The sequence below is a fragment of the Comamonas sp. genome (assembly GCF_036666375.1).
In the GTDB taxonomy this organism is placed as follows: domain Bacteria; phylum Pseudomonadota; class Gammaproteobacteria; order Burkholderiales; family Burkholderiaceae_C; genus Comamonas.
This window is the reverse complement of sequence record NZ_JAVWWA010000024.1, coordinates 1-49270: the sequence shown is the minus strand read 5'-3', so window position 1 is coordinate 49270 and position 49270 is coordinate 1. Positions and strand designations below refer to the sequence as shown.

Sequence of the window (49270 nt, the reverse complement as noted above, 5' to 3'; positions counted from 1 at the left end):
TTTCCTGGCATTGCGCCACGCCGCAGGACACGGCGATCACCTCGGTCGCAGCGCCTGTGCCGGCCGCGCCTGAGCCGGCCGCACCCTTTTCCTTCAGGCGCACGGCCTCTTCGACGGCGATTTCGTCAAACGGGTTCATGCTCATCTTGACGCTGGCGATATCCACGCCTGTGCCGTCGGACTTGACGCGGACCTTGACGTTGTAGTCGACCACGCGTTTGACTGGGACGATGATTTTCATGGGCAAAATTTCACAATGAAAGGGTGATGGGGCGAGGCGCCGTGACGCCTGCCGAGGATTCAAGGCCCGTTGGCAGGCCCGGCGGCTTGCATGCGTTGCAGATGCTGCACCAGGAGCCCTGCGTGTGCATAGGCGTGGCAGCTGTCTATCTTGATCGTCGCTTGCGTGGCTTTCGCCTGCCGCACGGGCCAGAGGCTTTGGTAGGCGACGGTGACCAGCGGCGTCAGCAGCTCCGTCAAATGGGTGCACCCCTGGGCTGCGCCCAGGCGCTCCCGTACCGCTTTGGACCAACCCGCGCCTATGCGCAAGCCCTTGATGCGCTGCAGGCTCAGCGTCGCTTCGGGGCATTGCGCATACGGGGCGGACAGCGTGCAGGCGGCGACGTCGACGATCAGCAAATCCTCGTCGACCACCAGGCGCAGCAGCATGTGGTGGATGGCGTCCCCCGCAGAAGTGCGCTGGCCCAGGCTGTTGTGCATGTCCTCGGTCTTGCGGTCGATCAGGCGTGCCTCGATATCGAACAAGCCGTCGCTGCGACGGTAGCCCCGCATGTCTATGCTGCGGTGGTGCAATTCCTCGCGCTCTACGGAAGGCGGCAAAGCCATGGTCGGGTCCAGTCTTAGGAAATCACGCCTTCGGTCTTCAAGACCTGGAGTTCTTCAGGCGTGTGCCCGAGCCAGGTGCCATAGACTTCGTCGTTGCTCGCTCCCAGTGGCAGGCTGGGCTCGATCTCCAGGCGCGTGCTGCCTTCGAAGACCAGCGGTGAATGCGGCACCACGACCTCGCCCAGTTCGGGGTGCTGTATGCGTTGCAAGCTGCCCCGGGCATGCATGTTCTCGTCCTGCATGACTTCGGCCAGCCCGCGCACCGGCGCGCAAGGCACTTTTTTCTCCAGCATCAGCCGCGCCACTTCGTTCCTGCTCTGGGTTCTGGTCCAGGATTCGAGCAGTTCGTCGACGGCTTCGAAGTTTTCCACGCGTGCCGAGCGACTGACGAAGCGCGGATCGTCCTTCAGATCCGGGCGGCCCAGCACATCGAGCACGGAATGGAAGTGGTGGTCGCCCGGGCAGTTGAGCACTACATAGCCGTCGGTGGTGGGGTAGACGTTGTAGGGAGAAATACCCAGACCGCCGTGGCGGTTGCCGGTGCGCGCCGGGGCCTTGTCGCCGCGTGCATGCAGCATGCCGAGGTTGGAGGCCAGGGACGCATAGGTGGCGTCCTGCATGCTCACTTCCACCGTGCGGCCAATGCCCGTGCGCTCGCGCTCGTAGAGCGCCGTCATGATGGCGCCATAAAGGTGGATGCCGGCCATGAAGTCGCACAGCGCGGCCCCGGACTTGACGGGGGGCTGGTCGGCGAAGCCCGTGGAGTCGATGACACCGCACATGGCCTGCATCACCAGATCCATCGCCGGGTAGTCGCGGTAGGGGCCGTCCTTGCCGTAACCCGAGCTGGAGCCATAGACCAGGCGCGGGTTGATCTTGTGCAGTTCGTCGGCACCCAGGCCCAGGCGGTCCATGACGCCCGGTGCGAAGTTTTCGACCAGAATGTCGGCGCGCTGTACCAGTTCGCGCAGCAACTCGCGGCCTTTTTCCGTCTTGAGGTTCAGCGTGACCGGCTTCTTGTTCGAGTTGAGCATGGCGAACGGCAGGGCCGCGCCGCCCATGTCGCCACGGCTGCGCAGATGCTCGCCCTGGAAGGGCTCGACCTTGATCACATTCGCGCCGGCCATGGCCATCAGAAACGTGGCGTAGGGGCCGTTATAGACATGGGACAGGTCGATGACCGTAATGCCGTCCAGCGGGTAGTGTTGCTTTGACATGGTGTCTCCTGTGTTTCTTGCGTCTTAACGGGCGGTGCGCGCGCGGGCCAGCACGCGCTGTGCCGAACGGTAGTGCGGGCGGTCCAGCATCTGGCCGTGGAGGGAGATGGCGCCCGTATGCGGGTTGGCATCGAAAGCGGCAATCACTTCGTGCGCCCGCGCGACATCCTTGTCGTCTGGGGTGAAGGCGGCGTTGATCACGGCCACCTGGTCGGGATGGATCGCTGCCTTGCCGGAAAAGCCGTCGCGCAGCGCCTGTGTCGCCTCCTCGCGCAGGCCATCGGGGTCGCGGAAGTTGGTATAGACGGCGTCGACCGCGGCCACCTGGGCGGCCGAGGCGCCCAGCAGCGTCAGCGTGCGCGCCAGCACATAGGGCGCGGTGTAGGCTCCCTGCGCATTCTTGTTGGCCACGGCGCCGATGTCGGCGGCCAGATCCTCACCACCCCACAACATGCCGCACAGCCGCGGTGAGGCTGCGCCATAGCTGCCCATTTGCAGCATGGCAGCTGCCGTTTCGGTGACGATGGGCAAGACGCGCAGCGTGCCTTGGGCGATGCCTTCGCGGGCCTCGAGCGCCGACAGGTAGGCATCGACCTGAAGCAGGTCGGCGTTGCCGGCGCACTTGGGCAGCATGATCCCGTAGGGACGGGCCCGGACCACGGCCGCCAGATCGTCGAGCAGCATGCCCGTGGAAGCGGCATTGACACGCACGATCAAGGGCATGCGCGCCTGGTGCGCGGCGACGAACTCCGCGCACATGCCGCGGGCGCGGGCCTTGTCGGCCTGGGGCACGGCATCCTCAAGGTCCAGTATCAGTGCGTCGGCACCGCATTCCAGCCCCTTGGCCAGCTTGCGCGCATCGTGCGCGGGAACAAACAGGAGTGAGCGCATCAGAAAGTCCCCATCGACAGAAAGCCGTCCACCGGGTCGAAGTCCTTGACCAGGCGCTTGCCGATCAGGTCCTTGAGCGCCTCGGTCGCGCCGCCGCCCAGCGAGCCATAACGCGCGGCGCGGTAGATGCGCGAGACCGGGTAGTCGTTGGTGAAGCCGTAGCCACCATGCACTTGCACCGCCTCGCTGGCGATGCGCACCGCCATGTCGTTGTTGTACATCTTGGCAAGCGCCGCCAGATGCGGGTCCGGGAAGGGGTTGGCCGACAAGGCGGCCTGGTACAGCAGGGCGCGGCCGGCTTCGATGTCGCGGTACATTTCGGCCAGCTTCCACTGGATGCCCTGGAATTCGGCCACGGCCTGACCGCGGATGGTGCGATCGCGCACGTATTTGACGGCTTCCTCGAACGCGGATTCGGCCATGCCCAGCGAGATGCTGGGGTTCAGGCAGCGCTGGGTGTTGAACGCGCCCAGCAGCTTCTTGAACGCGCCTTCGCGCATGATCACGTTTTCCAGCGGCACTTCGACGTTGTTGAACTGCAGCTCGCCCAGGTATTCGCCGCCCATGGTCTGGTAGCGGGCCGTGACCTCGAAGCCGGGCGTGTTGCGGTTGACCAGCACGCAGCCAATGCCTTCGCGGCCAGGCGTGCCGTTGATGCGCGTGAACACCACGAACCAGTCGGCGTCGTCCACTTTGCTGATCAGCGTCTTGACGCCATTGACGATGGCGCAGTCGTCCTGGATGACGGTATTGGTGCGGTAGTTGGGCACATCCGTGCCCGCGTGGGGCTCGGTCATGCACACCGCGAGGTTGACGTCACCCGAGCAGACCTTGGGCAGGATTTCCTGCTTCAGGCTCTCGGGCGCATATTTGCTGATCACCCGTGTCTGCACGCCCACCGAGCTCATCACGCCCATGGCGGTGGTGTAGCAGTGCTTGGCGATTTCCTCGATCACCAATGCCGTGTCGAACACCGGCAGGTTGGAGCCGCCGTATTCTTCGGGCACCGACATGCCCATCACGCCGATCTTGGCCAGTTCACGCAGGTTTTCGGTGGGGAAACTGCCGTCGAGGTACTTGACCGACTTGGTGCGCCAGTCCTGGTCGAGCGCCAGCTTGCGCACGGTGCCGATCAAGGCGCGTTGTTCTTCGGAGAGTCGGAGCTTTTGGGGATTCGTCATAAGTTCTTTCGGGGGCATCAAGGCGCAGGTGCAAATGGGAAGGAGCGGGCCGTTCTCAGAAATTTCCCACCGACAGGAAGCCGTCCACCGGGTCGAAGTCATTGACCAGCTTCTTGCCCACCAGGTCCTTGAGTGCTTCGGTCGCGCCGCCGCCCAAAGTGCCGTAGCGCACGCCGCGGTAGATGCGGGACACCGGGTAGTCGTTGGTGAAGCCGTAGCCGCCATGCACCTGCACGGCTTCGCTGCTCACGCGGATCGCCATTTCGTTCACAAACATCTTGGCAACCGCCGCCATGTGCGGGTCGGGGAAGGGGTTGGCCGACAGGGCGGCCTGGTACAGCAGGGCGCGGCCGGCCTCGATGTCGCGGTACATTTCGGCCAGCTTCCACTGGATGCCCTGGAATTCGGCCACGGCCTGACCGCGGATGCTGCGTTCGCGCACGTACTTGATGGCTTCTTCGAACGCGGCTTCGGCCATGCCCAGCGAGACACTGGGGTTCAGGCAGCGTTGCGTGTTGAACGCGCCCAGCAGCTTCTTGAAGCCACCTTCGCGCAGGATCACGTTTTCCAGCGGCACTTCAACGTTGTTGAACTGGATCTCGGCCAGGTACTCGCCGGCCATGGTCTGGTAACGTGCGGTGACCTCGAAGCCCGGGGAGTTGCGGTTGACCAGCACGCAGCCAATGCCTTCGCGGCCCGGCGTGCCATTGATGCGGGTGAATACCACGAACCATTCGGCCTCGTTGGCGCGGCTGATCAGGGTCTTGACGCCGTTGACGATGGCTTTGTCGCCCTGGATGACGGTGTTGGTCTTGTAGTTGGGCACGTCGGTGCCGGCATGGGGCTCGGTCATGCACACCGCCAGGTGGACTTCGCCGCTGGCGACCTTGGGCAGGATGTCGCGCTTCATGCTTTCGGGCGCGAAGTTGCTGATCACGCGCACTTGAACGCCCAGCATGCCCATCAGCGCCATGGCTGTGGCGTAGCAGTGCTTGGACACTTCCTCCATCACCAGCGCTGTGTCGAAAACGCTCAGATCCGTGCCGCCGTATTCTTCGGGAATGGACATGCCCAGCACGCCCAGCTTGGCCAGGTCGTTGAGGTTGTCCCAGGGATAGCTGCCGTCCAGGTACTTGATGGAGTTGGTACGCCAGTCCTTGTCGAGCGCGAGAGTGCGTACGGCACCGATCAGGGCGCGTTGTTCTTCTGTGATCTTGAGTTGTTGGGTGCTCATTTTTGTCTTCCTTGGGAGGGGGAGGGGGCGGGAAGTCGTTGGCTTCTCGTCGGGTTCAATGCACGACGCCGGTGAATTGGGGCGGGCGTTTTTCCGCGAAGGCCGCGAGGCCCTCGGAGTAGTCGACCGAGCTGAAAATGCCGGGCAAGGCGGCGCGCTCGAGTTGCAGGCCAGCGGTCAGCGGCAGTTCCAGCCCCTGGCTCACGAGGCGCTTGATTTCCGCCTGGGCCGTGGCCGAGCGGCTGGCCAGCAGCTGGCCCAGCGCCAGGGCGCGCGCGTCTAGTGCCTCGGCGGGCACCACTTCGCTGACCAGACCGATGTGTTCGGCGTATTCGCTGGTTACCGGCTCGCCCGTCAGCATCAGCTGCAGGGCCCGGCTGCGGCCAATGGCACGCGATAGGCGTTGCGTGCCGCCGGCGCCGGGGAAGGCGCCCACGCGGCTTTCCGTGAGGCCTATGCTCACGCCGGCCGCGGCCAGGCGCAGGTCGCAGGCCAGCGCCATTTCCAGGCCACCGCCCAAGGCCAGACCATTGATCACGGCCACCGTGACGCAACGTGCGCCGGCCACGGCGTTGACGGCGGCGTTGATGCCGGCGTTGTGGTCCAGCTTGCCTTGCAGGTCCATGCCTTTGCGCTCCTTGAGGTCGGCGCCGGCACAGAAGGCCCGGCCCGTGCCCTTGATCAGCAGTACGCGCGCACGCTGTGCGGTGGCGTCGGCCACGGCCTGCTGCAGTGCGGCGACCGTCGCCACGCCCAATGCGTTCATGCGCTCGGGCCGGTTCAGGCGAATCTCGAACACTCCTTCTCCCAGGGGCGTGAGCAGCACTTCTTGTTCTTGGCTCATGGCTTGTCTCCTTCGGTTGTCGTTAGTTTTTGAGCGCTGCTTGCAATGCGTCGCGGTGGTCGGGGTGGGCAATGGCGATCAGGCGGCGCGCCCGCTCGTGCAATCCGCAACCGCGCAGATGGGCGGCACCGAACTCGGTGACGATCACATCTACGTCGCTGCGCGCCGTGGTCACGGGGCGCCCGGCCAGCGAAGCCACGATGCGTGAATGCTTGCCATCGGGCGTGGCCGAAGGGACGGCGATGATCGAGCGCCCGCCGCGCGAAGCCACACCGGCGCGCACAAAGTCCACCTGTCCGCCGACGGCGCCCAGGTAGCGGCCAGCGGCAATTTCCGAGTTCACCTGGCCTGACAGATCGATCTCGATGGCCGAGTTGATGGTGTGGAACTGGTCGAGCGCCGAAGTCACGGAGAGGTGGTGGGTGTATTCGACATTGCGCATTTCCACCAGTCCGGAAGTCGCGGCGAAGTCGCGCAGCCGCTGCGTGCCGAACAGGCCGCCGGTCACGGTCTTCCCGGCGCTGCTTCCTTTGTGCGCATTGGTGACCACGCCGGCTTCGACCAGATCGACCAGCACGTCAGAAACCACGCCGCTGTGCACGCCCAGCTCGCGGTGCTGCATCAGGGCTTCGGCCACGGCGGCCGGCAGCGTGCCCACGCCCAGCTGGACGGTGGCGCGATCGGGAATCAAGGCCGCCACCTGGCGCGCCACAGCCCGTTCCGCTTCGGAAGGTACCGGGTCGGGCAGGTCGATGATGCGGCTGTCGCTGTCGACCAGCAGGTCGATCTCTTCGGCTCGCACGATGGCATCGCCGAGCATGGCGGGCAATGCTGGATTGAGCAGCGCGATCACGACGCGGGCCCGGGAAATCATGGCCTGGGTGAAGTCCGAGATCACGCCCAGTGAATAGCTGTCTCGGCCCAGGGGGACGACCTGGATCAGCACCACGTCCAAAGGCAGAACGCCGCCACGCAACAGTCCTGGAATCTGGCTGACATGGCCGGGATAGATTTCGGAAAATGCGGTCACGCGGCGGCTGCTGCCGGCGCCGTTGAGCGCATGCAGAGCAAAGCTCTCGGCAAGTTCGGGGCGCAGGGTGTCGCTTTGCGTCAGGCCGAACAGCAGGCCTGGCGATTGCAATTGCGCGCGCTGGTCGATCAGCGCTTCGGTGAGGGCGAGCGGCTCGCCCGGTCCTTGGGGCCAGCCGACCACATCGTCGGGCTGTAGCCAGTCGGAATATCGCAGTTCGGAGATCAGAAGTTTGCGCATGGTGCTGTCCGCTCAGGTGGTCTACACGGCTGCGCCATGGGTGGCTGCAGCCTGGAAGTACACAAGAGAAAACCGGTAGTTCTTGTATGCGATCCAGTGTAGGAAAGGACCCCCTGCAGCGTCCAAGGCTATTTTCGGGACCCCGTGTGCTTGGATTGCGAACGAAAAACGGGGCCGGCGCTGGGACCCAGCGTAGTGAGTGCATGAAGCACTTTTTTGCGCTGGAGCTGGCTACACTCGGGCCATGGCCATGTTGATCGACCTTTTCCAGCTCAGAACCTTTGTCGCCGTTGCCGAAGAAAAGCACCTGACACGTGCTGCCGAACGCATCCATATCAGCCAGTCGGCCGCTAGCGCGCATATCCGTGCTGTCGAAGACAATCTGGATACGCAGCTGTTCATCCGCACCAATCGCAGCATGGAGCTGACACACGCGGGCGAGTTGCTGTTTCACCGGGCCAAGGCCTTGCTGGGCGAGGCCGCGCAGTTTGCCTCGTTTGCGCGGGAGCTCAACGGCAAGCTCGAAGGGATGCTGATCCTGAGCACCAGCAGCGATCCGCAGGCGACCAAAGTGGGCGAAATCATCACGCACCTGCGCAATACGCATTCGCTCATCAAGCTGGACCTGCGCGCGCGCCCCTCGTCGGGCACGCGCCATGGCCTCAAAAGTGGTGAAATCGATGTCGGTTTGCTGCTGGATCGGCCCATTGACCTGGACCTGTTCTATTACCAGCTCGCGCGTATCGAATACGTGATCGCCGGCCCCGTCGCCTGGAAGGACCGCATCGAGAACGCGACGCTGGCCGAGCTGGCCGCGCTGCCCTGGCTTACGCCCCATGACTCCAGCATGGCCTATGCTTCGATGCTGGTCGAGATGTTCGCCAGCAAGGGGCTGGAGCTCAACACCGTGATCCACTTCGACAATGCGGCCATCGCGCGCAATCTGCTGCTGGCCGGCGCCGGCATGATGCTCATGCGCCGCGACCTGGCCGAAGAGGGCGCAAGGCAAGGCCAATTGGCCGTTGCCAGCATCGAGCCTGCCAGTTTTTCCCTGTATCTGGCCCATTTGGCCAGCCGCAAGGAGGATCCGCTGATTCGCGCTTTCGTGGAGTCGACCCAGGCTATATGGCCGGAAATGACCCTGGTCCACTCCGCGAGCCGTTGAGCGCATGCGCGCGGCAGGGCCGGCGCCGCGCTGGATGGGGTCTTATTGGGGCTGCAGTCCCGCGATCTTCGCCAGTCGCCCCCAGTTGGCGATCTGCTCCTTGGTGAACGTCGTCAGGCCGGCAGGCGTGGAGGTGCGGGAGATCATGCGCATGCGTTGGTAGAACGCCTGGCCTTCGGGGCTGTTGACTGCTTTGACAAATGCGTCGTTGAGCGTCTCGATCACGGCCTTGGGCGTGCCCTTGGGAGCGTAGAACCCGAGAAAAGAGGAGTATTCGTAGCCCGGCACACCCGCTTCGGCCATGGTGGGGACGGTGTCCATGGTGGGCAGGCGCACGGCGGAAGTGACGGCCAGCGGCCGCAGCTTGCCCTGCAGGATGAAGGGCTCCACCACCATGGGATCCACGGCCATGAAGTCCAGCCGACCGGCGATCAGCTCCTGCACGGACTGCGATGCCCCTTTGAAAGGCACTTCCAACGCATCGATGCCTGTCATCGAACTCAGCAGGTTCACGGCCACCTTGCCACCCGCATTGCCGACACCGTAGTTCATTTTTCCGGGGCGGGCCTTGGCATAGGCCACGAGCTCCGGCACGGACTGGATGGGCAGCTCGGAGCGCACAACCAGCAGCAGCGGATTGACGGAGACCAGGCTCACGGGCTCAAAGTCACGCAGTGGGTCGTAAGACAGGTTCTTGACCAGATGCACGTTGGCAGCCATCGAGGTGTTGCCGCCCAGCAGCAGGGTGTAGCCATCCGGTGGAGAGCGGCGCGCGATGTCGGTGCCGATGACACTGTTCTCGCTGGGCTTGGCGATGACGATGATGGGTTGTCCCAGCTGCTTGGTGACTTCCGTGCCCAGAAAGCGCGTGATGATGTCCGACGTCGAGCCTGGCGTGCTGGTGATGATCACCTGGATGGGCTTGGACGGAAACCGGTCGCTTTGGGCAAATGCCGCGGGGGCGCTGGCGAGCGCGGCGCTCATGAGCAGGCCGTTGAGTAAACGCTTCATGCTTGTCTCCTTTGGATCGATGTCGGGTGGCCGGGGCGGCTCTTTGGCCGCCTCCCCTAGTGCTTACAGCTTGCCGTGCGGCAGCAGGATTTGCCGTACTACGGCGCCGGTATGCAACTGGTCGAACGCATGGTTGAGCTGGTCGAAGCCGATGTGGTCACTGCGCAGCCGGTCCACAGGCAGGCGTCCGCGCAGGTACAGATCGACGTATTTGGGTACATCGTCTTGCGGCACGCCACCGCCCATGAAGGAGCCGCGCAGCACGCGCTCCTCGCAGACCCAGGGCAGCTGCAAGGTGGTGAAGGCCGAAGTGCTCTTGCCTATGCCAACGCCCACCACTTCGCCGCCGCGCACGGTGATCTTTTGTGCCATCTCCAGGGCCGTCAGATGACCCGAAATTTCGAATGCATAGTCCACGCCGCCGTCCGTCAGGGCGAGCACTTTTGGCACGACTTCGGGGTCGCGCGCATCGAAGCAATCGGTGGCTCCCACGGCCTTGGCCAGGTCGAACTTGCTTGGCAGCACGTCGATGCCGACGATGCGCGCCGCGCCGGCTTCGCGCGCTGCCATCACGGCGGTGAGACCTACGCCGCCCAGGCCGATGACGGCCACCGATGCGCCGGGCTTGACTTGGGCGCTGTTGAACACCGCACCCGCGCCCGTGACGACCGCGCAGCCGAACAGGGCTGCCACGTCCAGCGGCACGGCGTGATCGATCTTGATCAGCGACCGTGGCGCGACAACGGCGTACTGGGCATAGACGGAGATACCGCTGTAGTGGTTTAGGCGTCCGCCATCGGCCAGCCGCAGTCGGCGGCTGCCCGTGGCCAGCAGGCCTTCGGCGCGCGCGCCGCTCACGGCCTGGCACAGGCCGGGCCGTCCCGCGCGGCAGACACGGCATTGGCCGCAGCCTGCGACCCCGGCCATGGCCACGTGGTCGCCCACGGCCAGGCCTTTGACGCCACGGCCGACTTCACGCACGATGCCTGCGCCTTCGTGCCCTCCGACAATGGGCAGGGGCCGCTTGCGCTGGCCTTCGATCACGGACAGGTCGGAGTGGCACAGGCCGGCCGCGCGGACTTCGACCAGCACTTCGCCGTCGCCCGGGCCTTCGAGCTCTACCTCTTCGATACGGAAAGGCTGGCTCTGGGCAAAAGGCGCAGCCAAGCCTTGTTCATACATGACGGCAGCGGTCATTCGCATATTTGTCTCCTCTGGGACGGTTTTGTGGTGCGGGCGCGGCGCGTTTCAGTTCAGGACGAAGAAGCGTTCTTCGGTCATGTCCAGCGTCGAGTACTTCGCGCCTTCGCGGCCCATGCCGCTGTCCTTGACACCGCCATAGGGCATCTGGTCGGAGCGCCAGCGCGAAGTGCCGTTGACAATCACGCCACCGGTGCGGATGTTCTTGATGGCCGACAGCGCCAGGTCCAGCGAGTTGGTATAGATGCCGCATTGCAGGCCGTAGGGGCTGGCGCTGATGGCTTCGAACAGCGGCTCTATCGTCTCGTAGGGCTGGATGGTCATGGCCGGGCCGAAAACCTCGTCACAGACCGCGTCCATGCGGGCGTTGACGTTGGTCAGTATGGTTCCGTTGTAGCGTGCGCCCTGGCGCCGGCCGCCACGCAGCAGCGAAGCGCCTGCACCCACGGCGCGGTCGACCATGCCTTCCACGCGCATGGCGGCCTGCTCGTCGATCAGCGTGCCGACTTCGGTGGCCATGTCCAGCGGGTCGCCGAAGCGGATGGTGTCCATTTCGCGGCAGGCGGCTTCGACAAAGGCTTCGTAGCGGTCTTGGTGCACGAAGACGTTTTGCACCGAGACACAGCTTTGCCCGGCCATGGCCACGGCGTTGCGTGTGCAGGTCTTCACGGCCACGGTCAGGTCGCTGTCATGGTGCACGAATGTCGGGCCGACGCCGCCCAGCTCCAGGGCTACGCGCTTCATGCCCACTGCGTTGCGGATGATCTTGCCCACGCGCACCGAGCCGGTGAAGCTCACGAAGTCGACGCGCGGGTCGGCCACCAGTTGCGGGCCGACGGCATCGCCGTACAGGGTGTTGATGGCACCGGGCGGAATGCCGGCCTCCATCACGGCTTCGATGAACAGGTGAAAAGCCAGCGGCGCCTTGGGCGAGGGCTTGAGGATGACGCTGTTGCCTGCAGCCAGCGCCGGGCCCAGCTTGTGGGCAGACAGGTTGACCGGCGCATTGAAGGCGGTGATGCCCACCACGACGCCCACGGGAAAGCGCATCACCATGCCCAGTTTGCCGGCGCCAATGGCGCTGGAGTCCATGGGCACATGTTCGCCCTGAATGCGAATGGCTTCCTGCGCGTACAGACGCAAGGTGTCGGCTGCGCGCTGCACCTCGAGCACGGCGTCGCGTATGGCCTTGCCGCTTTCCAGCGCCATGGCGTGGCCAATGGCGGGCGCGCGTGCAAACAGCTTGTCGGCGGCACGGTTGAGCATCGCCGCGCGTTCATAGCCGGGCATGGCGGCCATGATTTTCCTGGCCTGGAAGGCGGCGGCCAGGGCATCGTCGCAATCACGGCTGCTCGACACCGGCGCCAGGGCAGCCAGGCTGCCGTTGGATGGACTGCGTACTTCGTCAAACTGCTCGCCGTCGCGCCACTGGCCGGCAATCAGCATGCGAATGCTGGGGCTTGCCGGGCTCCTGGAAAACTGTATTGCGGGGTCGGGGGAAACGGAAGTGGACATGTGGGTCTCCGGTGGTCGTTGATGTAATCGGCAGGGGCTGGCCCTCGCCATGGCGGTCAGGCGGCCTGGCCGCCCAGGTAGGCGTTTTGCACGGCATCGCTTTGCAGCAGGTCGGCGCTGCGGCCTTGCAGCGTGACCGTGCCGGTTTCCAGCACGAAGGCCTGGTCTGAAATCTTCAGCGCCAGCTTGGCGTTCTGCTCGACCATGACGACGGTGACGCCTTGGCTGTGCAGCGTCTGGACCAGCTTGGCCACTTCGAGGATGAGCTTGGGTGCCAGCCCCAGCGTCGGTTCGTCGAGCATCAGAATGCGCGGCTGGCTGATGAGTGCACGCGCGATGGCCACCATCTGCTGCTCGCCGCCCGAGAGGCTGGACGCGATCTGCTGGCCACGCTCGGCCACGCGCGGGAAGATCTCGTGCAGAAACTCCAGGCGCTGGCGGAACAGCTTGCTGTCGCGCATGCGGTAGGCGCCGACGCGGATGTTGTCGTAGACGGTGAGGTCAGGGAACAGCCGGCGCCCCTCGGGACACAGCGCGATGCCCAGGTCCAGACGCTCGTGGGGCTTGAGGCGCGAAATGTCCTGTCCGTCCAACAGGACTGTTCCGCTGCTTTGCCGGTGCAGGCCGACAATGGTCTTGAGCAGGGTGGATTTGCCTGCGCCATTGGCGCCGATGATGGAGACCACGCTTTTGTCGGGCACTTGGACCGAGACATCGCGCAGTGCATGAACGCCGCCGTAGTCGACGCACAGGTGTGTGGTTTCAAGCAAACTCGTAGTCCTCTCCGAGGTAGGCCTCGATCACAGATTTATCGGACTTCACTTCGCCGGGCGTGCCCAGGGCAATCGGCTTGCCGCGGTTGATCACCAGGATGCGATCGCAAACCCCCATCACCAGCGGCATGTCGTGCTCGACGAGCAGGATGGTGATGCCCAGCTCGTCGCGCAGGCGGCGGATCAGCACGCCGGCGGCTTTCTTTTCCGAGGGATTCAAGCCGGCCGCGGGCTCGTCCATGAGCAGCAGCTGGGGCGAGACCATCATGGCCATGCCTATGCCCAGGACCTTCTGCAGTCCGTAGGCCAGACTGCCGGCTGGACTCTGCAGATGGTCGGTGAGTCCGACAAACTGGGCCACCAGGGGCAGCTGGGTGCAGCCAAAACAGGGCCGGGCCAGGCGGGCGAAGTAGGCCAAGGGGTTGTGGCTGCGGCCTATCACGTGGGCGCGGCGCAGATTCTCCTGCGTGCTGTGCTCGCTGAAGACGTGGACGGACTGGAAGGTGCGCGCCATGCCGCGGCGCGCGATGGCATCGCTGGCATGCCCGGAGATGTCCTGGCCGGCCAGGTGCACGCTGCCCGAGCTCGGTTTGAAATGGCCGGCAATCACGTTGAACAGCGTGGTCTTGCCCGCGCCGTTGGGGCCGATGATGCCAAAGATCTCGCCTTTGGCCACAGAGAAGGAGACGTCGGACACGGCCGTCAGGCCGCCAAAACGGCGGGTCAGGTTCTTGACATCGAGCAGGGTTTCCATCAGGCAGCGCTCCGTGGACGTTGGATCAGGGATGCCAGGCCCTTGCGAATGAAGATCAGAAAGACCATCAGGCTCAGACCGTAGATCAGCAGCTGGTACTGGCGCGCATCGCGCAGCATTTCTGGCAGCGGCACCATCAGGATCGCGCCGAGCACCGGACCCAGCGCCGAGTGCACGCCGCCTACGGCGTTGATCACGATCAAGTCCACCGACAGACGGAAGCCGAAGGCATCGGGCGAAAGAAAGCCGATATAGAACGCATAGAGCCCGCCGCTCAATCCCGCCGCCAGCGCACTGAACGTGAATGCGGCGATGCGCCAGGCCATGGCGTTGGAGCCGATGGCGCGGCTGAGCATTTCGTTCTCATTGAGCGACTGGAAGATGGCGCCGATGTCGGAGCGCTCGATGGCACGCACCGCGAGGTAGACCAGCGCGGCCAGCAGCAGTCCCATCAGGTAGTACTGTGGCGTGGCCGTCAGGCGCAGGCCGAACAGCGAGAACTTCGGGATGCCATAGAGGCCGTTGTTGCCGCCGAACAGTCCCGTCCACTCCTGGAAGACCAGATTGATGATCTGACCGAAGGCATAGGTCAGCAGCACGAAGTACACGCCTTTGATGCGCAGGAAGACCGGACCCACGGCGGCTGCGAGCACGCCGGCCATCAGCGCGCCCGCGGGCAGGGCCAGCAGCGGCGGCACTTCCAGACGTATCGCCAGCAGGGCGCTGCCGTAGGCGCCAATGCCCATGAAGGCGGGCATGGCCATGGTCAGCTGGCCTATGCGCAGCATCAGATTCATGCCCAGAGCCATGGGCACCATGATGGCGATCATGGTCGCGATGTGGAAGACATACTGGCTGTCCAGCAGCCACGGCACCAGGGCCAGCAGCACGATGGCCAGGAAAATGTGCAGAGGTTTCATCGGGTGCTCCTTCCCAGCAGACCTGTGGGGCGGGTGATCACGACCAGCAGGACGATGACAAACGAGGCGATCAACGCCGCCGTGGAATTGAAAGCGGTGGTGAGTACCGACTCGCTCAGGCCGATCAGCAGTCCGCCGAGCACGGCGCCGGGCAGGCTGCCCAGGCCGCCGAGGATGACCACGACGAAGGCCTTGAGCATGGGCAGCTCACCCATGTAGGGCCCGACGGTGTAGATCGGCGCCATCAGGCCTCCGGCCAGGCCGGCGAGCAGGCAGGCGATGCCGAAGGCCGCGGCATAGACCACACCGGACTCGATGCCCATGAGGCTTGCGGTCTGCGGGTCTTGCGCTACGGCCTGCATGGCCAGGCCCAGGCGGGAGTACTTGAGGAACAGGTAGAAGACGGCAAGAATGAGCAGCGAGCAGATCGCCACCACCGTTCGGTCCCAGGGCACGGCAGCACCCACCAGGCTCCAGGTGCCGGAGAACGGGCGCGGCATCGCCTGTTCGGCTGGGCCAAAGGCGATCAGCGCAATCGATTGCAAGATGATGCCCACGGCCAGCGACATGATCATGCCGGACAGCTCGTCCCCGACCAGCGGCCGGAACAGCAGGCGCTCGAGCACCACACCTAACAAGGCGCTGACCACGCCGCCCGCGATCACTGCCAGGTAAAACGGCCAGCCCAGAGCGCCAAAGAGGAACAGCACGACCATGGCGCCGAGCATGTAGAACTCGCCGTGGGCGAAGTTGACGATGCGCATGATGCCGAAGATCAGCGTAAAGCCCAGCGCCATGATCACGTAGATCAGGCTGGCAAGAAGGCCATTGACCAGTATTTGTTCGAGCATTCGGAAGGATCCGTCGCGAGTTTCCAGCGGGGCGGCACCGCAGGCGCCACCCCAGAGCGGAGGAGTTTTTGGGGTTGCCAGCGCCCACGGCCTGTCCCCCAGGCAGAGGGAGGCTTGTCGTCGGGGCTGAAATGGAGCGGCCGGCCAGGAGCCGGCCTCGGGCGTGCTGGGCCGCCTATCTGGCCTTGCCGACCACGACCGCTTCGCCGTTCTTCATCACGCCGATGTACATGGTCGACACGATCTGCTGGTCGGCGCCGATGTGGGCCTTGCCCCCCAGGGTCAGCTGATCACCCTGGAGCGAGGCCATGGGCAAGGCCTTGCCAAAGGCCGCAGCCACCTTGGTGGTATCGCTGGCGGTACCGGCTTTCTGCATGGCCTGGAGCAGCACATTCACCGCGTCGTAGAAGGGGACCACGATTTCGTTGGGCTCCTGGCCTGTGGACTTCTTGTACGCGGCGGCAACGCGCTGGTAACCGGCGTTTTTCGGGTCGGCGTAGAGCACGCTGACCATGTTCTCCACGCCTTCCTTGCCGGCGCCGGCCAGGATGTCCTTGGGGCCGGCACCGCCGGTCTTGATGAACATTCCCTTGTAGCCCATTTCGCGTGCCTGGCGGATCATCAGTCCGGCCGTGGCCGGTGGGGTGCTGCCCAGGTCGATGATTTCCGGCTTGAGGCCGATGACCTTGGTGAACAGCGGCTGGAAGTCCTTGAGCGTGCGCTCGTAGACTTCCTGGCCGGCGATGGTGAAATCGTTTTGCTTGAAGACTTTCTCGCTGAGCTTGGACTGGTCCCAGCCGGTCTCGTCGTTCGGATTCAAGGTGAAGACCCGGCGCTCCTTGTAATTGTCCCGGGTCCAGGCGATGAGCGCCGGCAGGTAGTCGTAGGCGTCGCTGAACAACCGGAACATGTACTTGCTGTTCTTGTCGATGGCCTTGGCGGAATAGGACGAGGTCAGCGCAAGAATCCTGTCGTCTTCGACGTTCTGCTTGAGCGCCAGCGCGCCAGCGGAAGACATGATGATCACGTACTTGGCACCGTCCTGGCGCACCAGTCGGTTGTAGGCTGCCACGGCATCCGCCGCCTTGTACTGGTCGTCATAGGCGATGACTTCGACTTTTTGCCTTTTCCCGCCGACATCCAGGCCCCCCTTGGCATTGATTTCGGCGGCCGCAATCCTTGCGCCCTCGGCGGCAGCCATGCCCCAGGGCGCGCCGCCGCCGGTCAAGGCGGCGATGACGCCGATCTTCACGGTCTGGGCATGGGCCGCGCCCAGAACACCGATGGAAATCCCCAGACCCGCGACCAGTGGCGCGGCCATTTTGATCAACTTCATTTTTTGTCTCCTGCAAACAGCTGCTAGCGATCGCTTCTCCGGGCCCCAGGCCTGCGCAGCCCGTGAGAAGAAAGATTCGGTCGTAAGGCATTGGTCCGTCCGGTCAGGCCATGGGATCCATGCTTAGCGCTCTTGTTGTGGATTCAGTGTCCGAGCGCGGGCCGGCGCTGTCCATGGCGATTTTCAGGAGCCGGCGTCCGTGTTTTGCGAATGCCCGGGCGCATGTCAAACGGCCGGCGTTGGCGCGCTGGGTATCTTGCGCAGCAGACCCTGGCCCAGGCCACCGTCGACCAGGAGGTCCTGCCCGGTGATGTAGCCCGCCCGGTCACTCGCCAGGAAGGCGATGGCGCTGGCCAGGTCGGCCGGCAGGCCCACGCGTGCGGCGGGCACCATGGCCTGGCGCGCCTGGGCCACGGCGGGATCCTGGTAGGAGTGCTCGGTGAGCGGCGTGCGCACCAGGCCGGGCGAGACCGCGTTGCTGCGTATGCCATGCGGGGCCAGCTCCAGGGACAGCATGCGCGAGAGCATGCCCAGTCCCGCCTTGCTGACGCCATAGGCGCCGCTGCCCGGCAGCGGGTGGTGGCCGGTGATGGAGCCCACATGCACGATGGAGCCGGCAAGCTTTGCTTCGATCATCTGGGCCGCGAAGACTTGGGTGCAGAGCAGGGCGCCGGTGAGGTTGACCGACAGCACCTGATTCCAGTCCGCCAGGGACAAACTTAGCAAGGCTTCTCCGCGCAGCACACCTGCGTTATTGACCAGCACCTGGCAAGGGCCCAGGGCCTGCAGCACGGTCGCGGCGGCGTGGGCCAGGGCTTCGGGGTCTGACACGTCGGCGGTGATAGAGATGGCACTGCCACCCGACTGGACGATCTCTGCTGCCACGGCAGCGGCCGCCTCGCCATGGCGGTCGATGACGGCCACGGCAGCGCCCACTGCTGCCAGATGACGTGCCGTTGCGGCACCGATACCGCTGCCGGCCCCCGTGACCACGCAGACCCGGCCCGAGAGGGCCAGCCAGTTTCCTTCCTGATCCATGCTGTGTTCCTTCATTGGTGGGAGAACAAGGTCGTGCCGGCGGCCAGTCCGCGCGCACGGAAAATCACCGAGCCGCGCCCGCCGAGCTCGTCGCGGGCCGTGATGACCACGTCGCGCGTGCCGGGCACGAAGGCCAGACTGGTGCTCTTGAGGAAGTGGTTGTCCTCGCGTCCTGGCAGCAGGATCTGGCCGATGGGCATGCCGTAGGGGCTGAACACCAGGAATCGGCCCTGCTGGTACATCGCCACATAGACGTTGCCTGCCGAGTCGGTGCGCATCGAGTCGGGTGCGCGGCCGACGAAATGGTAGGGAACGGTGGTGCCGAAGTGGGCCACCGTCACTTCATCGACCAGGTCTACCCGGTGCAGGCGCGAATTGCAGAATTCGGTGGCCCAGAGCACCTTGCCGTCGGGGCTGATCGCCACGCCATTGGCCGAGGCCATCTGAGGCAGCATGGGTGTGATGGTCTGCGCGTCGGCACTGACGTGGAACACGCCGCCCGTGGGCTGGGTCGACGAGCCCTTGAAGTCGGTGAAGTAGATGCCGCCCTGCCGATCGAAGACCAGATCGTCTGGCACATAACCGGCACTGGGCGCGACAATGGACTGAACCTGGCCGGTATCGGGGTGAAAGGCGATGATGCTGCCGGCGTTGAAGTCGCCAATGCCGGCTACAAAAATTCGGCCATCCTGATGGATGGCAATCCCTGCGGGGCGCAGGCCGGGTTGGGTGTAGACCGTCGAGAGCTCGCGCCGAGGCGTCAGGCGCAGGACGCTGTCGGCGTAGACATCGACGAAGTACAGATTGCCCTGCCGGTCGAAGGCCGGCCCTTCCAGCGCCACCATGCCGTCGGAGACCTTGAAGTACGGCTCTGCGGTGATGGTGGGCAGGCCTTGTTCGGAGGGGGGGATGGGCGCCAGCCCGCGTGTGCTCGGGGTGTAGTTCAAGGTGCTGGCCGCGCTCACGCCCAGAGGACTCAAGTTCCTGGGGTTTTCTGCTGCTGGGGGCTGGGTCGCCATGGCGGCGGGCAATGGGATGTCATGCAAGGCTTGTCTCCTCGGGGTGGATCGTGGACTGGCGGGTGCGTCGGCCCGCGGCTTCTGTGGCGCGCTGGGACTGACGGGGTGCAAGTGCGGCTTGCTGCCATGACCGCCTGGCTGCGTTGCGGATCGAGAAAGCACAGCGATGGGCTGTGCTGGACCGTGTGGCCGTGGCATCCGCGCTTGACGGATTCAGTGTAGGAAGCGGCTGCACGCGCTGTCCATTGCGATTTTCGGGATCCCGTGTGCAGGCTGCGCGAACAGGCACTGTGCGCTGGCTGGGCGCGGCCCAGCGCCGGGTATTCATGAATTGGCTTCACAAGTATTTGTAGATTTTCCTGTCTAGTCGTGGCAATACCCGATCGCTACATTCAGTAGTGACGCAACCGCGCGATGATTTCAGCCTGTCCCCCGCTACAGCCGGGGTCGGGCGCACAGGAGATGCACACCATGCAAAAACGCACATTGGGAAACGGTTTGGCAGTCTCGGCCCTTGGCCTGGGCTGCATGGGCATGAGTTCGGCCTACGGCCCTGCCGCAGACCGCAAGGACATGATTGCGCTGATCCGCGCCGCCCATGAGCGCGGCATCGATTTCTTCGATACCGCAGAGGCCTACGGCCCTTTCGCCAATGAGGAGCTGCTCGGCGAAGCCTTGCAACCGATTCGCGACCAGGTGGTGATTGCCACCAAGTTCGGCTTTGACATCAACCCCGTGACCGGTGAGCGCGGACCGGGTACCAACAGCCGCCCGGCGCATATCCGGGCTGCGGTCGAGCAATGCCTCAAGCGCCTGCGTACCGATCGCATCGATCTGCTGTACCAGCACCGCGTGGATCCGGACGTGCCCATCGAAGACGTGGCCGGGACCGTCAAGGAATTGATTGCCCAGGGCAAGGTTTTGCATTTCGGCCTGTCGGAGGCGGGCGTGCAGACGATACGCCGCGCCCACGCGGTGCAGCCGGTGACGGCCGTGCAGAGTGAATACTCGTTGTTCTGGCGCGGTCCGGAATTGGAGCTTTTACCTGTATTGGAAGAGCTGGGCATCGGTTTCGTGCCGTTCAGCCCTTTGGGCGCAGGCTTTCTGACCGGCAAGATCGACGAGAACACCCAGTTCGATGCGACGGATTTTCGCAACCTCGTGCCGCGCTTCTCGCCCGAGGCGCGCAAGGCCAATCGCGCTCTGGTCGAAGTCGTTCAAGCGGTCGCTGCGCGCAAGAACGCCACGCCAGCCCAAGTGGCACTTGCCTGGCTGCTGGCGCAAAAGCCCTGGATTGTTCCCATCCCCGGTACGACCAAGCTGCATCGCCTGGATGAGAATCTGGGCGCGGTAGAGCTCGCGCTGGGCGCGGACGATCTCAGCCAGATCAATGCACAGGTGGCAAAGATCGAGATCCAGGGCGAGCGCCTGCCCGAAGCCGCGCTGAAGATGACCGGGCGATGAATCGAGCCATGGATATCTTTCCCATCGCCGCGCGTGCCGGGGCCGTGGCCGCGCTGGCGCTGCTGGCCGTACCGGCGCAGGCCGAAGCCAACCGCGTGACCTTTCCGCCGCTCGACAAGCTGGTGCACTACACAACGGTCAAGCGCGGCAATGTCACCGAGCATATTTCCACCACGCAACAGGCGATCGAGGCGATACAGAAAGGCCTGCCCGTGCCCGACGGCACGCATTTCGTGCTGGCCGACTACCGGGACGAGAAGATCTTTCGCTATTTCGTGATGGAAAAAGGGCCGGCCTGGGGCGCGGACTTCGAGCCGCGCCAGCGCACCGGCGACTGGCAGTTCCAGTGGTTCTGGCCCGATCGCAAGATCAACCTGCAGGAAAACACCGCGCGCTGCATGTCCTGCCATTCCTCGCAAAAAGGCCAGAACTATCTGTTTACCGCGCGCAGCCTGCAGCGGTTTCGCGGCCAGCCCATAGAGTAGCCGGAGCTTTGCCTTGAATGCCTTGTTTCTCTGGAGGCTGGCGCTTGACGCCGGCGTCGCCGGCCTGTTGCTGTTTGCCTTTGCCTACTTCTGGCAGGGTAACGCCACCCACGAATGGGCTGGTGCGGCCATTTTCCTGCTGCTCGTCGTGCACAACCTGTTTCACCGGCGCTGGTTTGCCGGGTTGGCCAAGGGGCAGTGCGCGCGCCGCGACCCGTTCAACACGGCGCTGACCATGGTGCTGCTGGCGGGAATGCTGGCCTTGCTGGCTAGCAGCCTGCTGATTTCCGAAACGCTGTTTGCGGGTCTGCGGCTCGAGGACGATTTCATTGCGCGGCAGATCCATGCAGGCATTGCCTACTGGCTGCTGCTCATCGTGGCGGTTCACCTGGGCCTGCGCTGGCCGCTGCTCATGGGCGTGGCGCGCAAGCTGCTGGGCATTGCCCGGCCCAACGCGCTGCGCGCCCTGGTGTTGCGGCTGCTGACCCTGGGCATCGCCGTGCAGGGCTTGTTCAGTGCGCAGGTGCTGGATCTGCGCTCGCGCCTGCTGTTCCAGATGTCGCTGGACTGGTGGAATTTCGAGGCCTCGGTGGCGGGCTTCTTTGGCCACTGCCTGGCGGTGGCCGGACTGTGCATCTGTCTGAGCCACTACGCGCTGCTATTGCTGCAGCGCCGCCGGCGTCTGGCTGCGGCGAAGCGGCCAGCGGCACGCAAGGCTGACGCTTGATGCCCTTCAACCGGGCATGCAGTCCTGGTATTTGCCGCCCGTTTGGCAAGTGCAGCTTGTCAATCCTTCAAGCCATTGCGGGCTAGTGCCGCCCGGTTCCAAGGCCTAAAGTGGCAATCATCCCGGGCGCGACCTGCGCGCCTGCCGTATTCTTGCCAAGGAAGTCGACCATGAAAACCACCGGTTACGCCGCCTATACCCCCGATTCCCCGCTGGCCCTGTTCCAGTTCGAGCGCCGCAGCCTGCGGCCCAATGATGTGGCGATGGAAATTCTCTACAGCGGGGTCTGCCACTCCGATCTGCACACCGCGCGCAACGACTGGGGCTGGAGCTACTACCCCATCGTGCCGGGCCACGAGATCGTGGGCCGGGTCACGGCGGTCGGTGACAAGGTCGGCAAGTACCGGGTCGGCGACCATGTGGCCGTGGGCTGCATGGTCGACAGCTGCATGGCCTGCGACCAGTGCGGCCGCGGCGAGGAGCAGCTGTGCCGCGCGGGCAATACCGGCACCTATGCGGGCCGCGACCGCATCAGCGGCGAGAACACCCAAGGCGGCTACTCCAAGCACCTGGTGGTGCGCGAGGAGTTCTGCCTGCGCGTGCCCGAGGGCCTCGATCTGGCGCGCGCCGCGCCGCTGCTGTGCGCCGGCATCACCACCTATTCGCCGCTGCGCACCTGGAACGTGGGCGCGGGCAGCCGCGTCGCAGTGATCGGCCTGGGCGGGCTGGGCCACATGGCGGTGAAGCTGGCCGTGGGCCTGGGCGCCGAGGTGACGGTGCTCAGCCGCAGCAGCGACAAGAAAGCCGATGCCCTGGCACTGGGCGCGCACCGGCTGCTGGCCTCGTCCGATCCCCAGGCCATGGCCCAGGCGGCCAACGGTTTCGATCTGATCATCGACACCGTGCCGGTCAAGCACGCGCTTGACCCCTACCTGCCGCTGCTGGACGTGGACGGCACGCTGGTCATCGTCGGCCAGATCGGCCCATTGGAGGAAATGAACACCGTGCCGCTGCTGCTGGGGCGCCGGCGCATTGCGGGCTCGCCCATAGGTGGCATACGCGAAACCCAGGAAATGCTGGACTTCTGCGCGCGCAAGAACATCCTGCCCGACTGCGAAATGATTCGCATGGACCAGATCAACGAAGCCTTCGAGCGCATGGAGAAAGCCGATGTGCGCTATCGCTTCGTGATCGACATGGCCTCGCTGGCCGTCGAAGCCGCCTGATGCCGGCAGCGACGCCGGCGCGCCCGGTCAGCGAACTGCGCCTGTTGCTGATTCTCAGCGCGCTGATGGCCTTCACCTCGCTGTCCACCGACATCTATCTGCCGGCAATGCCGCAGATGGCGCGCGAACTGCAGGGCAACATGGAGCTGACCATCACCAGCTTTCTGGTCGGCTTCGCGCTGGCGCAGCTCATCTGGGGGCCGGTCAGCGACCGCATAGGCCGGCGCCGGCCGCTGGTCATGGGTGTGCTGCTGTTCGTGATCGGCTCGGTGGGCTGCGCGCTGTCGCAGACCCTGGGCGAGATCGTGCTGTGGCGCATGTTCCAGGCCTTTGGCGCCTGCACCGGCCCGATGCTGGCGCGCGCCATGGTGCGCGACCTGTATCCGCGCACCAAGGCCGCGCAGACGCTGTCCACGCTGACGGTGATCATGGCCATCGCGCCGATTGCCGGGCCGCTGCTGGGCGGGCAGATCGTGCGCCTGGGCTCCTGGCACGGCATCTTCTGGCTGCTCGCCGGCATAGGCGTGCTGATGCTGTTCGCGTTGCGCCGCCTGCCCGAGACGCTGCCCGTGGAGCGCCGGGCAACGAGTTCGGCGCTGACGGCGTTTGCCGACTACCGCGCGCTGCTGGGCAATGCGGTGTTCATGCGCTACACGCTGTGCGTGACGCTGTTCTATGTCAGCGCCTACGCGTTCATCACCGGCTCGCCGCATGTGTACATCGAGTACTTTCACGTCGCGCCCGAGCACTACGGCTGGCTGTTTGGCTTGAACATCATCGGCCTGATGGCCATGAGCCTGATCAACCGCAAGCTGGTCGGCCGCTTCAGCCTGGACCGGCTGCTGCGCGCCGCCAGCACGGTGGCGGCGCTGGCCATGCTCGCGGGTGTGGTGCTCGCGCAGCTGCGCATCGGCGGCCTGCCGGGCGTGGTGCTGCCGGTATTCGTGTTCTTTTCCATGAACGGCGTGATTGCGGCCAGCGCCACCGCGGCCGCGCTCGATGGCGTGCCGCCCGGGCTGGCCGGATCGGCCGCGGCCCTCATCGGGTCGCTGCAGTACGGCAGCGGCATCGTCTCTTCGCTGCTGCTGGCGGCCCTGCCCAAGGAAACGCCGCATTCGCTGATCGTGGTGATGGCGGTGTTTGCGGCGGGCTGCGCGGCCATGGCCTGGTGGCAGGGTAGCCGGGCCGATGTGGCTGCCGGCGCGCCCGAGCCGATGGGCAGGCCGTAATTGCGGCCCGGGCCCTCTTGCCGAGAGGGCCGGGCGCGTTTCACAGCGGGGTGTTTTTCAGCGGCAGCTGCCGCACCCGCTTGCCCGTGGCCGCGAACACCGCATTGAGCACCGCCGGCGCCGCCACCGCAATGGTGGGTTCGCCCACGCCGCCCCAGAAGCCGCCCGAGGGCATGGTGATGACTTCGACCTGGGGCATTTCGTCCAGGCGCATGACGTTGTAGGTGTCGAAGTTCTGCTGCTCGATGCGCCCGTCCTTGACCGTGCATTCGCCGTAGAGCATGGCCGACAGCCCGTAGACGAAGGAGCCGGTGATCTGCGTCTCGACCTGCTGCGGGTTGACCACATGGCCGGGGTCGGTGGCGGCAACGATGCGGTGGATGCTCAGCTTGCCGTCGGTCACCGAGACCTCGGCGGCCGCGGCCACATAACTGCCAAAGCCCATGATCTGCGCCAGGCCGCGGTGGCGGCCCGCGGGCGCCGGACTGTCCCAGCCTATGCCCTTGGCCGCGGCCTCGAGCACGGCCAGGTGCTTGGGGTGCCTGGCCATGAGCTTGCGCCGGAATGCCAGCGGGTCCTGGCCCGCGGCATGGGCCAGCTCGTCGATGAAGCACTCGAGGTAGACGGCGTTCTGGTTGAGGTTCACGCCGCGCCAGGCGCCGGGGCGCACATGCGGGTTGCGCATGGCGTGGTCTACCAGCAGATGGGGAAAGGTATAGCCCAGCGCCATTTCGGCGCCTTCGGCCACCAGGCCCTGGTAGACGATGGGGTCGCCGCCCTCGGCAGTGATGCGCGAGGGCGCATGGTAGGCAAAGATCGACTGGCCCGAAAGGCGCATGTGCAGCGCCTGCACTTCGCCCGCGTTGTCCAGCGACGCGCGCAGCCGGCATTGCGTGACCGGGTGGTACTGGCCCTGGGCCATGTCCTCCTCGCGCGTCCACATCATCTTGACCGGGGTGTCGGGCAGCTGTTTGGCAATCAGCGTGGCAATGCGCACGTAGTCGGTGTACAGCCGCCGGCCGAAACTGCCGCCAATGCGCATGGTGTGCACCTCGCAGGCCGTCGCGGGCAGGCCGGCGGCCTTGGCCATCTCGTCGAGCGCGGCGTCGGCCACCTGGGTCGGGCCCCACATCTCGCAGCGCTGCGCGCTCCAGCGCACGGTGGCGCTGAGGATCTCCATGGGCGCATGGTTCTGGTAGGGATAGCCGTAGTCGGCCTCGATCACGCGCGCGGCCTGGGCCAGCACGCCCTTGGCGTCGCCGATGCGGTTGCCCACATAGGCCTTTTCTGCGGACAGCCCTTCGCGCAGCGACGCGGCGATGGTCTCGCTCGAGGCCGTGGCGTTGCCACCTTCGTCCCAGACGATGGGCAGGGCATCCAGCGCCGACTTGGCGCGCCAGAAGGTGTCGGCCACCACGGCCACGGTGGCGTCGTCGACGCGCAGCACCTGCTTGACGCCGCGGCGGCTGGCAATGGCGGCGGCGTCGAAGCTCTTGAGCTTGCCGCCATGCACCGGGCAGGACCTGGGCACGGCCACCAGCATGCCGGGCAGCGTGAAATCGGGGCCATAGACCAGGCTGCCGTTGAGCTTGTCCAGCGTGTCGAGGCGCTTGAGCGGCTGGCCGGCAATGGTCCAGGTCTTGGGGTCCTTGAGCGCCACCTGCTCGGGCGGCGTGATCGCGGCGGCCGCCACGGCCACGGCGCCGTAGGTGGTGCGCCGTCCGCTGGCCGCATGGACGATCACGCCCTTGGTCACGCTGCACTCGGCGGGCGCTACGCCCCAGCCGTTGGCCGCGGCCTGCACCAGCATGGCCCGGGCCGTGGCGCCGCCGCGGCGCACGTAGTCGTGCGAGCCGCGGATGGCGCGCGAGCCGCCGGTCGACAGGTCGCGCCAGACATTCTGGCGGCTGCGGTTGCGCGCCGGGTTGACGAGCTCGAAGCGCACTTGCGCCCAGTCGCACTCCAGCTCTTCGGCGACCAGCTGCGCCAGGCCCGTCAGCGAGCCCTGGCCCATCTCGGTGCGCGCGATGCGTATGGTCACCGTTTCATCCGGGCGTATCACCACCCAGGCATTGACCTCGGGCGCGGCCGCCTGTGCCAGCGCGGCCTGGGGCGCGAGCATGTTGAAGCCGAAAGTGAAGGCCCCGGCCGTGAGGCTGGCGCTGGCGAGAAAGCCGCGGCGCGAAAGGCGCGGGCCGGTGGACTGGGGAGCGGATGCCGTGGTCTGTGTCATCGTGCTCTCCTCAGTTGCGCGCCGCGGGCGCGGAGTGGGCGGGTGCGGATGCGCGCATGCGCCGGGCGGCAAGCTGTATGCCTGCGAGCACCCGGGCGTAGGTGCCGCAGCGGCAGATGTTGCTGATCTCGCTGCGAATCTGCGCCTCGCTCGGGTCCGGGTTCTGCGCCAGCAGCGCGGCCGCCGCCATCAGCATGCCCGACTGGCAGTAGCCGCATTGCGCCACATCCAGCTCGGCCCAGGCCAGCTGCAAGGGGTGGGGCTGCTCGGCGCCCAGGCCTTCGATGGTGGTGACTTTCTGCTGCGGCGTGACCGCGGCCACGGGCATCACGCAGGAGCGCAGCGCCGCGCCATCGAGCTGCACGGTGCAGGCGCCGCACTGGCCTATGCCGCAGCCGTACTTGGTGCCGGTCAGGCCGACCTGCTCGCGCAGCACCCAGAGCAGAGGTGTGTCGTCCTCGACGTCGACGGTCACGGACTTGCCGTTGATGTTCAGTTGGGCCATGGCGGGTTCCTGTGGGTGGGCAGAGCGTTTTTATGGGCGGGCCAGCGGACAAGGCGCGCGGACAGGCGTGGAGTACGTTCCATCGCCAGAGACTGTAGTGCCTGGGCCCTGGTCTGAATCGCAAGCGGATCTTGCTCCATTGGCAAGCTACGCTTGTCAATCGCGCGGCGCAGCGCTCATGCAGTTGGCGGCACAGTCTGCGCGGGGCGCACGAACAGTGCGCGCCCGCGTTCTTCCGCCGCCGTCAACTCTTGCTGGCTCAGCACATAGGTGTGGTTGTTGGCCAGGCGGTCTATGGCCAGATCCAGAAACGCGCGCACGCGCGCCGGCTGGGCCACGCGGCTGCCGTAGTAGACAAAGACGCTGGAAAAATCCGCCACATGCTGCGTCAGCAGCGGCACCAGCCGGCCGCTGCGGATGTGCTGCGCCGCGGTCACGGAAGTCAACTGGCCCAGCACCCGCCCGCCGAGCACGGCGTCGGTTTCCAGCTCTTCTTCGTTGGCGACGAAAGCCGGCGGCACGTCCTGCTCCACGGACGTGTCGCCCTGTTTGAGGCGCCACGGCAGGGGCTGGCCGGTGGTGCGCAGTCGGAACACGCTGCAGCGGTGCTCCGCGAGCTGTTCGATGCGGTCCGGCGCGCCATGGCGCTCCAGATAGCGCGGCGCGGCGCAGACGATCAGCTGCAAGGGAAAAAGCCGGCGCGCGATCACGCCGTCTGCCGCTGACAGACCGATGCGAAAGCCCACGTCGGCCCGGTCCTCGACCCAGTTGCCTATGCGGTCGTCGAGCTGCACATCGGGCTGGACGCGCGGATGCAGCTCGGAAAACTCCTGCAGCAGCGCGGCCAGCACCGGACGGAACACCGAGTGCGGGCCGACAATGCGCAGCGGGCCGGCAATCTCATCGGTGGCGTTGCGGGCCTGGGCCAGCGCGCGCTCCAGCCCGGCCAGCGAGGGCCGCGCCGATTCCAGGAACTGCCGGCCTTCGGCCGTCAGCTGCATATTGCGCGTGGTGCGGTGCAACAGGCGCACGCCCAGGTGCTTTTCCAATTGCGCCAATGCCTGGCTCGCAGCCTGCGGCGTCATGCCCTGCGCCGCCGCCGCCTTGCGCAAGCTGCCCAGATCGGCGGTCTTGACGAAAGTGGAAATGGAGCGCAGTTCGTTGATGGGCATCGGGACGTCCTTGTTGGCAGGCTAGGGTGGGGCAGGCGAGCGGCGCCGCGGCAGGCCCGCGTTGCGCGCGCTGCCATGTGGAATGGCCTGGGCCTTTGCTCGGCGTGCAGCGTCAGGCCTTCGATGCCTTGGGGCCATGATGTTCGTGGGCCTGTAAATGGCCAGGCCCACCGGACTCAGCGGATCCGCGTCTTCCTCCATGAAAGGCTTGCGGCTAGCCTGGTTCTGTCGCTTGAAAAACGCAAGCAGCGGGAGGGAAAGCCGCTGGAAGCGCATCATAAACGAGGCGACAGCCGGCGCCGTACGGCTTCCGGCCAGGCGACAGGCTTTTGGGCACGCACCAGATGCGCTCAGGTAAGCACCACAACCCATTTGATGCCCTGCCATTCCCAGGTTCGCCTGCATGTGCAAGCGCAGTGTTTTTCCAGCCCGCAGTCGCCCGTGTTCACCCTGGCCCGGATGCCGACTTTGGGCTTCTCGACCTTGGCGATCAAGGCATTGATCCCCTGGTCCTCGTCCAGCGCGCGGCGTTTACCCGGGGGCATTGCGCTGTTCCAGCGGGCGTCAGCATGCGCATCAGGCCGCTTGACTGCATCCTGGCAACCGGTATCGCTCCAAGCTTGGATTCCTGCAACTTGCCGCAAGCTGTCGGCTTGGACCACGTTTGTTGACGCTGCCTGGCGCACATCGTATGCAGCAGCGCCGTGTTGGCATTCACTCCATTGTGGGTTTGGGTGTCGAAGTTCTACGGCTTGCCGTTCCTGCTCTGCTTCATCCTGCGACCGGCGGCGCCCAGGCGCCCGCGGATGGATACCTGAGCGGCCCTGGCGGCGAATGGTTGCCCTGGGAAAGCTCTTCCATGGAGCTGCAACGGGCGCCAGCCCGCGGCGGCATGCGCAACGCGAGATTCAAACAGGCCGGTGGTTCCTGACGTTTGAGCGCGATCCTCAGGCCGGTGCGATTTTCCTGCCGGCTCGGATCAGCGCGTTTCCATGCCGACGAAACCCGCGTCGGGGTAGCGAGCCCCCGCCACGCGCTGTGGATCGAACAGACCATCGAGCTGCGCCAGCTCATCAGCACCGAGCCGTATCTCGGCCGCGGCGACATTGCTTTCCAGATAAGCCACTCGCCGGGTGCCCGGGATAGGGATCACATGCGGGAACTTGTTGAGCAGCCAGGCAAGCGCAATCTGGGCGCTGCTGGCGCTGCGCGCTGCCGCGAACTGCGCCAGCGTGTCCACCAGCTGCCGATTGCTTTGCCCAGCTTCACCCTGGAAGCGGGGGTTGTTGCGGCGAAAATCGTTGTCGGCCAGTTGCTCCATGTTCAGCGTACCCGTGAGAAACGCCCGCCCCAGCGGGCTGTAGGCCACGAAGGCCGTGCCCAGCTCGGAACAGGCAGCCAGCATGCCACGCTCGGGCTCGCGGCTCCAGAGCGAAAATTCGCTCTGCACGGCGGCTATCGGATGCACGGCATGCGCGCGCCGCAGCGTCTGCTCGGACACTTCGGACAGACCGATGGCACCGATCTTGCCTTCGCGTACCAGCTCCGCCAGCGTAGACACAACGTCTTCAATGGGCACACCGGGGTCCCGGCGATGGCAGTAGTAGAGATCGATTTTCTCCACGCCCAGCCGGCGCAGTGAAGCCTCACACGCAGAACGGATATAGGCCGGGGAGTTGTCGATGCGCCGCTCGTATTGGCCCTCGGCGCGCACGATGCCGAATTTGGTCGCCAGCACCATGCGTTCGCGCCGCGCAGCCCCGCCTTCGGCAATGAACCGGCCGAGCAGTGTCTCGTTGCGGCCAAAGCCATAAGTGTCGGCGGTATCGAACAGCGACACACCCCGTTCGACCGCGCGTGCCAGAGTGTGCAGCGAGGCGCTGTCGTCACTGTCTCCATAGAACTCGCTCATGCCCATGCACCCCAGTCCCAAGGCGGAGGTGAGAGGGCCGTTGTTTCCTAACTTGCGCTGTTGCATCGACAAACTCCTGTGGGTGTGCGCCCGGCGCTGATTGCCAGCGCGACAATCTGCATCCGGGCGCGCACTGCACTTTCGCACAAAGCCTGTGCCGGCGTTCTGCGGGCTTTTCCGGTGGCACACGCCCGGCGCAGTCCGCAGCCGGGGCGGACGATGCCAGGCGGCGATGACACTCACATCATGCCGCGGTTTCGGCAATGGCTTCGCGCACGCCTTCCTCCTGCAACGGAAAGTCGCCGCCCGGCAGGTGCAGCGCTGCATGCAGCGGAAACGGCATGGTGCAATCCTTGAAGACGATCCCGTCCTTCATCACAAGGTTGATCTTGGCCGGCTCGGTCAGCAGCGCCAGGTTCTCGAGCGGGTTGCCGTCGACCAGGACCAGATCCGCGAGAAAGCCGGGCTTCACCTGGCCCAGCTCGTCGGGGCGCATCATGATCTGCCCGCCCAGGCTGGTGGCCGCGGCCAATGCTTCGGCCGGCGTCATGCCGATATAGTCGACGAAGTACTGCAGATCGTTGGCATTGGTGCCGTGGGGCATCCAGGCAAAACCGTAGTCCCCGCCGGGCAGGATGCGTATGCCGCGCTGGTGCATCTTGCGCAAGGTCTCCGATGCCACTTCAAGCTCGCGTTTGTAGCCCATCTTGGTCGCGACCTCTTCGGTGATGCCGTACTCGGCCGCGTTGTAGGTGGTGCGGATCAGCCAGCCTATGCCCGGAGCGACAAAGTGCCTGTCCTTTGCCGCCTCGAGCATATCCAGGGCTTCCTCGTCGGCGAAGCTGGCGTGGTAGACCATCTCGATGCCGTGGCGTACGCATTGCTTGACCGATTCGCTGGAGCGGGCGTGGGCGGCGATGCGTTTGCCATAGCGTTTGGCCTCGAGCGCCAGCATGGCGATCTCTTCTTCGGCGAACGGAGACATTTCGGCGGGAATGCCGGCGATGTATTCGCCCGAAAGATTGATCTTCAGGTGGTCCACGCCGTATTTGATGAATGTGCGTGCTGAACGACGGATCTCCTCGGGTCCGCTGCAGACGCTGCCGAAGCTCAGTTCCTCGAAGTTCATGTGCGGCAGGGTGTTGTCACCCAGCGCGCCGATGGTGGTGATCTCCTGACTGCCGGCCAGATACCGCGGCCCTTCGAATTCCCCCGCATCAATGGCGTTGCGCAGCACCACATCCAGCCGGGGCTTGGCCGCCGCCGCGCCGATGGCGGACGTCCAGCCCATGTCCAGATACCGCTTGGCCACGCGCACGCACCAGAGCATGTGCTCTTCGGGCGGCATGAACTGGATGGCGGCCAGCGAGGGCTGGTCATTCCAGCTGAAATGGGTGTGCGCCTCGGTCATGCCGGGCATCAGGAAGCGGCCCCGTCCCTCGATGATGCGGGAGTTCTCGCTGTTCACCGTGCCGGGCGCGCGTGTCACCTGCAGAATGCGCTTGCCGTCGACCAGGACTTCACCGCGAAAGGGCGGGGCGCCGCTGCCATCGAAAATATTGACGTTGCGAAAGGTGATGCGGTTCATGATCTGGTCTCCTTTGGCCTGCGATGCGAGCGGCCATATGTATATGTTTATCGACGAACACGAGAACGCGGGTTGCTTCAGTCGGTGGGTTGCTGGCGCGTGACCGATGCGTGGAATCGCTCCAGCTCCCGCATGCAGCCGGCAGGCATTTCGTACGGGGTCCAGTGCCCGCATCCTTCGAACACGACCTGTCGCGCCTGGGGAATGCGGGCCGCCATGGCCGCCACACTGGCCGGCGGTGCCACGCCATCCTGGTCACCGGTCAGCAGTAGCGTGGGCACAGCGATCTGCTCGATCGCTGCCGGTTGCGCGCGGGCCAGCGCTTCGCAACTCTGGGCATAGCCTTGCGGAGACTGGCGCATGACCGACTCGCGCACCAGCGCCAGTACCGCCGGCTGCTGGGCCTTGGTTTCCTTGCTGGTAGCGCCTTGCACGATGGCGTTGGCAATCTCCTGAAGCTGTGCCACGCCGCCGCGCGCCAGCGCAGCGCGCGCCTCGATGTGGGGACGCCCGGCGTCGGGAGGCGCCGTCAGCGGGCCGAACAGGGCCAATGAGCGCACTTGCTGCGGAGCCTGCACGGCGAGATGCTGGGCGACGATGGTGCCCATCGAGTGGGCAAGGACATGCACCGTCGCAATGTCCAGCGCCTGCAGTAGCCGCTGCAGGGCAGCGACATAGCCCGCAATCGACAGCCCGTCTTCGGGAAGCAGCGAGCGAGCGCTGCCGGGCAGATCGGGGCGAATGACACGGAAGCCTTGCAGTGCAGGCAGCAGCGGCGTCCAGGTGTTGGACGAGCCGCCCAGCCCATGGATGCACAGCAGGTCTTCGCCCTCACCGTCGATTTCAACGGCCATGCCTTGGATGATCCTGGTGGTCATGGCCGGCCTCAGACGAAGTGGTTTTCAATGCTGCCCAGGCCGTCGATTTCGACCCTGACGACATCGCCAGCCTGGAGGTACTGTGCTGGCTTCATGCCCATGCCGACGCCGGCCGGCGTGCCGGTAGCAATGATGTCTCCCGGGTACAGCGTGATGCCGCGAGAAATGGTTTCTATCAGCGAAGGGATGTCGAAGATCATGTTCGCTACCGGACCATCCTGGCGCAATTCGCCGTTGACCCAGCAACGCACGCGCGTTTGCGTGCCGTCAAGTTCGTCGGCGGTGACTATCCATGGTCCCATGGGGCAGAAGGTGTCGAAAGACTTGCCCATGTCCCATTGGCCGTGGCGCATCTGCACGTCGCGCGCCGTCACGTCGTTGACCACCGTGTAGCCGAACACATGCGCCAGTGCCTGCTCGCGACGGATATTCTTGCCGCCCTTGGCGATGATGACGGCGAGTTCGGCTTCATAGTCGATCTGGCTGGAGACTTCGGTCGGCACACGAACATCGGCATGCGGGCCGACCACGCATTCGGGCACCTTGGTGAACACGATCGGCCATTCGTCGGTCTTTGCCGCGTTGTCCTTGAACACCGAAGTCTGCAACTCCCTCGCATGCGCGTGGTAGTTGCGGCCTACGCACCAGACGTTGCGCCGTGGCAGCGGGATCGGGGCTTCAAGCGTGACGCCGGCCACTGCCACGGGCTGGCCCACGGTCTCGGGCAGGCGCTCGCCGGCTGCCAGGCGCTCGATGATGCCGAGGGCGCCGCGCCGGGCTTCGTCGGCACTGAGCTGGAATGCGTTGATGGTCTGGCCGTCGGCCGAAACGATTCCCACCTGGCGGCGGTTGTCGGCGATATAAGTAGCGATGCGCATGGCGGATTTCCTGTCGTTGTGTGGTCCACCGGGGCGTCGTGCCCGGGTATGGAAACTTTAGGAAAACCGGGCCAAGGGCGCTTATCGCCCGGTCTGGCGGCTTATCGGATAGTCCGGCGATGTGCTCCGGACTTTCCCGGTGTTGGTCGCGCAGCGGCCTCGGCACGCGGAACAATCACGCCAAGCCCCACATGAAGGAGACAAAACCATGGCAGAGGCTTATGCCCTGCACGAAGGCGCGTTCGGTACCGCCATCGTCCTGGAGTCGCGCGCGAACCTGGTAGCCCACGCCCATTCCGAAAGCCAGCTGGCTTTCTGGCTGGGTGGCGCACGTGCCTGCGCGCATGTCGGCGCGCAGACCGTCGAGTACGGCGAGAACATCGCTCTGGGCGTGAATGCCTTGGAGGCCCATGACATGGTCTTGCTTGAAGATCAGGGGGTCTGCCTTTTCCTGGTGTTCATGCTGTCGCAGCGCTGGCTGGAAAGCCGGGCACGGGCAAAGAATCGCAGCTTGCGCTTTGCCGCGCCACGCGTCTTTATCGACGCAGCGCTGCGCCGCTCCTGCTGGAAGGTGCTGGACTTGATGCTGTCAGCTCAGGGCAGCCGGCCGGCGGTCGATGATGAGGTCGAGCGGCTGCTCGAAGTCGCCATCGATGGTCCGGTGCAGGAAAGCGTAGGCACGGACCCCGTGGGCGCAATGCTGGACCCGCGCCTTCGAAGCGCCATCGCGCACATGCGCGAAAACGTGGCCGATCCGGCCTCCATCGAAGCGATTGCCGCCAGGGTCGGGCTGTCGCGAAGCCACTTCTTCGCACTGTTTCGCGATCAGTTGCACACCACACCGCAGGTGTTCTGGAGCGGTGTTCGGGTAGAGGAAGCCATGCGCCGAGTGGCCGCGGGCGCTGCCTTGACCGATGTGGCGCTGGATCTGGGTTTCACCGCGCCCGGCAATTTTTCGCGCTTCTTCAAGGAGCATACTGGCGTCTCGCCATCGATTTTCAAACGCGCGGCCCAAGGCGCGTCGCCGGTGACCGTGACGGGCATTCCGCGCTGATACCGCGCGTGCAGGTGATAGCCTCGGCCATATGCTTGCAGCCCTCGCAGGCGTGCGCATGATCCTACCTGGCAACCCAAGACATCACGCAATCATCTAGGCTACACGGTTGCTTTGGTTGACATGGTTGTCAATCCCGGTTAAATTGGAAACTCTGCTAAGGAGTTGCCATGTCCACGACCACCCGTATGCGTGCCACGCAGAAAGTCGACATTCCGGCGTTTGTCGACAGTCTTCGCGAGTTCAATGATGGCATTTTGCGCATCGTTCCCTCGCCGGTGGACGGCAACAAGCACTTGGGGGCAAGCTTGCGCGATGAGCTGAAGATTGCTTTGCAGGAGCTGGAGAAGACCATGAGTGTCCTGCGGGTCGCAGCAATCGAGACCCCAGCAGCATCCGATAGGAGCAATCAGCCTGACGAACACGACGCGCGCGCTGCTTTGATTTTGGATAGCACTGAAGCCATGGTCCGCAAGGGACAGCTGGTGACGCCCGTGGAATTCCAGGAGCTGATGGGATGGACCACCAGGCAAGCCGTGTCCAAGGCCGCCCAAAGCCACCGCATTTTTTCTCTGATGCACAGGGCCGAGCGCTACTTTCCGGCGTTCTACGCCGATCCCGCATATGACCGCAGGCATCTGGAGTCCGTAAGCAAAGTGCTCGGTGATCTGCCGGGAGGCTCCAAGCTGCAGTTCTTCCTCACGCGCAAAGGCTCCTTGGGAGGTGAAACTCCGCTGCAGGCCCTTGCTGCGGGCCGGGTTGCCAAGGTCAAGGACGTCGCTGCTGCGTTTGCCCAACAGGCTTGAGCGCCGTGCCACTTCAGCCACCCGCTGCTGATTTTTCCGATCTTCCGCTGCACATCAAGGAGGTTGCCGTGATGTCGCTCAAGAGAATAGGCCGGCGCAATACCGGGGAGCCTTACTTTGGAAGACATGCGGCCAACCGGTTTGACGACCCGAACAAGCAGTTTGGGGCTTGCTACTGCGGTCTGCAGCTGGACACAGCCATCGCGGAGTCGGTGCTGCACGACGTGTTGCCTGAAAAGGGGCAGTTCAGGATACGGCCGGAGGAAATCAAGACGCGCTATTTGGTCACTTTTGCAGCAGGGGCCAATCACGGCATGCTGAGACTCGCCGACCTTACCGGGCAGCATCTCAAACGCATTGGTGGAAACAACAGCCTGTCGGCTGAGCACCCGTACGATGTCACCCAGCAGTGGGCTGCGGCCGTCCATAGGCATCCTGCGAACGTGGATGGCTTTCTCTTCGTCTCCAAACAACTCAACGACAAACGCGCCGCCGTGCTGTTTGACAGGGCGCAAGACAAATTTGGTGCGCCCACCTATACGCCATTGACCCAGGCGCGAGGGCTGCACCAGGCCAACAACCGCCTGGGTATCGTCCTCGTGTCCTAGGGCGTCGCGAAAATCGTGGGATTGAATTTCCCCGGGATTTGTATATACCTTTGAGGCTCAGCCTGAGGCAAAATAGGCGGTGCCATGAGTAAACAGACGACCCTGAAGAATTCAAGACCGAAGCGGTAAAACAGATCACTGAGCAAGGCCACAAGTTGGCCGATGTGTCGGCCCGGCTCGATGTCTTCCAGGCAGCTCCGGGTAAAGTACGCATTCCTCAACAGCACCGACGTAAGCACAGCGTACGTCGGATGTGCAAGGTCATGAAAGAACACCTTCGCGATTACTCCGCCTGGGGTGTTCAACTACATCAAGCGGCGTTGATGGCATAGCGGGAGCGCGCGATTCGATGTGTTTATACGGTGGGAATACCCAGTCCCTGAACTGGTTCAGGGAAGGTTCAAAATGAATGTCTAAGCCCGATGTCGTAGCCCCACTTCTCGTGGGCAACTTTGTCGTCGTGGGCAAAGTCCACATATAGCGTGGTTCTTTTTGAGAGTGAATGATAGTAGCCAAGACCGATTCGGGAATTCAATGCGCTGGTATTTGTATCCTGCTTTAGGCGTCCATAGTTGAAAAGTAACTGTCCATGCGGCGATAACTGAATGGAGCTCGATAGCAGTAATGATTTCCGCTTGAACCCCTCCTTGGTCTTGCCGGTTCCGAGCAAACCGTGGAGCGTCCACTTCTTGAATTCATAGGAGAGCGTGGCAGCATTCCATACATCGCGCTCATTGCCCGGATTCTCATATCCCCAAGAGGCGCGAAGAGGTCCTTCGCGATAGGTGATAGCAAGACTTTTAGGTCGGTGTGGATAGTCCGAAAGACTGCCAGCCCCTTGATTTCTGTCCAGAGACAGTTGCACTACCGTGGCAACAGGACCCAGGCGCTTGGAGTATTTTATTTGATTGTCTTCGCGAACCTGTCCAATGCCACCGGTCACAATGTTGGTGAAGTTGGCCACGCTGGAATTCCCAAAATAGTCTGCGGCAACCTGTGTTTCCCAATATGCAGCGGTGTAGTCACGGCCCAGCAGAAGTTGACCCCATTCTTTGGATTCTATTCCCATATACGACTGCCTGAAGTAGCGCAGGCTATCGGTCTGGGCTCCGGTGTCGGCATTGAATCGATGCTCCAGAACAAAGAACGCACTGAAACCATTGCCGAGATCTTCAACTCCTCTGAAACCCAGTCGGCTGCCAGTTCCATTTTGCATGGAAATGGCATCTGCGCCGATAGGCTTGGCAATGGTCGAGTCGACTCTTCCATATAATGATACGACTCCCTGAGCGTTTGCAATACTGCTGAAAGGAATCAGCGCAACTGCTATTGATATAATATTTTTCATTGATTTATTTTTTATTTGATCTCGAAAAGTACATGGCGGTGCGAAACAGAAATTATTTCTGCGCACTGATCTTTGGTCTTGTTCAATTTTGAATGATGGCGCAGCCCGCAGAAATGGACTGGCCTCAGTTCAATAATCGCCTGCTGCTGGCTGAACTTTGCCGTCAACGGCATGGTCCGGCACAGTCAACGGAGTTCACTCCACCTTGATGTTTCCTGCCTTGATGACTTCAGCCCAGCGCTGGATATCCTTGCTGATGAAAGCTTCGGCATTTTCCGGCGAGCCAGGTGCGGCATCCAGCGCCATGGATGCAAATTGCGACTGAATTTCCGGAAGGTGGAGGATATATGTCATCTCCTTGTTGATCTGGGCAATCACACTCTTGGGTGTTTTTACCGAGGCAAACAGGCCATATCTGGACCTGGGCTTTCTGATGTCGCCGCCCCTGGTCATTGCGTTTGCGCTGGCCGGAGACGCCGAAAAGGACCTGCGCATCGATCCCATCCAGGTGACAGCGGACGGGCGTTGCGTCTTCCTGCAGGAGCTCTGGCCGTCCGCCGCGGAAATCGACGCCTGCCTGGCCGCATCCCAGGACCCCGCGGACTACCGCCGCGCGTTCCAGATCGCCTTGCAGAATCCGCTTTGGCACCAGCTGCCGGCACCGGACACGCCGCTCTATCCCTGGGAGCCGAAGTCCACGGCACTGCGCCGCCCGCCGTTTGCCGACCTGAACGAAGGCAGCCTGCTGGGACAATTCACCGCCTATCCGCTGCTGGTGGTGGGCGACGACATTACGACCGACCATATTTCGCCGGCCAGCGCCATTCCCAGGGACAGCCTGGTGGCCGACTTCCTGGTCGAGCGCGGCGACGACCGCAACGACCTGAACGTTTTTGCATCGCGCCGCGGCAACTGGGAAGTGATGGTGCGCGGCGCGTTTCACAGCAAAAGCTTGAAGAATCTGCTCGCGCCCGACGTGCCGGTAGCACATACCGTCCACGTGCCCAGCGGCGACGTCATGCCGCTGTATGACGCCGCGTGCCGCTACGCGGATGACGGAGATTCGGTGGTGCTGGTGGCCGGCGAGCGCTATGGCACCGGCTCCTCGCGTGACTGGGCCGCCAAGGGGCAGCGGCTGCTGGGCATCCGCAGCGTGCTGGCCAACAGCTTCGAGCGCATTCACCGCTCCAACCTGATCGGCATGGGCATCCTGCCGCTGCGCTTCCCGCCAGGTGTGACACCCGCGTCGCTGCATCTGGTTCTGGGCGATCGCATCATGGTGGATGCCCCAGCGGACGCCATCACGCCGCGTGGCCCGGTTGTGGTGCGCATTCTGCGCGTCAACGGCGACAGCGAGCCACTGACTGCGACAGCCGCGGTCGAGACGCAGTTGGAAGTGGACCTGCTGCGCAAGGGCGGCGTCATTCCCTCGACCTTGCAACGGATGCTGCAACAACACCGACAGGAAACCGCAGCGCAATGTCCGGCTTGAATGGACAATCCGATGCCATGCGTATCGAACAAACCATAGTCACCAAGATCCTTGAATTGATCAAGGCGCAGGAGATGACCGTGGGCAGCCATCTGCCTGCGCAACTGCTTGCCGACCGTTTGCGGGTGTCCCGCTCGCCCATCAATGAGGCGTTGGGCATTCTTGCGGAAAAAGGCGTTCTCAAGCGCGAAGCCAATCGAGGCTACTTCCTGGCCACGCCCGTGGTGGCTCCCACCAAGACCCTGGTGGAACAACTGGGCATCGGTGAAACCAATGTCGTCTCGGATGTCTACTTTCGCATTGCCGAAGACCTTCTGCGTGGACTGCTGCCCCGCGACGTCAAGGAAACCGAGATCAAGCACCGCTATGCGCTGACCCCGGCTCAGCTCAACAGCGTCATGGCACGGATCTCCAGCGAAGGTTGGGCCGAGAAGAAGCCCGGCTATGGCTGGAGCTTCTCCTCGATGCTGACCACGGCCGACAGTCTTTTGCAGTCCTACCGCTTGCGACTGGCCCTGGAACCCGCGGCCCTGCTCGAGCCCGGCTACCACCTGGCGCCAGATGTCATCGAGCGTTGCCGTGCCGCGGAGAGGCATCTGCTGCAAGGCGGCATAGCGACCGACAGCGCGGACAACCTGCACGAACGCGGCGTGCGCTTCCACGAATCGCTGGTCGAAGGCTCGGGCAATCCGTTTTTCATCGACACCATCCGGCGCGTGAACCGCGTGCGCCGCTTGCTGTCCTACCGTTCCATGCAGGAACGCTCGCGCTACCGCGAACACTGCGAACAGCACCTGCACCTGCTCGATCTGCTGGAGCGGGGGCACAACGACGAAGCCGCGCAGGCCATGCGGGTGCATTTGTCGAGCACGCTGCGCAATCTCGAAAAGATCAGCGGAATTCTCAAACCTTGACCCCCTGCACCATGCACGTATCCCCCGACATTCTTCAAGCATTCACGCCCATGGGCGTTCTTCGGGCGTCCATCAATCTGGGCAATCCGATCCTGGCCCACCGCAACGCGCAGACGGGAGAAGTGGGCGGGGTGTCCGTGGACCTGGCCCGTGCTTTTGGCGAGCAGCTGGGGGTAGGCGTGGAATTGGTTGTTTTCGATGCGGCGGGCAAGTCCGTCGAGGCCGTCGCCACGCAGCAGGCCGATATCGGCTTCTTTGCCATCGACCCGTTGCGGGGCCAGAGCATCCGCTTCACCGCACCCTATGTTTTGATCGAGGGCGCCTACCTGGTGCGCGCGGCCTCGCCGTTGCAAGCCAATGAAGAGGTGGACCAGCCCGGCAGACGCGTGACCGTGGGCAAGGGCAGCGCCTATGACTTGTTCCTGAGCCGTGAACTCCGGCAGGCGACGATCGAGCGCGCTGCCACCTCACCGGCCGTGGTGGACAGCTTCGTGGCGACACAGGCCGATGTGGCGGCCGGCGTCAAGCAGCAGCTGCAGGCGGACGCGCAGCGCATTGCCGGCCTGCGCCTGCTGCCAGGCCGTTTCATGGTCATTCAGCAAGCCATGGGCACGCCCACCAGCCGGGGCGAAGCCGCGGCGGCAGCGCTGCACGGCTTTCTCGAGGAGCGCAAGCAAAGCGGCTTCATCGCTGAAGCACTCAAGCGCCACGGGATAGAGGGCGCGAGCGTCGCACCGGCTCAAAGCCGCAGTTAAAAGTCAGCCCACCACTTGCATATGCGCTGGTTTTGCTGCCAGCGGGGATCTGGCTCGATTGCCAGGGCCCTCATCACGCCATCTCAGATTGAACCCCTTGAACGATTTCTCATTTCGCAAGATCGCAGTCGCCGCGTTCGGCCCGGCGCTGCTGTTTGGCATAGGCGACGGGGCCATTCTTCCCGTCGTCGTGCTGCTGGCCAGGGAGCTGGGCGCATCCATTCCCATGGCTGCGCTGGCGGTGACGTTGATCAGCATCGGCTGCGTGCTCAACAACATTCCGGCTTCGCTGTTCACCGCGCGCTGGGGCGAGCGCAGCGCGATCGTGGTTGCCGGGCTGTGGAGCGCGCTTGGCATGGCGGTCTGTTTCTTCGCGACGCATTTCGGCGTGTTTGCCCTGGGCTGCTTCATGATGGGCATGTCGCAGGCCATGTACAACCTCGCGCGCCAGAGTTACATGACCGAGGTGGTGCCCTTGAGCCACCGCGCCCGCGCGCTCTCGGCGCTAGGCGGAGTGGTGCGCATAGGGAGTTTCGTCGGGCCGTTTCTCAGCGCCGCGGTGATCTACTTCCACGGCCTGTCCGCGGCCTTTGCTGTAGGAATGGTGGCGGCACTTTCGGCCGCAGCCCTTGGTTCCCGGATTCCGGACCTGCCCGGCCACCAGCGCCAGCCATCCGCGCAGACCGCAAAGCCGGTCTCGTTGCTGTCGGCCATTGCCGACCACCACCGCGTTTTTCTGACGCTGGGCCTGGCGATCTTGCTGGTCGGCGCGGTGCGCGCGTCGCGCTCGGTCGTCCTGCCGCTGTGGGCTGACCACCTGGGCCTGGGCCCTACCGCAGCCTCACTGCTGTTCGGCGTGGCCGGCGGCATCGAGACGCTGGTGTTCTATCCAGCGGGCAAGGTGATGGACGTCAAGGGCCGCCGCTGGGTCGCGTTGCCCGCGATGCTGTTCATGGGTGCGGGCATGCTGCTGATGCCGCTGACCGGCAGCCTGCCGGCCCTGCTGCTGGTGGCCATGCTGATCGGCTTTGGCAATGGCATCAGTTCTGGCATGAACATGACCTTGGGCGCCGATCACGCGCCGGTGCAGGGAAGGTCGTATTTCCTCGGGGTCTGGCGTCTGCTGGCGGACATCGGCGCTACCGCCGGGCCCGCGCTGCTGTCGCTGATTGTCTCCGCAGCGTCGCTCGCGACCGGTATTGCCGCCATGGGCGCGCTGGCCGCGCTGGCTGCGGCATTGCTGCACCGGTGGATTCCTGCACAGGGAGCGGCGCCGCCGCGCTAGGGGCGAACACGTGATCAAGTCCGGGGACTCGCAAATGCCGGGTTGGCACTGTGGAGCTCTAAAAGCCCTGTTCTTCGCGAGCGCGCCATAGGCCGTCCTGGTTCCATGCGCGGCCTCGCGAAGCCGGGCTGGTGATGGGGGCGGTGGCCACGGCAGCCTGAATCGATGCTTGGACCAGGCGTTTGTTGGGCGCGCAGAATTCGCTGCCAAGTTCGGCTGCGCTCGGCCTATGTCAACCGCAGGCGCGCACTGACGCAACGGCTGCAGCAGCAGTGCGTGGCGTTGATCGATGCGCCGGAGCGGGGTCAAGAAGGCGGTCGCCGGTACGCTGGCGATCATGCCCGGTGAGGCGCAGGTCTTCGTGCCGCAATAGCCCTGCTCGAATGTTTGGGCAAGGCAATCACCTATGTCGGCCCGGTGGGCGCGGGGCATGAACAACTATGTCTTCGCGGCAGCGCTGCTGGCCCCAGCGGGACAGATAGGAACTGCGCATTGCGATCAATTTGGACTGACAACGTCGTCTTCTGGCGATCACGCCTCCAACAAGCAGTCCCTTTCCAGGTCCTGCAGCGACGACACGCCCAGCATCGCCATGTCGCGCGAGGTCTCCTCGCGCAGGAGTGAAATGGCTTTGCGCACGCCGGGTTCGCCCGCGACGGCGGCTGCGTAGTTGAAAGGCCGGCCGATGAAGACGAACTTCGCGCCCATGGCAAGTGCCTTGAGCACGTCGGTGCCGCGCCGAAAGCCACTGTCGATCATCACCGCCACTTCGGGACAGGCTTGCACGATGCCGGGCAGCACCCGAAGGGGCGACACGGTACTGTCAAGCTGGCGGCCTCCGTGGTTCGATACGATGAGACCATCGGCCCCGGTCTCCACCGCCAAGCGCGCATCCCGGACATCGAGGATCCCCTTGATGACCAGCTTTCCCGGCCACATCGCGCGGACCATCCGAATGTGTTGCCAGCCGAGGTGACCACGATCGGAGAAATCGCGCAATACGCTTGCCGAGAGGATGGGAGCGCCTCGCCGTGCATGGTTGTTCTCGAAATGCGGCATGCCGTGGCGCATGATCGTATTGAGGAAGGTACCGAACAGCCACCGCGGATGTGTGAGTCCCTCCCAGGCCAATGCCATGCTCGGCCGAAGCGGCGTAGAGAAGCCGGCCCGAATGTTGTTTTCGCGATTCGACGCAATGGAGGCATCGAGCGTCACCACCAGGGTTCCGAAGCCTGCGATCTTGACGCGCTCGATCAGTGCCACGATTTCGTCTTCCGTGCCCGGGAGGTAAGCCTGGAACCAGGCGTGGGGGTTCGCTTTGATGATCTCTTCCATCCGGATGAGCGAGGAGCCGCTCATGACCATCGGAATGTTCTCGTGCGCCGCCGCCCGCGTGAGCACCAGATCCCCGCGGTAAGCCGACAGAGCGCAGATGCCCATCGGCGCGATCCCAATGGGTGCCGACCAAGTGCGGTCGAACAATTTTGTCGCTGTGGAGCGCTTCGATGTATCGGCCAGAACTCTTGTCACGAACTCGAATGCTTCGAACGCTCTCGCATTCGCCCTCAGTGATTGATTGCGCTCCACCCCGCCTGAAACGTACGCAAACACCGGTGCTGGCAGGTGTCGGCGTGCTGCAGCTTCGAAGTCGTCCAGGGAAAGAACATGGCCCAACCGTGCCGGAAGGACAATCGGTTTGCCGAAGCGGGTTGTTGCCGCGGCGTGGGCCTGCCGGTCCACGTCGCTGGCTGAAGTTTCGGGCTGCATCCGCTACTTACTTTTCGCCCCAAGGCATCACTTGCCAGAGCTGCCTGAAACTGGCCTCGGTGTCTTTCAGTTCTGCCGAGTAGGCTTGAGGTTCAAGATAGCGCAGGGGCGCGAAGTAGCTCGCCGCTTTGGCTTGAAATTCCGGGTCTGCGGCGGTCTTCTTCAGTGCGGAGGTGAGCTGCTCGCGCACCGGTGCGGGCAAGCCTTTGGGCGCTGCGAAGCCGCGCAGGGACGCCATGATGATGTCGTACCCCTGTTCGCGAAACGTCGGCACGTCCGGAGCTACGCTGCTGCGCTTGGCACTCATTTGGCCGAGCTGGCGAAGCTGGTTGCCGCCTTTCACCGCGGCGAGCGCCTCGCCGATGTTCATGACAGCGATCGTGATCTGTTTGCCCACCGTGGCATTGAGGACCTCGGCGGCACCTTTGAATGGCACATGGTTCATCTTGATCCCAGCCGCCTTTTCGAGCTGCAAGGCCGCAAGATGGTCGTCCGAGCCGACCCCGGTGGTCCCGTAAGACACCTCGCCAGGATGCGCCTTCGCATACGTCACAAGGTCCTTGAGCGTCTTGAATTCACTATCAACGCGCACCGAGATGTTGTCGGGATCGTCGACAACATTGCCCAGCAGGTCGTAGTCCTGCCAGTGGAAGTTGGACTTTCGTTCGATCGGAATGGTCAGAACATTGGGCGTGTTGATCATGCCGATCGTGTAGCCGTCTGCTGGAGCGCGCGTGAGCTCGCTGAAGCCGATCCCACCGCCTGCGCCTGGGCGGTTGATGACCGTGATGCTCGCGTTGTGGCCAAGATGCTTGGCCATGTATTGCGCAACCAGCCGCGCGATGACGTCGCTGCCCCCTCCGGGAGCGTACGCCACTATCATCTTGATCGGTTGTTCGGGATAGGCGGCGAACGCCATGCCAGGGGTGGCGGCGACAGTGGACAAGACCAGGGCCGGTACGAAGCGGCGCAGGAGAGCGGTGATGCGTTGCATTTCAGCAGTCTCTTTCGGGAACGGTAAGTTGAGAAGGAAGTCGGCGGGATTCAGCCCAAGATCTGCGCGCGACGCTTCTCGTAGGCAGGCAAGGCTTCGGGATTGATGAGGCGGGGAGGGCGTTGTCCGGCCAGCAGATCTACGATCTGCTGCGCGCTGATTGCAGCGACATTGCCGCGCGATTCGTGGGTGACACCCGCCACGTGGTAGGTCGCGAAGACGGTGTCCATGCCTAGCAGCGGGTGGTCCAACGGTGGCGGCTCTTGGTCCCACACGTCCACGCCGGCGCCGGCCAAATGCCCAGACCGCAGTGCCTGTACCAGCGCCGCTTCGTCGTGGATGCCGCCACGCGCTGTGGTGATGAAGATCGATCCCTTTTTCATGCGGCCAAAGGTGTCGGCATTCATGAGCTTCATGGTGCTCGCATCTCGCGGGCAGTGCAGGGACACAAAATCCGATCGCGCAAGAAGTTCATCGAAGGACACAGGCTGAGCACCGCGACGGGTGATCTCTTCGTGGGACAGGAAAGGATCGGTGGCGATGACCTCCAGACCGAAGGCGCGCGCAAGGCCTGCGACCCGCGAGCCGATGTGGCCGATTCCCACCAGTCCTATCGTCTTGCCGCAAATCTCGTGACCCATCACGTCCTCGCGGGAGTAGCCGATCTCGCTTCGCATGCGGCGGTCGCCTTCGATCATGCGGCGAGAAACGCCGAGGACCATCGCGAGCGTGTGCTCGGCCACGGAAATTGCGTTGCCGCCGGCTTGATTGACAACCAGCACACCAGCTTTTGTGCATGCGTCGACGTCCACCGTGTCATAGCCAGCCCCTCCGGCTGAAACACACAGCAGGTCAGGGCAACGGGCAAGAAGCTCGGCGCGGGCAAAGAACTCCTGAGGCAGCTCATCCTTTGCGGCGGAGATGTGATAGACGTGTGCGGCCGACAGCATGTCCCACGCAGCCGCGCTGTTGCCGCGCACCGGGAAAATTCCCAGTGCAATGTCGCGCTCGCTGGCCAGACGCTCGTCGAACGCCGGTGCGATCCACAAGTCGGAGCGAACGACCCGCTTTTGAAGCTTGGACATCACACAGCCTCCGGGTTGCAGCCGATGCGCTTGAGCGTTGCATCGATCCACGTCGTATCGAGCTGGCCCGCCGCAATGTCGGCCAGCATCTTCCTTTCGGCTTCCATCTTTTTGTGTGTTGCGGCCAGCACTTGCTGCGCATCGTCGAAGGGGATGCAGAGCAGCCCGTCCGCATCGCCCACAATCAGGTCGCCGGGCAGAATCACCATCCCGTCGATGGCAATCGGCACGTTGATTTCGCCAGGGCCGTCCTTGTATGGTCCGCGGTGCGTGACGCCCGCGGCGTAGAGCGGGAATTCGCCCTGACCGATCTCCTTGGAGTCCCGGACGGCACCATTGAGCACTATGCCGGCTACGCCGATCTTCACCGCGGTAGCAACCATGATTTCGCCGAAGAGGGAGTTGGTCAGATCTCCTCCCGCATCCACCACGATCACGTCACCCGGCAGGGCCATGGTGAGCGCTTTGTGGATCATCAGGTTGTCTCCTGGGCGGCACTTCACGGTGAGTGCGGGGCCAGCGAGAGCGCCACCTTTGTGCATGGGGCGAAGGCGAGGGCCACCTGCCGTCATCCGGGTCATGCAGTCACTGATGTTGGCGACCGGCAGGCCGCGGAAGGCGTCGATGAGCCCTGCTGGGACTTGGCGACGGCGTTTGAGGATTTGAAGTCCGAGCATAGGATTCTGTTTGTGTTGAATTGGGTTGCGTTGGTTGAAATGTACAATGCAAATACAAAACAGCAAGACTTTGGCACTAGGGGTTATCGATTACTAAGGCGAGCTTTCGCTTTGCAAAGTGCAAGATGAACAATATCAAAACAATTAAAGCGAGTGCGGCCGAAAAGGCCTATGAGGTTCTGCGCCAGCGGGTGGTCGGTGGCGGTTATGCTCCGGGTGAGCAGTTGAAAGAGGAGCACATCGCGCGTGAACTGGCGATCAGCCGCACGCCGGTGCGTGCTGCCCTGAAGCGCCTCATCGACGATCGCCTGGCCACGGCCGACCCGAATCGGGGCGTTCGGGTGGCCGAGTGGACTGATTTCGACATCGAGGAGACCTTCGACTTGCGCGGCTTGCTCGAATCGCATGCCGCCGAACTGGCTGCCCGTCGCGGCGGGGCCGCCCTCGCTGACGTACTGGACGATCTCAATGGCCAGATGGAGCGCGCGATCCACAAAGGCGGAGATGAACTACCCGAGCGACTGCAGGAAAACAATGCCCGATTCCACCGAGCGATTCTGGACGCGAGCGGATCGCCACGCCTGCACTCGATCCTGACGTCGCTGATCGACATGCCAATCGTGCTGCGATCGCACTTCATCAGCACGCTGCAAGACAAGCTGCAGAGCCTGAGCCACCACCGCGACCTCGCCGCGGCCGTCAGGGCGGGTGACGGCGAGCTCGCAAAACAGGTGATGCGACTGCACTTGCGGGTGGCGTCGCACCGCTTCAGGCGCCAGCGGGAGGCGCTCAAGCCTGTGGGAGCCGGCACCGACGGCTCATGATCCCGTCGCTGATTCCTTCAAGCCGCGCCGGTTCGGTCACCACTGAATTTTTGACGCAGTTACGCCTGCAGTGGTTAAAGCAGAACTTCCTCAGGGGGTCACGTTTTATCGTCTCGTCTTATAGGGGCGGCGCAGGGGTGCCGCCATTCAAGGCTGGAATCTTTGAAAACACGTCCGCCATGAAATCCATGAACACGATAGCCCGCGTGGGGAGCAGTCTATTGGCGACATAAACCATCTGCACGGGCACCGGGGGAGCCGCATGCTCGGTGAGAATGAACTGCAATCTCCCGCTGTTCAATCCGCCCTCGAACAGCCACGCAGGTCCATGCGCCACACCCAGGCCTGCCGCGACCGCCGCACTCACAGCGTCGGGCGAGTTGATCCTGAGCCTGCCGGAAACTGGAATGTCCGCGTCCCGGAATCGCCAGGTCGCCCCGGACGACAGCAAGGTGTAGACGATGCAATCGTGGTCGCGTAGATCATCCGGGGTCTGCGGAACTCCGCGTTTGGCCAAGTAGTCCTTGCTGGCGACGAAGACCCGGTCGTACCACCCAAGAGGCCGGGCGCGCAAGCTGCTGTCCTCCAGCTGTCCTATGCGAATGGCGAGTTCGGTGCCTTCATTGACCAGGTCTACGTATCGATCGTTGAGTTGGAGATCCAGGATCAATTGAGGGTAGCGCGCCAAAAAGGCCGGCACATGCGGCAGCACAAACGCGTGTGCGAGAGCTGTCGGACAGGCTACGCGCAAAAGTCCCGATGGCTCGACGTTGTTCCTGAAGCACGATTCGGATTCATCCACCGCATCCAGGATGCGCCGGATGTCCGCATAGTAGCGTTCCCCCTCCGGCGTCAAGGAGAGCTTGCGCGTGGACCGGTGGAGCAAACGCGTCTGCAGATGATCCTCCAGAGCCGCTACATAGCGGCTTACATTGGGTTGCCCCAGCCCTAGATCGCGCCCTGCCGCCGAGAAGCTCCCCGTTTCTACAGCACGCGCGAAGCATGTCATCCAAAGAAATCGGTCCACTTCTTCACCTCAATTCATGCCTAATCTGCATGAATTATATGCAAATAGGCAGTCTTATTGGATTCGAGGCATGAGCGCATATTTCCCCATGTCGACCGCAGTGGTCGTCATTCACCGGAGAATTCAAATGTCGCGCTTGCAAGGTAAACGTACTCTCATCACTGGCGGCACCAGTGGCATCGGGCTGGAAACGGCGAAGCAATTCCTGGCGGAGGGTGCTCGCGTGATCGTCACGGGTGTCAACCCCGATTCGATAGCAAAGGCCCAGGCCGAATTGGGCCCGGAAGTACCGGTGCTGCGCGCCGACTCGGCCAGCGTCGCAGCCCAAAAGGAGCTGGCACAAGTCATCAAGGAACACTACGGCCAACTCGACGTTGCCTTCCTCAACGCCGGCATCTCCGTCTGGCGGCCCATTGAGGAGTGGACGGAAAACATGTTCGACCGCATTTTCGACATCAACGTCAAAGGGCCGTACTTCCTGATGCAGGCGCTGTTGCCGGTCTTTGCAAATCCTGCTTCCGTCGTGTTGACTACTTCCGTAAGCGCGCATGCAGGCGCGGATCGCTCGTCCGTGTATGCCGCAACGAAGGCCGCATTGCTGAACATGTCGAAGACGCTGTCGACCGAATTGCTGGGCCGTGGCATCCGTGTCAACGCGGTGAGCCCTGGCCCCGTCGAGACTCCGCTTTACGACAAGGCCGGTATTCCGCAAGCTTATCGCGAGCAGATCAACAAAGCGATCACGGCAACCATTCCGCTGGGCCGCTTCGGTACCGCCGACGAGGTGGCCAAAGCAGTGCTGTATCTGGCATCGGACGAGTCGCGCTGGACGAATCGTCCTTGACGGCGGCCGCCTGCTGAATGGCTAGGCGCGCAGCTCAGAAATTGCGCGAATCCAACATCGCCTGGGCTGAGTGAATCAGGTACTGAACGCCCGCCTCGGCACTTTGGCGACGAGCCAGTCCAATCCAGACGGTGCGAACAGCGGTACGCGGGAAACCTCTGCCGCTGTTTCCGCTTGGTATGAAGCCTCCTCGAATTCCTGAGCCAGTCAGAAGTAGAGGTTGGGGAACCGTTTGACACGTTACTCGACCAGAGGGATTCGGCCGAGAGATTCATGGGGGCGGTGGTGGTGGTAACGGTGCAGCCAATCGGCTGTCATGTCGCGCACTTCCTGCAGCGACTCGAACACGCAGCAGTCCAGCACCTCGGTGCGCTAGGTCTTGTTGAATCGTTCGACACAGGCGTTCTGGGTCGGTTTTCCAGGTTGGA

Annotated in this window: 46 protein-coding genes and 3 pseudogenes; 15 read left to right on the top strand and 34 right to left on the bottom strand. The window is 63.9% G+C overall.

The window, feature by feature from the left end:
• From RR928_RS08550 to RR928_RS08515, 8 genes are all read right to left on the bottom strand, one after another.
• Nucleotides 1-241: electron transfer flavoprotein subunit beta/FixA family protein (locus RR928_RS08550; RefSeq protein WP_442881905.1), on the bottom strand; the 241-nt coding region annotated here is incomplete at its 3' end.
• 59 nt (nucleotides 242-300) lie between these two features.
• Nucleotides 301-846, bottom strand: coding sequence for a DUF2889 domain-containing protein (locus RR928_RS08545; protein ID WP_332682176.1), 546 nt, complete (start codon nucleotides 844-846; stop codon nucleotides 301-303).
• Nucleotides 847-860: 14 nt separating this feature from the next.
• On the bottom strand, nucleotides 861-2063 hold the full coding sequence (locus RR928_RS08540) for a CaiB/BaiF CoA transferase family protein (RefSeq protein WP_332538297.1): 1203 nt from the start codon (nucleotides 2061-2063) through the stop codon (nucleotides 861-863).
• A 24-nt stretch (nucleotides 2064-2087) separates the two neighbouring features.
• Nucleotides 2088-2954, bottom strand: coding sequence for an HpcH/HpaI aldolase/citrate lyase family protein (locus RR928_RS08535; protein WP_332682174.1), 867 nt, complete (start codon nucleotides 2952-2954; stop codon nucleotides 2088-2090).
• Nucleotides 2954-4135 (bottom strand): acyl-CoA dehydrogenase family protein, encoded by a 1182-nt coding sequence (locus RR928_RS08530; RefSeq protein ID WP_332538299.1) that lies wholly within the window; start codon nucleotides 4133-4135, stop codon nucleotides 2954-2956. Before RR928_RS08530 ends, RR928_RS08535 begins: the two co-directional genes overlap by 1 nt.
• Nucleotides 4136-4190: 55 nt before the next feature.
• On the bottom strand, nucleotides 4191-5369 hold the full coding sequence (locus tag RR928_RS08525; RefSeq protein ID WP_332538300.1) for an acyl-CoA dehydrogenase family protein: 1179 nt from the start codon (nucleotides 5367-5369) through the stop codon (nucleotides 4191-4193).
• 55 nt (nucleotides 5370-5424) lie between these two features.
• Nucleotides 5425-6213 carry an enoyl-CoA hydratase/isomerase family protein gene (locus RR928_RS08520; protein ID WP_332538301.1) on the bottom strand — a complete coding sequence of 263 codons (789 nt, stop codon included), beginning with the start codon at nucleotides 6211-6213 and terminating at the stop codon, nucleotides 5425-5427.
• A 22-nt stretch (nucleotides 6214-6235) separates the two neighbouring features.
• The gene (locus tag RR928_RS08515) at nucleotides 6236-7483 is read right to left on the bottom strand and encodes an acetyl-CoA hydrolase/transferase family protein (protein ID WP_332538302.1); all 1248 of its coding nucleotides are present in this window, start codon (nucleotides 7481-7483) and stop codon (nucleotides 6236-6238) included.
• A 244-nt stretch (nucleotides 7484-7727) separates the two neighbouring features.
• Between RR928_RS08515 and RR928_RS08510 the strand changes: the two genes are divergently transcribed.
• On the top strand, nucleotides 7728-8648 hold the full coding sequence (locus tag RR928_RS08510; RefSeq protein WP_332538303.1) for a LysR family transcriptional regulator: 921 nt from the start codon (nucleotides 7728-7730) through the stop codon (nucleotides 8646-8648).
• A 42-nt stretch (nucleotides 8649-8690) separates the two neighbouring features.
• Here the strand turns inward: RR928_RS08510 and RR928_RS08505 are convergent, their stop codons facing one another.
• The 10 genes from RR928_RS08505 to RR928_RS08460 form a co-directional block, all read right to left on the bottom strand.
• On the bottom strand, nucleotides 8691-9659 hold the full coding sequence (locus RR928_RS08505; protein WP_332548663.1) for a Bug family tripartite tricarboxylate transporter substrate binding protein: 969 nt from the start codon (nucleotides 9657-9659) through the stop codon (nucleotides 8691-8693).
• A gap of 63 nt (nucleotides 9660-9722) precedes the next feature.
• Nucleotides 9723-10862, bottom strand: coding sequence for a zinc-binding dehydrogenase (locus RR928_RS08500; RefSeq protein WP_332548664.1), 1140 nt, complete (start codon nucleotides 10860-10862; stop codon nucleotides 9723-9725).
• Between the two features lie 45 nt (nucleotides 10863-10907).
• A complete protein-coding gene (locus RR928_RS08495; protein WP_332538308.1) occupies nucleotides 10908-12374 on the bottom strand; it encodes an aldehyde dehydrogenase family protein in 1467 nt (488 codons plus the stop codon).
• 56 nt (nucleotides 12375-12430) lie between these two features.
• Complete coding sequence (locus tag RR928_RS08490; RefSeq protein WP_332538309.1) at nucleotides 12431-13144, bottom strand: ABC transporter ATP-binding protein; 714 nt, start codon at nucleotides 13142-13144, stop codon at nucleotides 12431-12433.
• Complete coding sequence (locus RR928_RS08485; protein WP_332538310.1) at nucleotides 13137-13901, bottom strand: ABC transporter ATP-binding protein; 765 nt, start codon at nucleotides 13899-13901, stop codon at nucleotides 13137-13139. Before RR928_RS08485 ends, RR928_RS08490 begins: the two co-directional genes overlap by 8 nt.
• Nucleotides 13901-14821 carry a branched-chain amino acid ABC transporter permease gene (locus tag RR928_RS08480; protein WP_332538311.1) on the bottom strand — a complete coding sequence of 307 codons (921 nt, stop codon included), beginning with the start codon at nucleotides 14819-14821 and terminating at the stop codon, nucleotides 13901-13903. The genes RR928_RS08485 and RR928_RS08480 overlap by 1 nt, the downstream gene beginning before the upstream one ends.
• Nucleotides 14818-15672, bottom strand: coding sequence for a branched-chain amino acid ABC transporter permease (locus RR928_RS08475; protein ID WP_332538312.1), 855 nt, complete (start codon nucleotides 15670-15672; stop codon nucleotides 14818-14820). The genes RR928_RS08480 and RR928_RS08475 overlap by 4 nt, the downstream gene beginning before the upstream one ends.
• Nucleotides 15673-15847: 175 nt before the next feature.
• Nucleotides 15848-17008, bottom strand: coding sequence for an ABC transporter substrate-binding protein (locus tag RR928_RS08470; RefSeq protein WP_332682169.1), 1161 nt, complete (start codon nucleotides 17006-17008; stop codon nucleotides 15848-15850).
• Between the two features lie 225 nt (nucleotides 17009-17233).
• Nucleotides 17234-18046, bottom strand: coding sequence for an SDR family NAD(P)-dependent oxidoreductase (locus tag RR928_RS08465; protein ID WP_332548670.1), 813 nt, complete (start codon nucleotides 18044-18046; stop codon nucleotides 17234-17236).
• An 11-nt stretch (nucleotides 18047-18057) separates the two neighbouring features.
• Nucleotides 18058-19092 carry an SMP-30/gluconolactonase/LRE family protein gene (locus RR928_RS08460; RefSeq protein WP_332538316.1) on the bottom strand — a complete coding sequence of 345 codons (1035 nt, stop codon included), beginning with the start codon at nucleotides 19090-19092 and terminating at the stop codon, nucleotides 18058-18060.
• A gap of 444 nt (nucleotides 19093-19536) precedes the next feature.
• Between RR928_RS08460 and RR928_RS08455 the strand changes: the two genes are divergently transcribed.
• From RR928_RS08455 to RR928_RS08435, 5 genes are all read left to right on the top strand, one after another.
• Complete coding sequence (locus RR928_RS08455; RefSeq protein WP_332548672.1) at nucleotides 19537-20529, top strand: aldo/keto reductase; 993 nt, start codon at nucleotides 19537-19539, stop codon at nucleotides 20527-20529.
• Between the two features lie 8 nt (nucleotides 20530-20537).
• Entirely contained in the window at nucleotides 20538-21014 is a 477-nt protein-coding gene (locus RR928_RS08450) for a cytochrome P460 family protein (protein ID WP_332538318.1), read from the top strand.
• A gap of 13 nt (nucleotides 21015-21027) precedes the next feature.
• Nucleotides 21028-21741 carry a DUF4405 domain-containing protein gene (locus tag RR928_RS08445; RefSeq protein ID WP_332682166.1) on the top strand — a complete coding sequence of 238 codons (714 nt, stop codon included), beginning with the start codon at nucleotides 21028-21030 and terminating at the stop codon, nucleotides 21739-21741.
• Nucleotides 21742-21911: 170 nt separating this feature from the next.
• Nucleotides 21912-22967: an NAD(P)-dependent alcohol dehydrogenase gene (locus tag RR928_RS08440; protein ID WP_332538320.1), complete on the top strand. Its 1056-nt coding sequence runs from the start codon at nucleotides 21912-21914 to the stop codon at nucleotides 22965-22967.
• Nucleotides 22967-24196 carry a multidrug effflux MFS transporter gene (locus RR928_RS08435; RefSeq protein WP_332538321.1) on the top strand — a complete coding sequence of 410 codons (1230 nt, stop codon included), beginning with the start codon at nucleotides 22967-22969 and terminating at the stop codon, nucleotides 24194-24196. The genes RR928_RS08440 and RR928_RS08435 overlap by 1 nt, the downstream gene beginning before the upstream one ends.
• A gap of 40 nt (nucleotides 24197-24236) precedes the next feature.
• On the opposite strand, the gene RR928_RS08430 is transcribed toward RR928_RS08435, so the two are convergent.
• The 8 genes from RR928_RS08430 to RR928_RS08395 form a co-directional block, all read right to left on the bottom strand.
• Nucleotides 24237-26429, bottom strand: a complete 2193-nt coding sequence (locus tag RR928_RS08430) for a xanthine dehydrogenase family protein molybdopterin-binding subunit (RefSeq protein ID WP_332682163.1) — start codon at nucleotides 26427-26429, stop codon at nucleotides 24237-24239.
• Between the two features lie 10 nt (nucleotides 26430-26439).
• The gene (locus RR928_RS08425; protein ID WP_332548679.1) at nucleotides 26440-26934 is read right to left on the bottom strand and encodes a (2Fe-2S)-binding protein; all 495 of its coding nucleotides are present in this window, start codon (nucleotides 26932-26934) and stop codon (nucleotides 26440-26442) included.
• Nucleotides 26935-27110: 176 nt separating this feature from the next.
• Nucleotides 27111-28106 carry a LysR family transcriptional regulator gene (locus RR928_RS08420; protein WP_332682161.1) on the bottom strand — a complete coding sequence of 332 codons (996 nt, stop codon included), beginning with the start codon at nucleotides 28104-28106 and terminating at the stop codon, nucleotides 27111-27113.
• Between the two features lie 350 nt (nucleotides 28107-28456).
• Entirely contained in the window at nucleotides 28457-28651 is a 195-nt protein-coding gene (locus RR928_RS08415; RefSeq protein WP_332682159.1) for a hypothetical protein, read from the bottom strand.
• Nucleotides 28652-29085: 434 nt separating this feature from the next.
• Nucleotides 29086-30084, bottom strand: a complete 999-nt coding sequence (locus RR928_RS08410) for an aldo/keto reductase (protein WP_332682158.1) — start codon at nucleotides 30082-30084, stop codon at nucleotides 29086-29088.
• Nucleotides 30085-30262: 178 nt separating this feature from the next.
• The gene (locus RR928_RS08405) at nucleotides 30263-31606 is read right to left on the bottom strand and encodes a metal-dependent hydrolase family protein (protein WP_332682156.1); all 1344 of its coding nucleotides are present in this window, start codon (nucleotides 31604-31606) and stop codon (nucleotides 30263-30265) included.
• Nucleotides 31607-31683: 77 nt separating this feature from the next.
• Nucleotides 31684-32484 (bottom strand): alpha/beta fold hydrolase, encoded by an 801-nt coding sequence (locus RR928_RS08400; protein ID WP_332682154.1) that lies wholly within the window; start codon nucleotides 32482-32484, stop codon nucleotides 31684-31686.
• A gap of 8 nt (nucleotides 32485-32492) precedes the next feature.
• Nucleotides 32493-33362: a fumarylacetoacetate hydrolase family protein gene (locus RR928_RS08395; RefSeq protein ID WP_332682152.1), complete on the bottom strand. Its 870-nt coding sequence runs from the start codon at nucleotides 33360-33362 to the stop codon at nucleotides 32493-32495.
• A 139-nt stretch (nucleotides 33363-33501) separates the two neighbouring features.
• Between RR928_RS08395 and RR928_RS08390 the strand changes: the two genes are divergently transcribed.
• The 3 genes from RR928_RS08390 to RR928_RS08380 all read left to right on the top strand — a co-directional run bounded on the left by RR928_RS08390 (nucleotide 33502) and on the right by RR928_RS08380 (nucleotide 35830).
• Nucleotides 33502-34416, top strand: a complete 915-nt coding sequence (locus RR928_RS08390; protein ID WP_332682150.1) for an AraC family transcriptional regulator — start codon at nucleotides 33502-33504, stop codon at nucleotides 34414-34416.
• Nucleotides 34417-34586: 170 nt separating this feature from the next.
• Complete coding sequence (locus RR928_RS08385) at nucleotides 34587-35222, top strand: hypothetical protein (protein WP_332682148.1); 636 nt, start codon at nucleotides 34587-34589, stop codon at nucleotides 35220-35222.
• Nucleotides 35223-35227: 5 nt separating this feature from the next.
• Nucleotides 35228-35830, top strand: coding sequence for an RES family NAD+ phosphorylase (locus RR928_RS08380; RefSeq protein WP_332682179.1), 603 nt, complete (start codon nucleotides 35228-35230; stop codon nucleotides 35828-35830).
• Nucleotides 35831-36230: 400 nt separating this feature from the next.
• Here the strand turns inward: RR928_RS08380 and RR928_RS08375 are convergent, their stop codons facing one another.
• Nucleotides 36231-37178: a porin gene (locus RR928_RS08375; RefSeq protein WP_332682146.1), complete on the bottom strand. Its 948-nt coding sequence runs from the start codon at nucleotides 37176-37178 to the stop codon at nucleotides 36231-36233.
• Between the two features lie 195 nt (nucleotides 37179-37373).
• Entirely contained in the window at nucleotides 37374-37556 is a 183-nt protein-coding gene (locus RR928_RS08370) for a hypothetical protein (RefSeq protein ID WP_332682144.1), read from the bottom strand.
• A 31-nt stretch (nucleotides 37557-37587) separates the two neighbouring features.
• On the opposite strand from RR928_RS08370, the pseudogene RR928_RS08365 reads away from it, so the two are divergent.
• The 4 genes and pseudogenes from RR928_RS08365 to RR928_RS08350 form a co-directional block, all read left to right on the top strand.
• A pseudogene (locus tag RR928_RS08365) lies at nucleotides 37588-38670 on the top strand (aconitate hydratase AcnA); the annotation flags it as partial.
• A 17-nt stretch (nucleotides 38671-38687) separates the two neighbouring features.
• On the top strand, nucleotides 38688-39584 hold the full coding sequence (locus RR928_RS08360; protein ID WP_332682142.1) for a GntR family transcriptional regulator: 897 nt from the start codon (nucleotides 38688-38690) through the stop codon (nucleotides 39582-39584).
• A gap of 11 nt (nucleotides 39585-39595) precedes the next feature.
• Nucleotides 39596-40339: an ABC transporter substrate-binding protein gene (locus tag RR928_RS08355; RefSeq protein ID WP_332682140.1), complete on the top strand. Its 744-nt coding sequence runs from the start codon at nucleotides 39596-39598 to the stop codon at nucleotides 40337-40339.
• Between the two features lie 97 nt (nucleotides 40340-40436).
• Nucleotides 40437-41624, top strand: coding sequence for an MFS transporter (locus tag RR928_RS08350; RefSeq protein ID WP_332682138.1), 1188 nt, complete (start codon nucleotides 40437-40439; stop codon nucleotides 41622-41624).
• 531 nt (nucleotides 41625-42155) lie between these two features.
• On the opposite strand, the gene RR928_RS08345 is transcribed toward RR928_RS08350, so the two are convergent.
• From RR928_RS08345 to RR928_RS08330, 4 genes are read right to left on the bottom strand one after another with little or no spacing between them, the layout of a single operon-like run.
• Nucleotides 42156-43391, bottom strand: coding sequence for an alpha-hydroxy acid oxidase (locus tag RR928_RS08345; protein ID WP_332682133.1), 1236 nt, complete (start codon nucleotides 43389-43391; stop codon nucleotides 42156-42158).
• A 7-nt stretch (nucleotides 43392-43398) separates the two neighbouring features.
• Nucleotides 43399-44385 (bottom strand): tripartite tricarboxylate transporter substrate binding protein, encoded by a 987-nt coding sequence (locus tag RR928_RS08340; protein WP_332682131.1) that lies wholly within the window; start codon nucleotides 44383-44385, stop codon nucleotides 43399-43401.
• Nucleotides 44386-44435: 50 nt separating this feature from the next.
• Nucleotides 44436-45470, bottom strand: a complete 1035-nt coding sequence (locus tag RR928_RS08335) for a hydroxyacid dehydrogenase (protein WP_332682129.1) — start codon at nucleotides 45468-45470, stop codon at nucleotides 44436-44438.
• Nucleotides 45470-46147, bottom strand: a complete 678-nt coding sequence (locus tag RR928_RS08330; RefSeq protein WP_332682127.1) for an RraA family protein — start codon at nucleotides 46145-46147, stop codon at nucleotides 45470-45472. The genes RR928_RS08335 and RR928_RS08330 overlap by 1 nt, the downstream gene beginning before the upstream one ends.
• Before the next feature lie 125 nt (nucleotides 46148-46272).
• Here RR928_RS08330 and RR928_RS08325 point away from each other — a divergent pair, with 125 nt between their 5' ends.
• The gene (locus RR928_RS08325) at nucleotides 46273-46971 is read left to right on the top strand and encodes a GntR family transcriptional regulator (protein ID WP_332682125.1); all 699 of its coding nucleotides are present in this window, start codon (nucleotides 46273-46275) and stop codon (nucleotides 46969-46971) included.
• A 118-nt stretch (nucleotides 46972-47089) separates the two neighbouring features.
• Here the strand turns inward: RR928_RS08325 and RR928_RS08320 are convergent, their stop codons facing one another.
• Nucleotides 47090-47998, bottom strand: coding sequence for a LysR family transcriptional regulator (locus tag RR928_RS08320; protein WP_332682123.1), 909 nt, complete (start codon nucleotides 47996-47998; stop codon nucleotides 47090-47092).
• Between the two features lie 127 nt (nucleotides 47999-48125).
• Between RR928_RS08320 and RR928_RS08315 the strand changes: the two are divergent.
• Nucleotides 48126-48867: pseudogene (locus RR928_RS08315) on the top strand (SDR family oxidoreductase).
• A 215-nt stretch (nucleotides 48868-49082) separates the two neighbouring features.
• On the opposite strand, the pseudogene RR928_RS08310 reads toward RR928_RS08315, so the two are convergent.
• Nucleotides 49083-49270, bottom strand: a pseudogene (locus RR928_RS08310) (integrase core domain-containing protein); the annotation flags it as partial.

What these genes read in the sequence shown, in the direction of transcription:
- RR928_RS08325 (WP_332682125.1), top strand. Translation starts at nt 46,273, where the DNA reads ATGAACAATATCAAAACAATTAAAGCGAGTGCGGCCGAAAAGGCCTAT.
- RR928_RS08375 (WP_332682146.1), bottom strand. Translation starts at nt 37,178, where the DNA reads ATGAAAAATATTATATCAATAGCAGTTGCGCTGATTCCTTTCAGCAGT.
- RR928_RS08435 (WP_332538321.1), top strand. Translation starts at nt 22,967, where the DNA reads ATGCCGGCAGCGACGCCGGCGCGCCCGGTCAGCGAACTGCGCCTGTTG.
- RR928_RS08425 (WP_332548679.1), bottom strand. Translation starts at nt 26,934, where the DNA reads ATGGCCCAACTGAACATCAACGGCAAGTCCGTGACCGTCGACGTCGAG.
- RR928_RS08545 (WP_332682176.1), bottom strand. Translation starts at nt 846, where the DNA reads ATGGCTTTGCCGCCTTCCGTAGAGCGCGAGGAATTGCACCACCGCAGC.
- RR928_RS08430 (WP_332682163.1), bottom strand. Translation starts at nt 26,429, where the DNA reads ATGACACAGACCACGGCATCCGCTCCCCAGTCCACCGGCCCGCGCCTT.
- RR928_RS08505 (WP_332548663.1), bottom strand. Translation starts at nt 9,659, where the DNA reads ATGAAGCGTTTACTCAACGGCCTGCTCATGAGCGCCGCGCTCGCCAGC.
- RR928_RS08400 (WP_332682154.1), bottom strand. Translation starts at nt 32,484, where the DNA reads ATGACCACCAGGATCATCCAAGGCATGGCCGTTGAAATCGACGGTGAG.
- RR928_RS08480 (WP_332538311.1), bottom strand. Translation starts at nt 14,821, where the DNA reads ATGAAACCTCTGCACATTTTCCTGGCCATCGTGCTGCTGGCCCTGGTG.
- RR928_RS08465 (WP_332548670.1), bottom strand. Translation starts at nt 18,046, where the DNA reads ATGGATCAGGAAGGAAACTGGCTGGCCCTCTCGGGCCGGGTCTGCGTG.
- RR928_RS08485 (WP_332538310.1), bottom strand. Translation starts at nt 13,901, where the DNA reads ATGGAAACCCTGCTCGATGTCAAGAACCTGACCCGCCGTTTTGGCGGC.
- RR928_RS08385 (WP_332682148.1), top strand. Translation starts at nt 34,587, where the DNA reads ATGTCCACGACCACCCGTATGCGTGCCACGCAGAAAGTCGACATTCCG.
- RR928_RS08335 (WP_332682129.1), bottom strand. Translation starts at nt 45,470, where the DNA reads ATGTCCAAGCTTCAAAAGCGGGTCGTTCGCTCCGACTTGTGGATCGCA.
- RR928_RS08440 (WP_332538320.1), top strand. Translation starts at nt 21,912, where the DNA reads ATGAAAACCACCGGTTACGCCGCCTATACCCCCGATTCCCCGCTGGCC.
- RR928_RS08515 (WP_332538302.1), bottom strand. Translation starts at nt 7,483, where the DNA reads ATGCGCAAACTTCTGATCTCCGAACTGCGATATTCCGACTGGCTACAG.
- RR928_RS08340 (WP_332682131.1), bottom strand. Translation starts at nt 44,385, where the DNA reads ATGCAACGCATCACCGCTCTCCTGCGCCGCTTCGTACCGGCCCTGGTC.
- RR928_RS08475 (WP_332538312.1), bottom strand. Translation starts at nt 15,672, where the DNA reads ATGCTCGAACAAATACTGGTCAATGGCCTTCTTGCCAGCCTGATCTAC.
- RR928_RS08450 (WP_332538318.1), top strand. Translation starts at nt 20,538, where the DNA reads ATGGATATCTTTCCCATCGCCGCGCGTGCCGGGGCCGTGGCCGCGCTG.
- RR928_RS08540 (WP_332538297.1), bottom strand. Translation starts at nt 2,063, where the DNA reads ATGTCAAAGCAACACTACCCGCTGGACGGCATTACGGTCATCGACCTG.
- RR928_RS08415 (WP_332682159.1), bottom strand. Translation starts at nt 28,651, where the DNA reads ATGCCCCCGGGTAAACGCCGCGCGCTGGACGAGGACCAGGGGATCAAT.
- RR928_RS08330 (WP_332682127.1), bottom strand. Translation starts at nt 46,147, where the DNA reads ATGCTCGGACTTCAAATCCTCAAACGCCGTCGCCAAGTCCCAGCAGGG.
- RR928_RS08530 (WP_332538299.1), bottom strand. Translation starts at nt 4,135, where the DNA reads ATGACGAATCCCCAAAAGCTCCGACTCTCCGAAGAACAACGCGCCTTG.
- RR928_RS08405 (WP_332682156.1), bottom strand. Translation starts at nt 31,606, where the DNA reads ATGAACCGCATCACCTTTCGCAACGTCAATATTTTCGATGGCAGCGGC.
- RR928_RS08510 (WP_332538303.1), top strand. Translation starts at nt 7,728, where the DNA reads ATGGCCATGTTGATCGACCTTTTCCAGCTCAGAACCTTTGTCGCCGTT.
- RR928_RS08470 (WP_332682169.1), bottom strand. Translation starts at nt 17,008, where the DNA reads ATGAAGTTGATCAAAATGGCCGCGCCACTGGTCGCGGGTCTGGGGATT.
- RR928_RS08500 (WP_332548664.1), bottom strand. Translation starts at nt 10,862, where the DNA reads ATGCGAATGACCGCTGCCGTCATGTATGAACAAGGCTTGGCTGCGCCT.
- RR928_RS08495 (WP_332538308.1), bottom strand. Translation starts at nt 12,374, where the DNA reads ATGTCCACTTCCGTTTCCCCCGACCCCGCAATACAGTTTTCCAGGAGC.
- RR928_RS08420 (WP_332682161.1), bottom strand. Translation starts at nt 28,106, where the DNA reads ATGCCCATCAACGAACTGCGCTCCATTTCCACTTTCGTCAAGACCGCC.
- RR928_RS08535 (WP_332682174.1), bottom strand. Translation starts at nt 2,954, where the DNA reads ATGCGCTCACTCCTGTTTGTTCCCGCGCACGATGCGCGCAAGCTGGCC.
- RR928_RS08395 (WP_332682152.1), bottom strand. Translation starts at nt 33,362, where the DNA reads ATGCGCATCGCTACTTATATCGCCGACAACCGCCGCCAGGTGGGAATC.
- RR928_RS08360 (WP_332682142.1), top strand. Translation starts at nt 38,688, where the DNA reads ATGCGTATCGAACAAACCATAGTCACCAAGATCCTTGAATTGATCAAG.
- RR928_RS08345 (WP_332682133.1), bottom strand. Translation starts at nt 43,391, where the DNA reads ATGCAGCCCGAAACTTCAGCCAGCGACGTGGACCGGCAGGCCCACGCC.
- RR928_RS08410 (WP_332682158.1), bottom strand. Translation starts at nt 30,084, where the DNA reads ATGCAACAGCGCAAGTTAGGAAACAACGGCCCTCTCACCTCCGCCTTG.
- RR928_RS08455 (WP_332548672.1), top strand. Translation starts at nt 19,537, where the DNA reads ATGCAAAAACGCACATTGGGAAACGGTTTGGCAGTCTCGGCCCTTGGC.
- RR928_RS08355 (WP_332682140.1), top strand. Translation starts at nt 39,596, where the DNA reads ATGCACGTATCCCCCGACATTCTTCAAGCATTCACGCCCATGGGCGTT.
- RR928_RS08525 (WP_332538300.1), bottom strand. Translation starts at nt 5,369, where the DNA reads ATGAGCACCCAACAACTCAAGATCACAGAAGAACAACGCGCCCTGATC.
- RR928_RS08520 (WP_332538301.1), bottom strand. Translation starts at nt 6,213, where the DNA reads ATGAGCCAAGAACAAGAAGTGCTGCTCACGCCCCTGGGAGAAGGAGTG.